Genomic DNA, 56,220 nt, shown 5'->3' with positions numbered 1-56,220 from the left:
TCGAGAGCGTGCTCGATCTCTGCACCGGCTCGGGTGCGATCGCCATCCTCGCGGCCGAGGTGTTCGAGAATGCCGACATCGACGCAGTCGAACTTTCGCCGGAAGCGCTCGAAGTTGCGGCGATCAATGTCGCCGAGCGCGGCCAGGGCGCCCGCATCTCGCTGATCGAGGGCGATCTTTTCGGACCGCTCGAAGGCCAGACCTATGATCTGATCCTGACCAACCCGCCTTATGTCGATGAAGTCGCGATGGACGAACTGCCGGCCGAATATCGCCATGAGCCAGCGATGGCGCTCGGCTCCGGGCTCGACGGGCTCGATATCGTCCGCCGTATCCTCGGCGAGGCCGGCGCCCATCTCAATCCGGGCGGCGGGCTTCTGTGCGAGATCGGCGCCGGCCGCGAGATCATCGAGGCCGAATATCCGGATATGCCCTTCCTCTGGCTCGACACCGAGGAGAGCGAAGGCGAAGTGTTCTGGCTGCCGGCCGAGGCGCTTGGTGTGCAGCCTTCGAGCACCATCGGCGCGGTTGAGTAGCGCCCCGGCCGTTGCCGGCCGGGGCACAGAGGATCAGGCCTCGATTTCCAGCATCCGTTCGCGCCGGCGTGGACCCGGCCGGCGGACGAGAGCGAGGAAGGTCACCACCGCCGCGGCGAAGGTGACGCCGGCGGCGATCAGCATCGTCGCGCGGAAGGCGCTGCCATAGGCGGCGGCGAAGACCGCATGCGGCACGCTGGGCGCGAGCCGCGCTGCGTCCTCGAACGCGCCATTGGCGACGGCGAGCGCGAGGCCCTCGATGGCGGTGCCGGTACCGGGGAGGCTCGCGCCGACAAAGGCGGCGAGGACGGCGCCGATCACCGCGATCGCCACGGTCTCGCCGGCAACCCGCATGGTGCCGAAAATGCCGGTTGCCATGCCAGCCCGCTCCGTCGGCACGACGGAGATGGCGAGATCATCCATCAGGCCCCAGGGTATGCCGGCGCCAATGCCGACAAGGAGCAGCGGCGGCACGAAGGCCATCGCCGCGGCACCCGGAGCGATCGCCGCCAGCCACACCAGTCCGGCGGCTGAAAGCACCAGCCCGCCAGAGGCCAGGAGGCCCGCCGGAATGAAGCGCGCGAGATTGGCCGCGGTGAACGGCACGATGGCGATCGGCGCCGACAGGGGCAGCAGCATCAGGCCCGCCTGCAGCTCGCTCATGCCCTCGACCCGCACGAAGCGGATCGGCAGCAGGAACAGCGGCACGACGAAGGAATAGGCGACCGCGACCGGCAATGCCTGGATGCCGACGAACCGGCCATAGGTGAAGAGCGAGAGATCGAGCATCGGCCGGGTGGCGAGCTTCTCCACCGTGATGAAGGTGATGAGCAGCGCGCCGGCCAGTGCGAACAGGCCGATGACCAGCGGATGATCGAAGCCGAGGTCCGGGCCTTCCATGATCGCGAAGATCAGCGCCACCAGCATCGCCGTGAAGGTCGCGGCGCCGAGGCTGTCGATCCGCGTCGCGCCGGGATCACGCGTCTCCCGCAGCCGCGGCGCCCCGAGGGCGAGGATGAGCGCGCCGGCTGCTGCGGCGGCGAAGAAGATGGCGCGCCAGCCGAACGAGGCGATCAGGAGGCCGGCGATGATCGGCCCGAAAGCGATACCGATACCGAAGCCGGAACCGATCATGCCGAGCGCACGGGTGCGGGCCGGGCCCTCGAATTCCTGCGCCAGCGCCGCGAAGCCGGCTGAAAGGGCAATGGCGCCGGCGACGCCCTGCACGCCGCGCATCAGGTCGAGCGCCAGCACGCTCGGCGCGAAGCCGATGACGAAGGAGGCGAGCGTGAAGCCGGCCATGCCGATGATGAACATCCGCTTGCGGCCATATTGATCCGCGAGCGCGCCGCCCAGCATCACGGTCGAGCCGATGGCCAGCATGAATCCGGAAACGATCCAGTTGAGCGTGATGACGCTGCCGCCGAGATCGGCGCCAATGGCCGGGATGGCGACGGCCGGTCCGGTGAAGGAGATCGGGATGGTGACGGCGACGAGGAAGATGGAGGCGAGAATAAACGCCTTCTTCCGCGCCGCATCGGGGGATGCGTCGGTCATGACGGGTCTCTTGCAGTTTGAAGCCGCAGGCAATGAGCGCGCTGCGCAGCGAAATGGGTCCAGGCTGCGCGGCGGGAGAGGCGCCGCGCAGCCTGGCGACGGTGAACCGCCGTCGGCGATCCCTTATTTGTAGGGATCGATACACAAAGAATAAACCCTTGATTCCAGCCGTCAAGCCTTTTATTTAGTGATCATAACAGAAATGAGATCGGGCCCGCTGCAAGGGCCTTTCTCGAGGATGTGCAGGATGGGTGCTCGTGGCAGGCCACGCGGTTTCGATCGCGACGCCGCCCTTCAGCAGGCGATGGATGTCTTTTGGGCGCGCGGCTATGCCGGGGCGTCGATCGCCGAACTGACCGAGGCGATGAGCATCAACCCGCCGAGCCTTTATGCCGCCTTCGGCTCCAAGGAACAGCTCTTCAAGGAGGCCGTCTGTCTCTATGCCGAGACGGACGATGCCTGCACGCTGGAGATGCTGGAGGGGGACCTTTCGACGCGCGAGTCGATTGCAGCGATGCTGCAGGCCAGCGCCCGGTCGTGTACCCAGCCTCACAAGCCCGCCGGCTGTTTCATGACGCTCGGCGCCACCAATGGCGGTCCCGAGACCGATGCGGCGCAGCAATATCTCTGCGACCAGCGCCGCGACATGGCGAGTCGCATCCGCGCCCGCCTCGCACGCGGCGTCGCCGATGGCGAGTTGCCTGATAGCCTCGATCTCGACCGCGTCACCGCCTTCTTCGCCACGGTGATCAAGGGCATGTCGATCGAGGCGCGCGATGGCGCCGACGCCGACACCCTCGCCGCGGTCGCCCGCAGCGCAATGCTCGGCTGGGACGCGATCACCTCGACGCAGGGGTGATCCGAAGCGGCGGACAGCCTTTCGGACCGTCCGCCGTCAATGATCAGGGCGCGAGCGCCTCGACGCCGACGGTGGCGGCCGGATAGGGCAGTGCCGTAACCAGTTTCGACATCGGCTGGCTGCTCGCGAAGATCGGCGCGAGGTCGATCGTCAGATAGCTGGTGCGGTGCGCATAGTCCGAAATCGTCAGCTTGTTGTTGGTCAGGTCCTTGATCGACACCCACTGGGTGTAGTCCGAGACCACCTGATCGCCGTCCTTCGATTCCGCGACGCCGATCGGAATATCGACCGTGTTCAGCACATGCGTGATGGTCTGGACGGCCTCGCCGGCATCCTTCGGCTCAGGCACGGAATGGCGCATGAAGGCGGCGCGCACGAAGCGCGATGGCGGCGTGAAATCGCCCGGCAGGCCCGTGGTGCCGCCGCCCTGGCCGATGGCCGTGACATTGGCGGTGCCGAATTGCCGGTTGGAGACGCCGACGGATGAAAGGTTCACATAGTTGCGCAGATTGGTGAGGTGCCAGTCATAGGTCGGCGCGTTGGTGAGGACATGCGCGGCATTGTCGTGGATCTGAACCTCGCCATCGACATATTCGACGACGATCCCGGCGCCGCTGCGATCGGTGAAGATGAAATGAATATAGGGCGGCGTCGGCCCGGTCGGCAGGGCCGGGTCGGTCCAGACCTTGGTCTTTTCGAGCGCGGCCTTGACGCTGGCGACATCCTTGAAGCTGCCGAGCGCCCATTTGCCGAAGGAGAGGATCTCGACATAGTTCTGGTCGGCCGGCGTCACCTCTTGATAGGTGGTAAAGCCCGGCAGGAAATTGCCGCTCATGCCGAGCCCGGCTTCGTTCTGTCCTTCCAGGATCGCGCCGCCAGGGATGATGTTGGCGCTGATGCCGGCCAGCGCATAGGTCGTGGTCACGGTCTTCTCCGCCATGCCCTTCGGCGCCGGCAGCGTGAAGGTTGTGCCCTTCGGCACGCTCTCCAGCGTCCATTTCATGTCGAACGCCCACTCCATCGTCCGGCCGGACACGACGGACTTGTCCGCGGCGGTGATGTCCACCGCCGTGCAGGCCAGCGCGGCGTGGGTCATGATGGCCAGTGAAAGCGTCGCGGCCAAAGTGCGAAGCATGGCGGTTCTCCTCCGAAGATGTACGGCGCGCTCCACCTTAGCGCCAAAAGGGGGACGCGCGCTTGACGATCATCCGTCTTTTTGATGCGAATTTGCGGATCATTTGACTGAGGTGATTAACGTGCTGATATACTCGTCGCTCTACCGGTAATTGCAGCGCTGCCATGTGAGGAGGGCGGCGCGTAGACTTGGTTTCCACGCTCTACGAAAATCGCAAAACGGCTTAAACGGGAGGATTATAGCCATCATGTGTGAGACGTCTGCCAGCGGCCTTGATCGCCGCACGTTCTTCAAGCGCACCGCGACCTTCTCTGCTGTGGCTGCGACGGGTCTTGCCACCATGGCGATGCCGACGCTTTCCTATGCGGCCGCGATGACGAAGGAGCAGCGCGACGCGATGACGCCTGACGAGATCATCGCCAGCTTCAAGGAAGGCAATCGCCGTTTCCGCGAAGGCAAGATGATCGAGCACGACTATCGGGCGCAGAAGCGCGCGACGGCCAACGGCCAGTTCCCGGCCGCCGTGATCCTCAGCTGCATCGATTCCCGCACGCCGGCCGAAATCCTGCTCGATACCGGCATCGGCGAAACCTTCAACGCGCGCGTCGCCGGCAACATCCAGAACGATGACATCCTCGGCAGCATGGAGTTCGCCTGCGCCGTCACCGGCGCCAAGGTCGTGCTCGTCATGGGCCACACGTCGTGCGGCGCCATTCGCGGTGCGATCGATGGCGCCGAGCTCGGCAACCTCACCGGGCTGCTCGACAAGATCAAGCCGGCCATCCCGCGCACGAAATATGACGGCGACCGCAAGGGCAGCAATTACGACTTCGTCGACGCGGTTGCGCGGACCAATGTCGAGATGACGATGGAGCAGATCCGCGCCAACAGTCCGGTGCTCAAGAAGCTCGAGGACGACGGCAAGATCAAGATCGTCGGCAGCATGTACCATCTCGTCGGCGGCGAGGTGGAGTTCTACTGAGCGGCTCTTGAAGGCAAGCGGCCGGGCCATTGCAGGGCTCGGCCGCAAAACGCCTGATTCTCCTGCCAGGATGTGATAAGAGGCGGCCAACATCCATGCCGCCGGTCCCGTTGCGCCACAGCGCCGGGGCGGCCCCGAGCCGGATTTCGCCATGACCGCATCCGTTGCCGCCGCGCCCGAAGCCGCGGCTTCCATCGCTACCCGACGTGCACCTCCCGCCGAGACGCCGTCGCTGGTCGGCCTGTCGCGCGCCGGCATCGGCGCCGAGCTTCAGCGCATCGGCATCGAGCAGAAGCAGATCCGCATGCGTACCGCGCAGATCTGGAACTGGATCTATGCGCGCGGCGTGACCGATTTCGGCGACATGCTCAACGTCTCCAAGGACATGCGCGCGACGCTCGCCGGCGCCTTCACGCTGAAGCGGCCCGAGATCGTCACCGAGCAGGTCTCGGAGGATGGCACGCGCAAATGGCTGATGCGCTTTCCGGCGCGTGGCGCCGGGCGTCCGGTCGAGATCGAGACCGTCTATATCCCGGAGATCGGGCGCGGTACGCTCTGCGTCTCCTCGCAGGTCGGCTGCACGCTCACTTGCTCGTTCTGCCACACCGGCACGCAGAAGCTCGTCCGCAACCTGACCGCCGAAGAGATCGTCGGCCAGATCCTCGTCGCCCGCGACCGTCTCGGCGATTTCCCGGATCGGTCGACGCCGGTTGGCGCGGCCGTTCCCTCGGAAGGCCGCCTCGTCTCGAACATCGTCATGATGGGCATGGGCGAGCCGCTCTATAATTTCGACAACGTCAAGGAGGCGCTCCTGATCGCCTCCGATGGCGAAGGTCTTTCGCTCTCGAAGCGCCGCATCACGCTGTCGACCTCGGGTGTCGTGCCGGAAATCCCGCGCGCCGGCGCCGAGATCGGCTCGATGCTGGCGATCTCGCTGCATGCGGTGCGCGATGATCTGCGCGACATGCTGGTGCCCCTCAACCGGAAATATCCGATCGCCGAGCTGCTCGAGGCCTGCCGCAACTATCCCGGCCTCTCGAACGCCCGCCGCATCACGTTCGAATATGTGATGCTGAAGGACGTCAATGACAGCCCGGCCGATGCGCGCGAGCTGGTGCGGCTTCTGAAGGGCATTCCGGCCAAGATCAACCTGATCCCGTTCAATCCCTGGCCGGGCGTCAACTACCAGTGCTCGGACTGGGAGACGATCGAGGCCTTCTCCGACATCGTCAACCGCGCCGGCTATGCCTCGCCGATCCGCACGCCGCGCGGCCGCGACATCCTCGCCGCCTGCGGCCAGCTGAAGAGCGAGAGCGAGCGGATGCGGGCACGCGAGCGCCTCGCGCTCGAGGCGATGATGGCGGATACCGAGGAGTAGCGTCTTCTGGTTGGGCGTCCGGAAGGGCCCTCACCCCTACCCTCTCCCCAAGGGAGAGGGGGAAGCGGAGCTCTTCATCGGCAGAGGGTGTCGTCCTCAGGGACCCCCTCTCCCTTGGGGAGAGGGTAGGGGTGAGGGACTTCACTTGCCGTGCCTTATCCCCTCAGCGCGGCGCGCGCTTGGCGAGAATGCGCTGCAGCGTGCGGCGGTGCATGTTGAGCCGCCGCGCCGTCTCGGAGACATTGCGCTCGCAAAGCTCGTAGACGCGCTGGATGTGCTCCCAGCGGACGCGGTCGGCCGACATCGGATTGTCGGGCGGCACGGCCTTTTCGGTCGGGTCGCGCGTCAGAGCCAGGAACACCTCGTCGGCATCGGCGGGCTTTGCGAGATAATCGACCGCGCCGAGCTTCACCGCCGTGACGGCGGTGGCGATATTGCCGTAGCCGGTCAGCACGACCATCCGCGATTCCGGCCGCTTGCGGCGGATCAGTTCGATCACGTCGAGCCCGTTGCCGTCCTCGAGCCGCATGTCGACGACCGCATAGGCCGGCGGCCGCTGATCGACCTTGCGCATGCCCTCTGCCACGGTGTCGGCGGTCTCGACCGCGAAGCCGCGTGTCTCCATGGCGCGGGCGAGGCGCTGGAGAAATGCCTTGTCGTCATCGACGATGATGAGCGACGTGTCTGTGCCGGCCAGCCCGGCGCTGTCGATATCCGTCATCGGATCCTGCCTCGGCCCCCCGTTCATTGGTTTCGTTCCTCTTGGCCGGGTTATAGGAAGCGGAGGCGCTTCCGCCAACCCCGCGCGTTACTTGCGATCATAGACGGCAAATCGCCGCAATGCGCGGTCTGATGCATATCAGCTCGCCGCGAGCGGCCGGCGACCCTTTTCCTCGCGCTCCCGGGCCTCCGCGGCGGCCGCTTCCTTGATCGCTTCGCGGTCCATCGCATGGCGCGGCCAGTCGATGCGAACGATCGCGCCATGGGCCGGCGACAACCGGTTGGAGAGCTCGACCCGCGCATGCGAGCGCTCCAGCAAGGTCTTGGCGATGAAGAAGCCGAGCCCGAGGCCGCCTGCGCGTTCCTCGCCTTCGACGCCCGAGGGCGCGCGCGTCGTGACATAGGGTTCGCCGATATGGTCGATCACGTCGGGGGCGAAGCCCGGCCCGTCATCGGCGATGACGAGCGAAACGCTATCCTCTGTCCAGACGGCCGAGACCTCGACCAGGCTTTCGGCGAAATCGACGGCATTCTCGAGCAGATTGCCGACGCCATACATCACGGCCGGGTTCCGGCGGCCGACAGGCTCGGGTCCGGACTTGCCGACGAGGCGAACCTCGATGCGCACGCCCGTGCCCTGATGCGGCTCCACGACCTCGGCGATCAGATGGCTGATCGGCAGCCGGTCGAGATGCTGGTCGGTCTGGGTCGAAAGCGAGGTGAGCTTGCTGAGGATATCGCGGCATCGGGCGGACTGGCTGCGCAGCAGCGCGACGTCCTCGGCATAGGGACTGTCGGGCGGCAGCTCGCGCTGCAGCTCCTTGGTGACGAGGGCGATGGTCGCCAGCGGCGTGCCGAGTTCATGCGCCGCCGCTGCCGCAAGTCCGTCAAGTGCCGAAAGATGCTGCTCGCGCGCCAGCACCAGCTCGGTCGCCGCCAATGCTTCGGCGAGCTGTCGCGATTCCTCGGCGACGCGGAAGGCATAGTTGCCCATGAAGAACACGCCCGAGACCAGCGCCACCCAGACGCCCGCGACATAGGTCAGCGGCAGGCTGATCGGCTCCCCGGTCCAGGGCAATGGCAGATGGAACACGGCCAGCACGCTGACGGCGGCGAGCACCAGCGCGCCAAGCGCGATCGTCAGGCGCGGATCGAGCGTCGTCGCCGAGACCATCACGGGGACGATCAGAAGGATCGAGAACGGGTTCTGCAGCCCGCCGGTCAGATAGAGCAGCGCCGAAAGCTGCAGCACGTCATAGGCGAGCAGCAAGGCCGCGGTGCGGCCCTTGAGGCGGAGGCTCGAGGGATAGCGGATCTTCAGGAACAGATTGAGCCAAGCGGAAAGGGCGATCGCGCCGAGGCAAAAGCCGAGCGGCATCGGGAAATCGAGCCAGAAGCGGACGATCACCACGGCCGCCGTCTGCCCGGCGACGGCAAGCCAGCGCAGCCGCACCAGCGTATCGAGCTTGAGGCGCGGCTGGTTGGCGTTCTGCGAGGGCAGGCTTTCCTCGGCCATCGTCATGTCAGGGGCTCCCCATTCTCAGCCGGCTTTGCCGATGAGCATAGCATGGCCGGCGTCCGGTGCCGTCGCGCCGGAGACATGACTTGCCCACGAGACTTGCCCACGAGACTTGCGCGGCGAAGAAATTCGTCCTTACATATTGCGGCGCAAAAAGAGCCGGCCCCGCCTCTGCCCGACGGTCATGGCCGACTTCCAGCTTCCGCCGAGCGGCAGACGGACCGTCGAATGACGCCTTTCTCCTATTACCAGCTTTATGAACTGCACCATGCCGCGATGACGCCCCTGCGCGCGGCGGCCGATGTCATGAAGCTCGCCTTACAGAATCCGCTCAATCCGTTTGCCCAGTCGCCGGTCGGCAAGAACTGGTCGGCGGGCCTCGAACTGTTCGAACGCGTGACCCGCCGCTATGGCAAGCCGGCCTTCGGCCTGCCGACGACGCTGGTCAGCGGCACGCGCGTCGCCGTCACCGAGCGCGTCGTCTGGAAGCGGCCGTTCTGCAATCTCATCCATTTCGAGCGCAGCCTCGACCGGCCGCGCAACGACCCGAAGCTCCTGATCGTCGCACCGATGTCCGGGCACTATGCGACGCTGCTGCGCGGCACCGTCGAGGCGATGCTGCCGAAGCACGAGGTCTATATCACCGACTGGATCGACGCCCGCGCGGTTCCGCTCAGCGATGGCAGCTTCGATCTCGATGATTATATCGACTATCTCATCTCGATCCTGCATGCGCTTGGCGGCGACACGCATGTGGTCGCAGTCTGCCAGCCGGCTGTGCCGGTGCTCGCGGCCGTTTCGGTGATGGAAGCCAAGGGCGATCCCTATGCGCCGCGCACCATGACGCTGATGGGCGGGCCAATCGATACGCGCATCAATCCGACGGCCGTCAACAAGCTCGCCGAGGGCAAGACGATCGACTGGTTCCGCGACAATGTCGTGATGAAGGTGCCGTTTCCCCATCCCGGCTTCATGCGGGACGTCTATCCGGGCTTCCTGCAGCTTTCCGGCTTCATGTCGATGAACATGGACCGCCATGTGAACGCCCATAAGGAGTTCTTCGGCCATCTCGTCGCCGGCGATGGCGACAACCAGACCAAGCATCGCGATTTCTATGACGAGTATCTCGCGGTCATGGATCTTTCGGCCGAATTCTACCTGCAGACCGTCGATGCGGTGTTCATCAAGCATGCCCTGCCGAAGGGCGAGATGATGCATCGCGACACGCCGGTCGATCCCACGGCCATCCGCAATGTGGCGCTGCTCACCGTCGAGGGCGAGAACGACGACATCTCCGGCGTCGGCCAGACCGAGGCGGCGCAGCGGCTCTGCGTGAACATTCCCGACGACATGCGCGCGCATTACGTGCAGCCGAAGGTCGGCCATTACGGCGTCTTCAACGGCTCGCGCTTCCGGGCCGAGATCGCGCCGCGCATCGGCGATTTCATCCTGACGCATAACCGGCGCTTGCCGGCCGCCGCGCCGCGCGTCGCCGCCAAGCCCTCCGCGAAGGCGGCCGATACGCTGGCGGCCATCGTCCTCGCCAAGCCGAAAGGCGCTGCCGACGATCTGAAGGAGATCGCCGGTGTCGGCCCGAAGCTCGAGCAGACGCTGAACGCCATCGGCATCTTCCACTTCTGGCAACTGGCCGGGCTGACGGCCGCTCAGATCGAGGAACTCGACGGCCGCCTCGCCTTCAAGGGCCGCATTGCCCGTGACCGCTGGGTCGAGCAGGCTGCAGAGCTGGCGGGCGAGCGCACCGCCTGAACGGCGCGCGTCCGCGCGCCCCGTCCGATTTTTCTTGAACTGGGGGCATGCCCTTCCCACCTCAATTCCCGTTGGGGATTTCCAGGAAGGAAAGGGATCCATGACCCATACTCAGGCCTTGCGTCCGGGCTGGACGCCGCTCACCATTGCGCTGATGGTCCTCGGCTTCGTCGTGTTCTGGCCGCTCGGTCTCGCCATGCTCGCCTACATCATCTGGGGCGACCGCCTGCCCGAGTTCCGCCGCAGCGCGGAGGGTGTCCGGGATGATTTCAAGCGCTCATTCGGCGGTTGCGGTTCGAAGCGCTGGAATGCCGGCAGCTCGTATCAGAGCGGCAATTCGGCGTTCGACGCCTACCGCGCGGCCGAGCTGAAGCGCCTCGAGGAAGAGCGCCGCAAGCTTGACAGCGAGCGCGCCGAGTTCGAGGCGTTCATGACGAACCTGCGCCGTGCCCGCGACCAGGAGGAGTTCGATCGCTTCAAGGCCGATCGCAGCCGCGCCCGCCAAGCGCCGGCGAGCGAGACGCGCCAGAATGGCGACGATACGGTCATCGACCTCTGATCGACGGACGGCCACCCGATGTCGGGTGACAAGGGATGCGGCCGGGCAGCGATGCCCGGCCTTTTTCATGCAAGAATCACCTGAAGCGAATCGGCCGGCCGGAGCGGACCGGCAGCGCGGACCAGGGCTCTGGGTCGAAGGCGACATGACGGGTTTCTTCACGAGGATGCTGGCGCCGCCGAAGGCGAAGGAGCGCGTCAGGGGACGCGCTGCGCCCCGCCCCGATCACTGCCATGTTGACATCGAGGGCGAACCGGTCCGCGTTGCGATCAACTGGAATCCGCGAGCCAGCCGCTACACGCTGCGGCTCACAGGCGCCGTGCGGCAGCCAGTGGTCACCATCCCCGCGCGGGGCACGCTCGATGAGGCGCGCGCTTTTCTTCATCGGCACAGGGGCTGGCTGAAGGCACGCCTCGACGCCCTGCCGGTTTCGGTTCCCCTCGCCGATGGCGGGCTTCTACCCCTGCGCGGCGAGATGCTCGCGATCCGCCATCGCCCGGGCCGTGGCCTCGTCCGTGTCGAGCGCAGCGAAGCCGGTGCGGTTCTCGTCGTCCCCGGCGACACCGCGCATCTTGGCCGCCGCGTCACAGATTTCCTGAAGCGCGAGGCTCGTGCCGATTTCGAGGCGGCGACCGCCCGCTATGCGGCGGCGCTCGGCGTGAGCGTCAAGGCGATCCGCCTCGGCGATCCGTCGAGCCGCTGGGGCTCATGCTCGAGTTCGGGGACGATTTCCTATTCCTGGCGCGTCGTGATGGCGCCGCCCGCGGTGCTCGACTATCTCGTCGCGCATGAGGTGGCACATCTGCGCGAGATGAACCATTCGCCGCGTTTCTGGAAGCTGGTGCGCCAGATCTGCCCCGAGATGGAGACGGCCAAGACCTGGCTGACACGAAACGGCGCCACGCTGCATGCTGTTGGCGCGGTCTGATGTCGGTCAGGCGGGCGCCTAGATCTCCGAAAATCCCGCCTCCGGATCAAACAGGCCGTGCAGTCGATGGGCGGCGACCTTGCCGAACTGGATCATCATCGCCTTGCGCCGTGCTGCGGTGAGCGGCGTCGCGGGTGGCTCGCGCAGGATTTCCGCGCCATAGGCATCGGCGAGGATGAGGCCGGCTTCCTGCGGGAAGACCTCGGAAGGGACGCCGGCATGGCTCGCGAAATAGAGCCGGTCACAGAACGGCGCATAGTCGAGCCATTTGCGGTCGGCCCGGAAATCCTCGATCGAAGACTTGATCTCGACGATGGTGAATTCCCCGCCCGGCCCGAGCGCCACGACATCGGCGCGCCGGCCGCTGGCCAGCACCAGCTCGGAGAGCACGGCATGGCCACGAGCACGGAACAGCCGCCCGATGCCACGCTGCAGGGCGAGCGCCATGTCGGATTGCCGTCCGTCGCGCGGAAAGGCGATAGCTGCGGAATAAACCATGAACGGATTTTGCCACGTCCGCGCCCCCGTCTTCAAGAGGCCGCGACGCGAATGAGGCTGTGGCGGCCAGGCTGGCGGCTAGCGGATGGTTTCGATGCCGGCAAGGATGAGGTCGATGCCGGCGAGGAACTGCGCCCGGTCGTCATGGTCGCGCAGTTGGACGACCATCCTTCGCACGACCGGATATGCGGCGGGGTCGAGCTGTGCCCACCGGTCGGCGACCGATCCGAGATAGGCGGCGCGGTCGACCGAGGGCTTATGCATGCGGGCGTTCGCGGCGTTTTGACCGGCGACGCCGAGAATGTAGTGCACGAGCGCGGATCCGGCGTCGAACAGCGCGTGTTCGGGCAGGCCGAGTGCCTGGAGGCGGCCGCCGATGGTCTCGATGATCTGCAGCATGGCCGGCCGCCAAGGCTCGCGGAACAGCTGGGCCCCCACCCAGGAATGCACATCGATGGCATCGAAGACCCCGAGCGCGACGGCTCGGATGGCAGCCTTCGGCTCATCCCCGGCGACAAGCGCGACCATGACGCGGGCGATGATGGCGTCGGTCGCGGCGGCGAGCAGATCGTCCTTGTCGGCGACGTGCCAATAGATCGCCCCGCTGCCGGTTTGCAGCCGCGACGCGAGCGTGCGGAACGTCAGCGCGCTCTCGCCTTCGGCATCGAGGATCTCGATCGCGGCCGCGACGATCCGCTCCTTGGAAAGAGAATCCCTGCGCCGTTCGGTCCGTCGTGTCTCGGGTGCCATGGCCCATCTTGACATGAATGGAACCGCGTTCCAAATGGGAGGCAATGGAACGCCGTTCCATAAACCTTTTGCAGGGATTATCGAAATGGTTCATGTCACGATCATCGGCGCAGGCCTCGGCGGGCTCGTCCTGGCGCGCGTCCTGCATGTTCACGGCATCGCGGCCACCATCTACGAGGCAGAGCCCTCGGCGGAAACCCGCAGGCAGGGCGGCCAGCTCGACATCCACGCGGAGGACGGCCAACGCGCGCTCAAGGCTGCCGGCTTGTTCGAGGCCTTCAGGGCGATCATCCACGAGGGCGGCGAAGCCATGCGCGTGCTCGACCGCACCGGGGCTTTGCTGTTCGAGAAGCCCGACGATGGCACAGGCGGCCGTCCCGAAGTCCTGCGCGGCGATCTCAGACGGATTCTGCTCGAATCCCTGCCCGCAGGGACGGTCCAGTGGGGCAAGAAGCTGAGCGGCCTTGCCGCTACGGGCGGGGGTCGGCATGAACTGGTCTTTGAGGACGGGTCGAAAGCAAGCGCTGGACTGCTCGTCGGCGCGGACGGAGCGTGGTCGAAGGTCAGGCCGCTGCTGTCCGACGCCTGGCCTGCCTATGTCGGCATGACATTCGTCGAGACCTACCTGCATGACGTGGACAACAGGCACCCGGAGACGGCCGAAGCGGCCGGATCGGGCGCCCTGTTCGCGTTCATGCCGGAAACAGGAATCTTCGCCCATCGCGAGGCCGGCGGAGTGCTCCATGCCTATATTGCGCTTCGCCGCCCGGCGGATTGGATCGCTGGCATTGATTTCACCGACCCCGCCGCCGCGATGGGTCGGGTCGCGGCCGAATTCGAGGGCTGGTCGCCGGCGCTGACGGCGCTGTTAACCGACAGCGATACCGCGCCGGTTCCGCGTATGATCTATGCGCTCCCCGGCAACCACCGATGGACCAGAGTGCCGGGGGTGACGCTCATTGGCGACGCCGCTCACCTCGCCGCCCCGAACGGGGAAGGCGCCAACCTCGCCATACTCGACGGTGCCGAACTCGCTTTGGCGCTCGCTGCTCACCCTGACGACAGTGAAGCAGCGTTCGCTGCCTATGAGGCGGCGATGTTTCCGCGCAGCGAGGCGTCCGCAGCCGGCGCGGACCAGATCCTGGAGCTCTGCTTCGACGCACGCGCGCCCTTCGGACTGGTCGACTTCTTCAGTGGCGTCAGCGAGGCAGGTGAAACGGTCGCCCGGCAGTCCTGATGCCTGCGGCCAGCGTGCCGCGTCGCGAGCCTTCTAGCGCCAGCGGTTATGCAGCCAGAGCCATTGGTCGGGATGTTCGCGCACCCAGCCTTCGACCACGGACATCACCAGCGCGGTGCCGCCGGCGACATCGATGCGGCCTTCGGCGTCGCGCGGCATGTCGAGCGGCGGGGTTAGCTCGACGCGGAAGCGGCCATCGGGCAGGCGGATGGTGCGCGCGCCATGCACCGGGCACTCATACTGACGCGCAAGACGGGCGACGAGCGGATTGGCCGAGACGAGGCGGCCGAAGAACGGCACGCGCGGCCCGCCTGTGTGATGCTGGTCGGTGAGCAGCCCGAGATGCTCGCCGCGATCGAGCGCGGCCGCGACTTCGAAGGTGGCGCCGCGACCCGAGGCGACGAGCGTGCCCATCAGTTCCTCGCGCCGGGCCATCAGGTCCTGCGCGATGCGGTTATTGCTCGGCATGCGGAAAAGCGCGACCACGGGCAGATCGAAGCGCGCCGCGACGATGGCAAGCGCCTCCCAGTTCGCGAGATGGGCCGAGAAGATGATGCCGGGCCTGCCGTCCTCGCGCAGGGCCAGGAACTGGTCGAGCCCGTCGATCTCGGTGCGGCCGCGCTCGGGATGATAAGGGTCGATATCGATCAGCTTGTCGATATGGACATATTCGACCACCGTCCGGCCGAGGCTCGCCCAGGCGTTGTCGAGGATCGCCTGCCGTTCTTCCAGCGACTTCTCGGGAAAGGCCGCGGCGAGATTGGCGAGCGCGAGCCGCGATTCCGGCACGAAGCGACCGACGAAGCGCGAGAGCCGGTCGGCCAGTCCGCCGGCGGCTTTCGGCCCGAGCAGGCGCACGAAGCCGATCAGCCCGCGCACCGTGCCGCCGATGACGGCATTGACGAGCGGGGAGCGCAGGAGCCTCCGCGTGAACTCCTTGCGTCGCCGCTTGCGCTCGGCCTTGCTCATCGCGTCAGAGCGTCACGATGATCTTGCCGAAGACCTGGCGCTGCTCGATCCGGTCGAGGGCGCTGTCGATATCTTCGAGATCGACGACGCTGTCGATGACGGGCGTGACGATGCCCGTGCCGATCTTGCCCATGGCGTGGGCGATGTTCTCGATGCGGCAGCCGAATGAGCCGATCAGGCGCAATTGCTGCTGGTAGAGCTGGAAGAGATTGATCTCGGCCGAGATGCCGGTGGTCGAGCCGCAGGTGACGAGCGTGCCGCCACGGCGCAGCGAGAACATGCTGCCGGCCCAGGTATCGACGCCAACATGCTCGAACACGACATCGACGCCGCGCTTCTTGGTCAGCTTGCGCACGACGCCCTCGAACCGCTCTTCGCGATAGTTGATGACATGATGCGCGCCAAGCTCGCGGGCTTTCTCGGCCTTTTCGGGGCTGCCGACCGTGGTGATGATCGTCGCGCCGGCCGCGCGGGCAAGCTGGATCGCCGCCGTGCCGATGCCGCTGCCGCCGGCCTGGATCAAAATGGTCTGGCCGGCCTCGAGCTTGGCATTGTCGAACAGCATGTGCTCGACGGTGCCGAAGGTGACGGGCGTACAGGCCGCATCGCGCACCGTGACGCCTTCCGGCGCCGGCACGACGAGGCGGGCCTTCATCGTCACATAGTCGGTGGCGAGGCCGTCGATATGGAAGCCGCGCACACCCGCGACGTTCTCGCAGAGATTGTCGCGGCCGGCATGGCAGGCCGGGCACATGCCGCAGGTCTCCGCGCCGTAGATCGCCACGCGCTGGCCGACGGCGAGCCCCTCGACGGACGGGCCGATCTTCTCGATGGTGCCGGCCGCTTCGGCGCCTATGGTCAGCGGCAGCTTGCGCTTGGCGAAGGCCATGCCGCGCCAGCCCCAGACATCGATGTGGTTGAGCGCGACCGCGCCGATCTTGACGCGGACTTCGCCGGGACCGGGCTCCGCCGCCATTGGCACGTCGACGATCGAAAGCTTGCGGTCGGAGAGGAGCTGAAGCGCGCGCATCGAGATCTTGTTCCATCCAGCCGCGAGAGCGGCCGTCCTTCGGCAGGGCTTGACGGCCGCCCGGAGGCGGCCGCGGTTCATGGCTGAGGCTTAGCGGTTCGCGCGCCCTTGCGCCAGAGCGCGGCGTGCAGCGGCCCGGTTCACGCCGGCTCTGCGGCGATCAGCAGGCAGGCATTCTGGCCGCCGAAGCCGAACGAATTCGACAGCACCATCGAAACGGGCTGCGCCCGCGCGACATTCGGCACCACGTCGAGCGGGATCGCCGGATCGGGGTTGTGATAGTTGATCGTTGGCGGGATCAGGCCTTCGGCGATCGTCTTCAGCGAGAACACCGCCTCGATCGCGCCAGCCGCCGTCAGCGTATGGCCGATCATCGACTTGTTGGACGAGATCGGGATGCCCTTCAGCGCCTCGCCGAACACAGCCTCCAGCGACATCGCTTCCATCTTGTCATTCTCCGGCGTGCCGGTGCCATGAGCATTGATGTAGTCGACATCGGCAGTCGAAACGCCGCCATCGTCGAGCGCCTGCTGGATGGCAGCGATCACGGGCGAGCCATCCGGCTTCGAGCGGGTCCGGTGGAAATCATCGGCCTTTTCGGCGATGCCCCTGATGACGCCGAGGATATTGGCGCCGCGCGCCCGCGCAGCGTCATAATCCTCAAGCACCAAGGCGCCGGCGCCTTCCGCCATCACAAAGCCGTCGCGATCCCTAGAGAAGGGCCGCGAAGCCTTTTCCGGGTCGTCATTGCTCGTCGAAAGCGCAGAAAGCAGCGAGAAGCGCACGAGGCCCTCAATACGCACGGAGCCATCCGTGCCGACGACCAGCGCCGCCTCCGTATCGCCGCGGCGGATCGCCTCGACGCCGAGCTGGATCGCCGAGGCGCCCGAGGCGCAGGCGGTCGACAGCGAGATCGGCGCGCCGCGTGTACCGAAATGATCGGCGGTGCGATCGGCGACGCAGCCATAAAGCGCGAATTCATAGGTGTCCGGGTCGTTCAGCGACAGCACGCGCTGGATCATCCGGTCATAGGCATCGCCGGCTTCGGGATCGGTGCCGGCGAAGAAATCGCGCCGCGCCGGCCATTCGATCTCGACCGGCGGCACCGCCATGAACAGCATGCCCGGAAAATCGCCCGGCGCGCCGATGCCCGATTGCTCCACGGCCTCGGCGGCGGCGAGATGGGCGAGCCGCTCGGAAAGGACCGGCGAGCGCACTTCGTCGGGATAGAGAAAATCGACCGTTCCGGCGATGGTGGTGCGCATATGCAGCGTCGGAAAGCGGGTAATCCGGTGGATGCCCGATTTGCCGGCGGTCAGCGCCGCCCAGTTGTCGTCGATGCCCTGGCCGAGCGAGGAGACGACGCCCATGCCGGTGACGGCGACGACCGGTCGTCCGAGGTGATCGCGAGTCTTGGCCATCGCCATGTCCTTCCTTCAGTCCGCCGCTTCGACGAGTGCCATGCCCTCGCCGCGCCAGAAGCCCCAGCTGGTGGCGAGGATCTGCGCCGGCGTCGCCGCCGGCAGCTCGATGCCGCTGCCATCCGTCGGAAGATAGAAACCGTGTCGCGCGATCGCCAGTGCGGCAAGTGCGACCTGGACCGGAAAGGCCGCCTCGATCGCGTTGCCGATCAACGTCTGCGTCGCCCTGACGCCGCCGACCTTGCCCTCGGCGACAAGCGCGTCCCAGAGCGCGCGCTCTTCAGCGGTCGCCGCGGCGATGCCGTTGGCACCGGAAAGAACGCCGGGCGGTGTCGGACCGAACTGTGCCGAAAGCTCGTCGAACTGCTTGCGCGCCACCTTGGCGGCGTCGCCCGGCCCGCGCCGGCTGCGTCCTGAAAGGACGGAGGAGAGTTTCGCATAGGCCGACTTGCCGCGCGCCTCGGCATGGGCGCGCGATTCGAGCACGAGGAAGGCGCCGGCCGAGCCGGTGATCATGCCGCCCTCGGCAGCCGCGCCGCGCTCCCAGACCGTTGCCGGCTCGCCCTGCCAGAGCGTGCGGCCCATGGCGAGCGACAGCAGCATGTCCTTGCGTTCGGCATTATAGGCCGCCCCGACGAGGAAAAGTTCGCCCTGGCCGGCGCTGATGCGCCGCGCCGCAACCTCGACGGCGCTGATGCCGGCGATTTCCTCGCCCATGAAGGTGCGCGACGACCCGGTCACCTTGTGGACGATCGAGATATTGCCGGCGAGAAGATTGGAGAGCTGGGCGAGAAACAGCGTCGGCCTGAGGTCGTTGGCGAGATGCTCGTTGAGAAACGAGGCCGGCTCGGCCGCCGTCTCGAGGCCGGCGAGGATCTGACCGTCGACATCGAGGTCGCGCTCGCCGCCGCCGGCAGCCACCACCATGTCCATGCGGGCCAGCCGCTCGGCATCGCCGGTGAGGCCGGCATCGTCCAGCGCCAGGCCTGCCGTATAGGTGCCGAGCCGCTGCCAGGTTTCCATCTGGCGGATATCGGCGCGGCGCGGGATCTGCTTGTCGAGTTCGAGCGGCACCATCGGGAAGACGGGAAACGGCTTGAACTTGCCCGTTTCGGCGGGATGAGGCCGCGCGCCGGTCTCGGCCATGGCGTGCCAATGCGCATCGAGCCCCTCGCCCAGCGAGGAGACGAGGCCGATGCCGGTGACGAGGACGTCGTTCGGGGCGCTCATGATTCTTCCGTGATGGGGGCGGCGCCCGGCGCCAGGCCGATCGCCTCCGCGCGCTTGACGAGTTCGCCGCGGAGTTCAGCCGCGGGGAAATCCATGATCCGGAGCGTCAGCTCGGCATCGCAGACCGGGCCATCCTGCTCGATCCGCGCATTGGTCACCGTGAAGCCGGAGCCCTCGTGTACGAGGCTGGCATGGACGTCGAGGATCGCGCCGGGCTGGACGAACTTGCGGAACTTCGCCTTCTTGACGCCCATGAAGAACGGCATGCGCGCGAGTTCGTTGAGGCCGAGGATCAGATAGCCGGAGGCCTGCGCCATCGTTTCGATGAGCAACACGCCCGGCATGATCGGATAGCCGGGGAAATGGCCCTCGAACACGGGACTGCGCTCCGGGACGATCGCCCGGCAGTGAATGGTTCCGGCAGCGGCGTCGAAGGTGACGACGCTGTCGATCATCTGGAAATATTCGAGGCGCATTTCGCCGTCAGGCGTTCTTCTTGGCGATCAGTTCGTCGATATGGGCGCAGAGGTTCTTCAGCAGGAAATACTCCTCGACCGAGGCCTTGCCTGCATTCACTTCCTGCGTCCACTGCTCGAGCGGAATCTTGATGCCGAACTTCTTGTCGAGCGCAAACACGATGTCGAGGAAGTCGAGGCTGTCGATGCCGAGGTCGTCGATCGCGTGCATCTCCGGCGTGATCTTCTCGCGCGGGATTTCGCTCGTCTCGGAGATCACATCGGCAACGATGTCGAACGTGGATGACATGACGGTCAGTGGTCCTATGTTCTCGCGGGCTTCCGGGTGGCGACGCCGGCAGCGTCGAAGCGGCACGGGGCCGCGCGCGCTGCCATCGAGCCAGTCCGACAGGCCGGATAGCGAAGCAATTGCTGCCGTCCTGATACCGTGTGCGGGCGCGAAATACCAGCCTGTCGGCGTGCCGCAGCTTTGAACGGCTCGCACGCCACCTATGCACCGACCGGGATGACGTCAACCGCAACATCGATCGAATGGTCGCCGGAGATCACGATGACGCCGTCGGCCGGCGCCGCATCGGAATAATCCCGCCCGACCGCGAGCACGACATGGTCCTCGGCCGCGGGGACGCCGTTGGTCGGATCGAGCCCGATCCAGCCCGCCTCGCGGCCGCACCAGACCGCGACCCAGGCATGCGTCGCGTCGGCGCCTTCGAGGCGCGGCTGGCCGGGCGGCGGCTCTGTGCGCAGGAAACCGCTGACATAGGCGGCCGGCAGGCCGATGGTCCTGAGCCCGGCGATCATCACATGCGCGAAGTCCTGGCAGACGCCGGCGCGCTTGGCGAAGGCATCGGCCGGCAGCGTGCTGACATCCGTCGCCTCGGGATCGTATTTGAATTCGGCCTTGATCCGCTTCGTCAGCTCGAAGGCGCCTTCGAGGATCGGCTTTCCCGGCGGGAAGCTCTCCTGCGCATAGTCGCCGATCGCCTCGTCGAGGGCGATCAGGCGGCTCGCAAACAGGAAATGCACCGGCGATTTCGGCCCGAGATCGGTTTCGGCGACGGCGCTGCGCCGGATCTGCTCGAAGGGCGGCGTCTTCTGCGTCGCCCGCGTCTCGGCCTTCTCGACGAGCACGCGAGCCCGCGTCTCCAGCCGCAATTCGCTGTGCGGAAACGCGAAGGCGACCGTCGTGATGCGGTTGCCGAAGAAATCGAGGCTGTCCGTGCGCTCGGTCGGGGCCGGGCGAATGGAAAGGTCAGCGGCAATGACGCGCTGGCCCGGCCGTTCGACGGGCAGCAGCCGCAACACCTGCCGCGCGAAGGGCACCGGGCTCGCATAGCGATACTCGGTCACCAGCTTGATGTCGTAGAGCACGATCAGTCTCCGCCCTCGAGCGGCGAAAGCGGCCGTCGATGGGTGAAATAGGCCAGCGCGATCTCGTCGGAAATGCGCATCAGGGTCTGCTCGTAGCCGATGATCGTGTCGGCATCGAGAGCGGATGCGTCCGCCGTCTCCAGTTCCGAGGCAAGGCGCGAGGCGAGACGATCGGCAGGCGCGAGCATGCCGGCCGGCGCATGTCCCGGCAGATTGGCGAGCGACTGGCGGATGCGATCGGCCTGGAAGGCGAGCGAGCGCGGATTGCCGCCATCGAGCAGCACCAGATCGACCACGGGAACGCGCGCCGCCTGCATGACATAGCGGATGCGATAGGTGATCTGGCTGTCGGCGATCTCGAGCAGGGCGTCGAGCTCGGCGCTCGTCCCGGCAAGGCCGCAGAAGCGCGACGCGCGGGCGACGCCGAGGCCGCGATCGATGCGGCGGCCCATCTCGAGGAAGCGCCAGCCATTGTGGCGCACCATGTTTTCCTGTGCGAGGCCCGAAAAGGCGGCGACGATCCTGAGCGCGTCGCTGGCCCGCTCATGCATGTCGCTGCCGGTATGGGCGGCGAGCGGCCGGTTGAGCAGGATTTCGAGATCCGCCACGGCGCGCCAGGCATCGGGCGACAGGCGGTCGCGGATGACGGAAGCAGCCCGGCGCGACGCCTCGGCGAGGCGCGGAATGGTGTTGAAGGCGCGCCGGTCGGTCAGCGCGGCGAGCGCCAGGCGGGCCGGCTGCATCGGACCGCGATCGGATTCGGCCGCGCCCGCCGCAACGAGGATGCCGACGAGCCGTGCCACCGCGCCGCCATGCCCCTCGGCATCGACGAGGCGGCCGGCGACGGCGCGCACGAGGCGCAGCGCCTGTTCGGTGCGCTCGACATAGCGGCCGAGCCAGAAAAGGTTCTCGGCGGCGCGGCTCGGCAGCGTCGAGGTGGCGCGGCGAAGCGCGACCTTGTCAGGCGAGCCGAGCAGCGTCGTTTCCGCGACAGGGCCGTCGGAGAGCACCCAGACATCGGCCGAGGCGCCGCCCTGCTGCAGCGTGACGGCGCGGGCATCCGTGCGTTCGGAGATGCGGCAGAAACCGCCCGGCATCGCCTTCCAGCCATCGGCGGTGCGCGCGACATAGAGGCGCAGGATCGAGGGCCGCGGCTCGAGCCGGGCGTCGTCGCCCTCGCCGCGCCACACCGGCGTCGTCGAGAGCTTCACCACTTCCTGCCCGACATAGTCCTGGCCGCGCCGGCCGATCGCATCGATGAGCTGGGCCTTTTCCTCGGGCGACAGATTGGCGCCGAGGACGGGACCGCGTGCGAGGATGCCCGGCAGCGTGGCGCCCAGCGCCGGCGCGATCACCATGCGGTCGAAGTGTTCGACGACATGATCGCGCTCCAGCGTCTGTCCGCACCACCAGGTGGCGACATTCGGCAGGATCAGCTTTTCGCCGAGGATGCGCTGCGCAAGGCCAGGCAGGAAGCCCATCATCGCCCGCGCCTCGACGACGCCCGACCCGAGCGCATTGGCGATGGCGACATTGCGATGGCGGACAGCGCCGGCAAGGCCGGGCACGCCGAGCCGCGAGGCCGGGTTGAGCTCGAGCGGATCGGCGAAATCGGCGTCGAGACGGCGCAGCAGCACGTCGGCGCGCTTCAGCCCGGTGATGGTGCGCATATAGACCGTGTCGTCGCGCACCGTGAGATCCTCGCCCTCGACGAGCACGAAGCCGAGATAGCGGGCGAGATAGGCGTGCTCGAAATAGGTCTCGTTGAGCGGACCCGGCGTCAGCAGCGCGACGCGCGTCTCCTCATGGCGGTTGAGCGCATTGAGGCCGGCGCGGAAATCCTGGAAGAAGCCGGCGAGGCGCTCGACCTTGAACGAGCGATAGACGTCGGGCAGCGCCTGCGACAGCGCGATGCGGTTTTCAAGCGCATAGCCGGCGCCGGAAGGCGCCTGGGTGCGGTCGGAGATCACCCACCAGTCGCCATCGGGCCCGCGGCCGACATCGACGGCATAGAGGCGCAGGTGATGGCCGCCGACCGGCTGCGAGCCGACCAGCGGGCGCAGGAATTCCGGACTTCCGGCGAGGATCGCCGCCGGCAGCGCGCCATCGGCCGCCAGCGTGCCGTCGCCATAGGTGTCGCCGAGGATGGCGTCGAGCAGCTTCGCCCGCTGGATCAGCCCGGCCTCGAGATGCTTCCACTCCTCGGGCTCGATCAGGAAGGGCACATGCGCCAGCGGCCAGGGCCGCTCGTCGCCGGTCTCCGCGCCATAGACGCGCATCACCACGCCCGATTCGGCCAGATGACGGTCGGCGAGCGCGAAGCGATGCGCCACCTCGCGGCTGCCGAGTTCGGCCATGGTGTCGACGAAGCGCTGCCAATGCGGGCGGATGCGGCCGTCCTTGCCGATCAGCTCGTCGGCGACGCCCGGCAACGGCTTGTAATGCCTGACGAGCCGCGCGGCCCTTTCGGCGACGGCGCGGCTCTTGCGCGTTGATTCCCGGCGGGGCACCGCCTCAGATCCCGGCCGGACGACGAAGATCGAGCGTCAGCGGGAATTCGGCCGAGGAGGGCTCGACGGGTGGCATGAACGAGCCGCCGGTATGGCCGATCGCCTCGAAGCGGGCGAGACGACGCGCCTCTGCCTCATAGGAATTCACCGGAAATGTCTCATAGTTGCGGCCACCGGGATGGGCGACATGATAGACGCAGCCGCCGAGCGAGCGGCCCGACCAGCTGTCGACGATGTCGAACAAGAGCGGCGCATGCACCGGAATGGTCGGATGCAGGCCGGAAGCCGGCTGCCAGGCCTTGAAGCGCACGCCGGCGACGAAGCTGCCGGCCGTGCCGGCCGAGGTCATCGGCAGGCGGCGGCCATTGCAGGCGACGATATGACGGCGCGGATCGAGCCCCTCGGCCTTGACCTGCAACCGCTCGACGGACGAATCGACATAGCGCACCGTGCCGCCGATCGCCCCTTCCTCGCCGAGCACATGCCAGGGCTCCAGCGCCTGCCGGAGTTCGAGCCGCACGCCCTGCTGCTCGACGACGCCGGAGAAGGGAAAGCGGAACTCGCGCTGTGCCTCGAACCAGACCGGATCGAACGGATAGCCGGCATTGCGCAGATCGCCGAGCACGTCGAGGAAATCGGCCCAGACAAAATGCGGCAGCATGAAACGGTCATGCAGCTGCGTGCCCCAGCGCACCAGGGAACCCTGCTGCGGCTGCTTCCAGAACCACGAAATAAGCGCGCGCACCAGCAATTGCTGCGCAAGGCTCATCCGGTAATCCGGCGGCATCTCGAAGGAGCGGAACTCGACGAGGCCGAGCCGGCCCGTCGGCCCATCCGGCGAATAGAGCTTGTCGATGCAGATCTCGGCGCGATGCGTATTGCCGGTGACGTCGACGAGCAGGTTGCGGAACAGGCGGTCGACCAGCCAGGGCGGCGGCGGCGCGCCCCAGCCGGGCGGCGACACCTTCGACATCGCGATTTCGAGCTCATAGAGCGAATCGTTGCGCGCCTCGTCGATGCGCGGCGCCTGGCTCGTCGGCCCGATGAAGAGGCCCGAGAAAAGGAACGACAGCGAGGGATGGCGCTGCCAGTAGGTGACGAGGCTCTTCAGGAGGTCCGGGCGGCGCAGGAACGGGCTGTCGGCCGGATGGGCGCCGCCGACCACGACATGATTGCCGCCGCCGGTGCCGGTATGGCGGCCGTCGGTCATGAACTTCTCGGTGCCGAGCCGCGCCTGCCGTGCGTCTTCATAAAGGTCGCGAGTCGTCGCAACGCACTGCGTCCAGTCGGCGGAGGGATGGATGTTGACCTCGATCACGCCGGGGTCCGGCGTCACCTTGATCACATTGAGGCGCGGATCGATCGGCGGCGGATAGCCCTCGACATGCACCGGAAGCTCGAGCTCGCGCGCCGTTGCCTCGACGGAGGCGATCAGCTCCAGATAGTCCTCGAGCCGCTCGGTCGGCGGCATGAACACGCACAGCCGCCCATCGCGCGGCTCGATGCTGATCGCGGTGCGCACCGCGCCGGTGCCGGTGAAATACTGGGCGATCTGCTCGGCCCGCTCGGCGTCGCGCTCGGTGCCGGGGCGTGAAAGCTGCGCCGCGATCTCTTCCGGATCGGGCAGCGGCGTGTTGATCGAACCGGGATCAGCCTGGACGATGAACGGATAGGACGACGCCGGGACATAGGGCAGCGAGGAAAGCGGCAGGCGGTAGCCGACCGGGCTGTCGCCGGGCACCAGGAAGATGCGCCCGCGGCGCAGCGGCCAGCGCTCGGACGCCCAGCGCCGCTTCGAGCGCGCCTGCGCCTGCCAGCGCTGCACGGGCAGTACATAGCCCGAGGCATTGGCAAGGCCGCGCTCGAAGACGCGGGCGATGCGGGCGCGCGCCTCGGCATCTTCCAGCTTCGAATCCGACGTCGTCACGTTTTCCGGCAGCTCGGCTTCCTTGAGGATCCAGTGCGCCGGATCCTCATAGGCGGGGATGACGAAGCTCGGGGGGATGCCGAGCCGCTCGGAGAGATTTTCCAGCAGCGCCTTGGCATCGTCAGCCGAAGCGCGCTCCGCCTTGCCCTCGGCCGCGATCCAGTTCGCATCCTGCCAGATCGGTTTGCCGTCCTTGCGCCAGTAGATCGCGAAGGTCCAGCGCGGCAGGCTCTCGCCCGGATACCACTTGCCCTGGCCGTAATGCAGGAAGCCGCCGGGCGCGAAACGGTCGCGCAGGCGGCGGATGAGGTCGTCGGCGCGTGTCCGCTTGGTCGGGCCGACAGCCGCGGTGTTCCACTCGGCCGACTGGTAGTCATCGATCGAGACGAAGGTAGGCTCGCCGCCCATGGTCAGGCGGACATCGTTGGCCTTCAGTTCCTCGTCCACCTTGTGACCGAGCGCGTCCAGCGCCGCCCAGCTCTCATCCGAGAAGGGCAGCGTGACGCGCGGCTGCTCGGCGATGCGGTCGATCCGCATTTCGAAATCGAATTCGGTCCGCGTGTCGGGATCGGCCGCGAAGCTGCCGGTGATCGGCGCGGCCGAGCGGTAATGTGGCGTCGCCGAGAGGGGCAGGTGGCCTTCGCCGGTGAAGAGGCCCGACGTCGGGTCCATGCCGACCCAGCCGGCGCCGGGGATATAGACCTCGGCCCAGGCGTGGAGGTCGGTGAAGTCGACCTCGGTTCCCGATGGTCCGTCGAGCGCCGGGACGTCCGGCTTCAGCTGAATGAGATAGCCGGAGACGAAACGGGCGGCGAGGCCGAGCTTACGCAGCGCCTGCACCAGCAGCCAGCCGGTGTCGCGGCACGAGCCGGAGGCGTTGCCGAGCGTCTCCTCCGGCGTCTGCACGCCGGGCTCCATGCGGATCAGATATTTGATGTCGCCCTGCAGGCGCTGGTTGATCGCGACCAGGAAGTCGACGATCTGCATCGTGTCGCGCGGAATGCTGGCGACAAAGGCATCGAGCAGAGGTCCCGACGGCTCCGGCTTCAGATAGGCGGCAAGCTCCTCGGCGAGCGAAGGCTCATAGGTGAAGGGAAACGTCTCGGCATAGGGCTCGACGAAGAAATCGAACGGATTGTAGACCTCGAGTTCGGCGACGAGATCGATGGCGATCTCGAATTCCTGCGTCTTCTCGGGAAAGACGAAGCGCGCCTGCCAGTTGCCGTGCGGATCCTGCTGCCAGTTCACGAAGTGGTTGGCGGGTTTCACCGAGAGCGAATAGCTCGGCACCTTGGTCCGGCAATGCGGCGCCGGGCGCAGGCGGATGACCTGCGGCCCCAGCGCGACCGGCTTGTCGTAGCGGTAGCGGGTGACGTGGCGAAGCGCGGCGAGGATTGACATTGGTCAGCGAAACTCTCTTGGGCGGCGGTCGTCGCCGAACGATACACGAAGACGCAACAAACGCGCCAAGGCCGGCGTGACGCATCGGCGCGCCCGCAAGGAACTCAAGCCTTCACGACGGTCGAACGGAATTTGGCAGCGAGATATTCGCCGGAGCCGATCGGCGGATATTTCGGGGCTTCGCCGGACGCGAGGCAGGTTTCGATACAGGCGATGGATGCATCCCAGTTGGGCTGGTGGAAGAAGGCGATCGACTGGCGCCGCGTCGGCCGACCGGGATGCGGCGGTGGCACGGCGACGCGGTGCAGCGTCGATTTCCAGCGATCGTTCGTCCAGCGCTGCATCAGATCGCCGATATTGATGACGAAGCTGTCGGGAACGGCCGGCACCTTGATCCATGTCCCGTCGGCGCCTTTCACCTCGAGCCCGCCGGGCGAATCCTCCTGGCGCAGGATCGTCAGCGAGCCATAGTCGGAATGGGCGCCGGCGCGCAGCTGTCCCTCGGCCGGAGGCTCGTCGACCTCGGGATAATTGAGCAGGCGCAGCGCGCTGGCTTCCTGATCGATGAAGCGGTCGAAATAGGTCTCGGGCAGATCGAGCGCGAGGGCGAAAAGCCGCATGATCCGGCCGGCGAGCGCCGACATCGCCTGATAATAGCCCATCGCCGCGCGGCGGAATTCGTCGCCTTCGAAAGGCCACGGATTGGCCGAGAACACGAAGGCCTCGGCATCATCGGCCGGCTTGTGGTCGAGCCTGCGGAAGGCCGAGGGCCCCAGCGAGAAGGTCTCTTTCAGATCGGCCGGGCGCACATCGCCGAGCGAGGCGGCCAGAGTCTCGCCCTTGACGGGGCTGTAGCCATAGGGATAGCCGGGATAGGGCATCGCCGCGGCGAGCTTATCCGCGAGCGGGCGGTCGAAAAAGGCGCGGGCCGCGTTCCATCCGCGCTCGATCGCCTCGGAGTCGGCGCCATGTCCAGTCACCAGGAAGAAGCCGGTGTCTGCGCAGGTCTGTCCGATCGCCGCAGCGACGGCGTGCTTGCCGCTGGGATCGGCGAGGTCGATGAGGGGAATGGCAGACATGGACGGTCCCGGAGTGATCTTGATCAACGAGACAAGATTATGGGCGCAGCTCACGCTTGGGAACTGCCAATCGGCAGTGCATGCACATGAATGAGGCAGTGTTGCCGCGGCGCATTGCCCTGCTCGATGTCTGGCGGGGCGTCGCGCTCGTCGCGATGATGACCTATCACGGCGCCTGGGATGTCGCTTATCTGCGTCTCCTGCGCTTCGATCCCGGTGGCTCGCCGCCCTGGCGCATCTATGCCCATGTCATCGCGGGCAGCTTCCTGTTCCTCGCCGGCGTCAGCCTCGTACTGGCGACGCGGAACGGATTTCGCCTTGCGCCCTATCTCCGCCGCCTCGCCGTCATCGTCGTCGCCGCGGCGCTGGTCTCGGTCGCGACCTTCTTTGTCATGCCGGAGGGCTGGGTCTATTTCGGGATCCTGCACCAGATCGCGCTGGCGAGCGTGCTGGCGCTGCCGTTTCTCCGCCTGCCGCCGGTGATCACGGCGGTTGTGGCGGCGCTGGTGATCGCCCTGCCCAATTTCGTGCGTGCCGATGTCTTCTCGGCGCCCTGGTTCTGGTGGGTCGGGCTCGCGCCGATTGCGAAAACCTCGTTCGACTATGTCCCGGTCTTCCCATGGACGGGCGTCGTGCTGGCCGGCGTCGCTGCGGCGAAATTCGGCGTCGCCGCGGGCCTCGACAGCCGCCTGGCGCGCTGGCAGCCGGCAAATCCACTGTCGCGGTTGCTTGCTTTTGGCGGCCGGCACAGCCTCGCCGTCTATCTGATCCACCAGCCGATCATCTATGGCGCGCTGTTTCTCGCGGCACAGATCCTCGTTCCCAACGCGGCGATCGACGGCGCGCGGGCCGACTGCGCCGATCGCTGCATCGAGCAGCGCGGCGATGCGGTCGGCTGTCACGCCTATTGCCGCTGCGTGTTCGAGGATATCGCCGAAGCCGGACTGACGCAGTCGCTGCTGAAAGGCTCAATGACCGAGGCCGACAACCAGCGCCTGCGTGGCATGGCGATGACCTGCACGGCCATCACCCTGCCGAACCCCGCCCCATCGGAGCCGGAGCTCGCTCCAGCCGATGGCGGCTGAAGGCGAACTTGAGCTTTTGGAAGGCTGCTTACGGGTCGATGACGCCCATCTTGAGGATCACATTGCCATAGAGGCGCCGTTCGCCCGTCGCGATGATCGCGAAGCTCTGCTTGGCGCGCTCGTAGAAGGCGAAGCGCTCCAGCTTGGCGAGCTTGTAGCCGGGATCGCGATGGTCGATCACGTCCTGGAACAGCGCACAGACCGGCGGCACGGCGTCGGGCTCGCCGACCACTTCCATGCGGATCGCGGTCTCGTCGGGCGCGAACCGGTCGAGCGGCATTAGCGAGAGGACGGCGTCGGCGACGCGCACGGCGTCGTGACCATCCATGCGGATGAGCCGCTTCGCCATGGCGAGCGCCGGAAAATTGGCGTCGACGATGACGATCTCGTCGCCATGGCCCATCGCACGAAGCGTGAAGAGAAGGTCCGGTCCGATGATCGGATCGATGCCGCGCAGCATGAGTTTCCCCCGGGGATTGGTTGCCGGCTTGGCCGGCACTGATGGTTGTGCCTGATGATCGGGCGGCGGGCGCGCGGCGTCAACCGCTCGGCCCGCTCATCTTGTGAGTGCCTTGGCGTTTGCCAATGTATTCGACAAGGCGCTGGCCCTCTCGGTGAGGGCGCGCCCGCGCCGTCGGTTCGCAGCCGCCGTTTGCATCGGCGGCTGCATCCGCTATGACGGAAATCTCCGAGCAACGCCGCTCCCTGCAGCCGGACGACGCATGATCTCGCAAAAGGCCAAATACGCGTTCAAGGCGCTGATCCATCTGGCGCGCCAGCCTAAGGGCGAGACGATCCAGATCGATGACATCGCCCGCGAGGCCGGTGTTCCGCGCAAGTTTCTTGAGCATATCCTGCTTGATCTGAAGCATCGCGGCATGATCGCCAGCCGCCGCGGCAGGGCTGGCGGCTATGCGCTGATCAAGCTGCCGTCCGAAATCACGATCGGCCAGGTGCTGCGCGCCATCGACGGGCCGATCGCGCCGCTTTCCTGCATCTCGCGCACCGCCTACCAGCCCTGCGCCGACTGCCGGGACGAAGCGAGCTGCGGCGTCCGCCGCATGTTTGCTGCGCCCTATGCCGCGCAGCTCGTCCTCTTCGATGCGACGACGCTTGCCGATGCGGTGGCGGGGGACGACGAGGCTGGCGCGCTCGCCGAATCAGACGCGGTTTCCGATCGAGGGGTTTTCTAGGAACGATTTTCCAATGGCGGCCTCCCGAACGGCTCAGCCTTGGTTTGAAATTGTCGAGTTCCTATGTCGAGATAGGATCCTCATCGATTGAGGGAGCCTTCTGATGGTGCCTTTCACGACCCATCTTGCACGACCGGTCCGCCGTCTCGCCGCCGCCGCGATCCTCGGGCTTGCCGCTGCCCTACCGGGCGCGCCGGCCTTCGCCGACGTCACGATCCTCAATGTGAGCTACGATCCGACGCGCGAATTGTACAAGGCCTATGACGAGGCCTTTGCGGCCTACTGGAAGGAAAAGACCGGCGAGACCGTGAGCGTCGACCAGTCGCATGGCGGCTCCGGGGCGCAGGCGCGGGCCGTGATCGACGGGCTCGATGCCGACGTCGTGACGCTGGCGCTGGCGGCCGATATCGATGCCATCGCGGCGAAGAGCGGCAAGGTCCCGGCCGACTGGGCCAGCCTGCTGCCGGCTCGTTCGACGCCCTATACGTCGACCATCGTCTTCCTGGTCCGCAAGGGCAACCCGAAGGGGATCAAGGACTGGGACGATCTCGTCAAGGACGGCATCCAGGTGGTGACGCCGAACCCGAAGACCTCGGGCGGCGCGCGCTGGAATTATCTGGCGGCCTGGGCCTATGCCAATGAGAAGTTCGGCGGCGACGAGGCGAAGACGCGCGATTTCGTCGGCAAGCTCTATCGCAATGTCCCGGTGCTCGATTCCGGTGCCCGCGGCTCGACGACGACCTTTGCCCAGCGCGGCATCGGCGATGTGCTGCTCGCCTGGGAGAACGAGGCGTTCCTCGCCATCAATGAGCTTGGCCCCGACCAGTTCGAGATCGTGACGCCGTCGCTCTCGATCAAGGCCGAGCCGCCGGTGGCGCTCGTCAAGGGCAACACCGATGCCAAGGGCACGACCAAGGTCGCCGAGGCCTATCTCGAATATCTCTACAGCGACCCGGCGCAGAAGATCATTGCCAAGAACTATTATCGCCCCGAGAAGCCGGAAGCCGCCGATCCCGAGGATCTGAAGCGCTTCGCGGCGCTCAAGCTGGTGACGATCGACGATCCCCAGTTTGGCGGCTGGGCCAAGGTGCAGCCGGCTCATTTCGCCGATGGCGGCATCTTCGACCAGATCTACAAGCCCGGCCAATGAGGGAGTTGCGCGTGACTTTCCAGAACGGACATCCATGACCGCAACGGCCGCTTCCGCCTGGCGCAAGCCGAGCGTCATCCCGGGCTTCGGGTTGGCGCTCGGTTTCACATTGGCCTATCTCTCGCTGATCGTGCTGATCCCGCTCGGTGGCCTCGTGCTGCGCACGATCGGCATGGGCTGGCCGCAATTCCTGGCGATCGCGCTCGATCCGCGTACGCTCGCCGCGCTTAGGCTCTCCTTTGGCGCCTCCGCAATCGCCGCGGCGGTCAACACGGTCTTCGGCCTGATCGTCGCCTGGGTGCTGGTGCGCTACGATTTTCCAGGCCGCAAGATCGTCGACGCCGTCGTCGATCTGCCCTTCGCGCTGCCGACGGCTGTCGCCGGCATTTCGCTGACCGCGATCTACGCCCCGAATGGCTGGGTCGGCCAATATGCGGCCGCGTTCGGCATCAGGATCGCCTATACGCCGGTCGGCGTGTTCATCGCGCTCGTCTTCATCGGCCTGCCTTTCGTGGTGCGGACCGTTCAGCCGGTGCTGGAAGACATGGACCGGGAAGTCGAGGAGATGGCGGCGACGCTCGGCGCGCGCCGCTGGACCACGGTCCGCCGCGTCGTGCTGCCGACGCTGGTGCCGGCACTGCTGACCGGCTTCGCGCTCGCCTTCGCCAGGGCGGTCGGCGAATATGGCTCGGTCATCTTCATCGCTGGCAACATTCCCTATGTGTCGGAGATCGCGCCGCTGCTCATCGTGATCCGCCTGACCGAATTCAATTATGCAGCGGCAACGGCGGTGGCGAGCATCATGCTCGCGCTCTCCTTCGTGCTGCTCTTCGCCATCAACCTGCTGCAGGCCTGGAGCCGCCGGAGGCTGTCGCATGAGTGATATCGCCGTCTCCCAGAGCGCCGTGTTCACCGGCGCGGCTACCGAGAAACGCCCTGTCCGCATCGCGCTGACTGTGATCGCGTTGGCCTTTCTCGGCATCTTCCTGCTGCTGCCGCTGGTCAGCGTCTTCTATGAGGCGTTCCGCTCGGGCTTCGGCGTGTTCCTGAAGGCGATCAGCGATCGCGACACGCTCGCCGCGGTTCGTCTCACCGTGCTTGTGGCGGCGGTCTCGGTTCCGGCCAATCTCGTCTTTGGCCTCGCCGCGTCCTGGGCGATCGCCAAGTATGATTTCCGCGGCAAGAGCTTCCTTATCACGCTGATCGATCTGCCCTTTTCCGTCTCGCCGGTCACCTCGGGCCTCATCTATGTGCTGCTCTTCGGCGCGCATGGCTATCTCGGGCCGTTCCTGCAGAGCCACGGCATCCACATCATCTTCGCGGTGCCCGGCATCGTTCTGGCGACGGTCTTCGTCACCTTTCCCTTCATTGCCCGCGAGTTGATCCCGATCATGCAGGCGCAGGGAACGCAGGACGAAGAGGCGGCACTCTCGCTCGGCGCCAGCGGCTGGCGCGTCTTCTTCCGGGTGACGCTGCCCAACGTCAAATGGGCGCTGCTTTATGGCGTCCTGCTCTGCAACGCCCGCGCCATGGGCGAGTTCGGCGCCGTTTCCGTGGTTTCTGGCCATATCCGCGGCAAGACCAACACGATGCCGCTGCAGGTCGAGATCCTCTATAACGAATACAGCTACCAGGCGGCGTTCGGCGTCGCATCGCTGCTGGCGCTGCTGGCGCTCGTGACGCTCATCATCAAGACGATCTTGGAGTGGCGCTATGCCGAAGAGATCGCTGCCACGCGCCGCCACTGAGGTGATATCCATGAACGCCATGACAGAGTTCGCGGACGACCAGTCCATTGCGCTCGGCGCGCCCGTTGGTGTGACGATCGAGAACGTCGCCAAGGATTTCGGCGATTCGCCGGCCTTGCACGGCGTGTCGCTCGACGTCCATGCCGGCGAGCTCGTGGCGCTGCTCGGCCCGTCCGGCTCCGGCAAGACGACGCTGCTGCGCATCCTGGCCGGTCTCGAGGCGCCTACATCCGGCCGGGTGCTGTTCGGCGGCGAGGACACGCTCGGCCTGCCGGTGCAGGATCGCAATATCGGCTTCGTGTTCCAGCACTATGCGCTGTTCCGCCATATGACGGTGTTCGACAACATCGCCTTCGGCCTCACCGTGCGCCCGCGCCGCGACCGGCCGGCCTCGGCCGAAATCCGGCGACGCGTCCTGCACCTGCTCGATCTCGTCCAGCTTTCGGGGCTTGAGAAGCGCTATCCGGCTCAGCTTTCGGGCGGCCAGCGCCAGCGCGTCGCGCTCGCGCGGGCGCTGGCCATCGAGCCGCGGCTGCTGCTGCTCGACGAGCCCTTTGGCGCGCTTGACGCGCAGGTGCGCCGCGACCTCCGCCGCTGGCTGCGCGAAATTCACGACCGCACCGGACACACCACCTTCTTCGTCACGCACGACCAGGAAGAGGCGCTGGAACTGGCCGACCGCATCGTGGTGATGTCGAAGGGGCGCATCGAGCAGGTGGGGTCCGCAGACGACATCTATGACCGTCCCGGCAGCCCGTTCGTGTTCTCGTTCATTGGCGAATCGACGCTGCTTCCGGTCGAGATCGCCGATGGCGCGGTGCTGGTCGATGGCGCGCCGTCCGGCCTTGCCTTCGGCGAGACGGGCACGCGCCCGGCGACGCTCGGCTTCCGTCCCCATGATGTCACGCTGGTCTCTGACGACAGCCCGGCCATCCGCGGCCGCGTGGTCGCCGAGCGCCGCCATGGCGCGCGCCGCCGCCTCGAATTGCAGGTCGGCCCGAAGCATCTGCGGGCCGAGATCGATGTCGAGGTCGAGGCGAGCCGAACGCTCGGCAGCCTCGTCGCCTTCCGGCCCGAGCGCTGGCGAATCTTCCCGGCCTGACCGATTTCGCCTTCACCTCGCAGGGCCCATGCGCTCTAGTCGCGCCGCTGGCGCCAAACGCCGGCCGAGGCCTTGGAGGAGACTTTCAAATGAAGCGTTCGCGCGTCAACGAGATCATGGAGCAGGCGGACGAATTCATCCGCTCCTTCGGTTTCCTCCTCCCGCCCTTTGCGTATTGGACGCCCGCGGAATTCAAGGCCAACACGGCCCAGGCCAAGGGCATCCTCGACGCGCGCCTTGGCTGGGACATCACCGATTTCGGCAGTGAGACGTTCGATGAACTCGGTCTCTTCCTGTTCACGGTGCGCAACGGCAACCAGGCCGATCTCGCGACGGGCCGCGGCATGCTCTATGCCGAAAAGATCATGATCTCGCGCCAGGACCAGCTCACGCCGATGCATCGGCACAATCTGAAGGCCGAGGACATCATCAATCGCGGCGGCGGCACGCTGACGCTCGAGCTCTTGATGCCGGATGCCGAGGGCAATATCGACCGCAAGGCCGAGGTGCACGTTCCCACCGATGGCGTGATGCGCACGATGCCGGCGGGCAGCAAGCTGCGGCTCGATCCCGGCGAGAGCGTCACGCTTCTGCCCGGCGTCTGGCACGCCTTCTGGGGCGAGGGGGCCGACGTCCTGATCGGCGAGGTCTCGACCGTCAATGACGACCTGACCGACAATGTCTTCGCCGAGCCGATCGGCCGCTTTGCCGAGATCGAGGAAGACGAGGCGCCGACCCATCTCCTCGTCGCCGACTATGGCACCTGGCTGAAGGACTGAGGCAGGGTCGTCACCCTGTGGCTCTCTCTGCGCGGGAGCGGGTCAGGGTGAAGGCGCTCACAATGCCTCCAGCGTTCTGACCCCCTCAATCCTCGATGCGCTCATGCGCGTCGGCTTCGCCGCGCTTCCAGTATCCGGCGGCCTTCATGAAGGCCTTGGGCTGGCCGCGTTCGGCGAGACGGGTGCGCAGCGCGCGGGCAACCGAGGATTCGGCGGCGATCAAGACGAAGCCTTCTCCCGGCGGCAGCGGCTGCGCGTCGGTGAGTGCCAGCAACGCGGCCGCGTCGTCGGCGCCGCTCAGATCGCGTTCCGCCCACAGGCCCGTCCAGTCGGCGGCCGTCTTGAAGGACTGACGCTCGCCGGCGTCGGCTATGGCGACAGCTGTAAGCACAGGTACGCCGGATCGCAGGCCTTCAACCCAGCGGCCGATGGCCGGCAGGGCCGTCTCGTCGCCGATCAGCCAGTACCAGTCGAAATCATCCGGCACAACCGCCGAGCCGCGCGGTCCGCCGATCTCGAGCGTCGTTCCCGGTGCCGCAGTGGCGGCCCAGCGCGTGGCCGGCCCGGCCTCGTGCAGCGCAAAATCGATTGTGATTGTCCCGGCTGCGACGTCGAAGGCGCGCGGCGTGAAATCGCGCATCGCCGACGCGCCGGTCGCGTCCGTGAAGAACAGCTTGATGTGGTCGTCGGCGCCGAGGCTCGCAAAGCCTTCCATGTCGCCGCCGAGATGGATGCGCTTCATGCGCGGCGTCAATGTCTCGACCGCGGTCACGGTCAGCGCGCGACGCCGCGTCTCGTGCCGCACGCGGCGGATCGCATGCGGTGGAGCCGCCTCTTCAGAAGAAAGTGTCGTTTCAGTCATTCAATGATCCATGTCTTACGATATGTCGTAAGATACAGATCGCCGAAACTGACTGCAATCCCCTCTCGTCACCGGGCCGCGACCGACGCCTCCGCGTCTGCCGCCGGGCGCGGCACATGGCCTTGGACATGCAGCGCGGCGTGATGCTCGTGCACATATTTTCCGCCGGCGAGCCATGAGGCGACGGCTGCCAGGAGATTGAGAATCATCGAGAACGAGAAGGCGAACACGAGCCCATGCATGAACGGACCGGCGAGGAGATGCGGGAAAAAGGTCTTGCCGGTGATCTCGGCGGCGTTCGGCAGGGTGGCCAGCATGCCGGGGGGCAGCAACTCGCCCATCGGATTGTAACCGAGGAAGGCGGCAAAGAGGCTCGCCACGGCCGGCGCCGAAGCGACATGCCGCGCGACCGCATCCGGCACGTTCTGCGCGATCAGCGCCGCTTCCATCGAGGCGGGAAGCTGCTCGGTCAGCCCGACGATCATCAGGCTGAAGAAGATGCCGATCGAGAGAACCTGTCCGGCATTCAGCGTCGTTGCGCGCATGCCGGCGGCCTGGCCGCGCTCGGCGGGCGGCACTGAATTCATGATCGCCGTCGAATTCGGTGCGATGAAGAGCCCTGAGCCGAGCCCGTTCATGAAAAGCAGCAGCGCGAAGACCGGATAGCTGAAGTCCGGCGGAAGCTCCATCAGCGCGGCAAAGCTCGCCGCGCCGATCAGCATGCCGCCGACCGCGAAGGGGCGGGCGCCGTGATGATCGGAAAGCCAGCCCGAGACCGGCGTCGCCACCAGGAAGCCGAGCGTCAGCGGCAGCATGAAGATGCCGGCCCAGAGTGGCGTCTCCTCGAAGGAATAGCCATGCAGTGGCAGCCAGATGCCCTGCAGCCAGATGATCAGCATGAATTGCAGGCCGCCACGGCCGATGGCGGCGAAGAGGCTGGCGAGATTGCCGGCGGTGAACGGGCGGATGCGGAACAGCGCCAGATCGAACATCGGGAAGGCGACGCGACTCTCGATGACGAGGAACGCGACGATCAGGACGAGGCCGACGCCGATGAGCGACATCACCTCCGGGCTGGTCCAGGCCATGGCGTGGCTGCCATAGGGCTGGATGCCCTCGGTGATGCCGATCAGGATCAGGATGAGACCGATGCCGAAGGTGAAATTACCGGCCCAGTCGATCGGGCGATGGCGCGGCGCGGCGCGGTCCTTGAGCTTCCAGTAGGCCCAGGCCGTGCCGACGACGCCGAAGGGAACGTTGATCCAGAAGACGAGCCGCCAGTCGATATCGGCGAGGAGGCCGCCGATCAGCAGGCCGATGAACGATCCGCCGATCGCCGCGATCGTGTTGATGCCAAGCGCGAGCCCGCGCTGCTCGGTCGGGAAGGCATCGGTGAGGATCGCGGTCGAATTCGCCATCAGCATTGCGCCGCCGACACCCTGCAGGATGCGGACCGTGATGAGATACCAGGCGGCGAAGCTGCCATTGTCCGGCATCAGGCTGAGCGCGATCGCCGCAATCGTGAAGATCAGGAAGCCGAGATTGTAGATCCTGGCGCGTCCAAGGCTGTCGCCGAGGCGGCCGAAGGTGACGACCAGCACCGAGGTCGCCACCATATAGCCCATGATCGACCAGAGCAGGATGTTGACGTTGCCCGGCTCCAGCGGCTTCAGCCCGATGCCGCGGAAGATCGCTGGCAGGCTGATCAGGAGGATCGAGCCGTTGATCGAGGCGGCGAGCATGCCGAGCGTCGTGTTGCTGAGCGCGACCCACTTGTAGTGCGGGTCGCGCGCTGCCGGTTGCGGGGCGGAGCTTGTGGTGGCCATGGTGCTATCCTGCCGGAGCGCCGCCGCGCCGGGGTGGGGGCGGGTCATGCGTCCGAAATTTGATATGTAACGCTTATCATAAGTAAAGCGTTGCATCAGGATATAGCGAGGCCGCGCGGGCTGGCAAGCGCGACAAAGCGCGCCGGATGGCGGCGCTTTGCGCCGTCCGGCCTCAGGCTCCGATGACCGCCTCGAAGCCTTCGAAGACGGGATGGCCGAGGAACATCGGCTTGCGGTCGCCGGCGCCCTGATGCGCCTTGCGGAACTGCTCCGACTTGGTCCAGGCGACGAAGTGGTCGCGCGTCTGCCACACGGTATGGGAGGCATAGAGCGTGTGGTCGTCGCCTTCCGGGCCCTTCAGGAGATGGAAGTCGACGAAGCCCTCAAGTTCGTCGAGATGGCGGTCGCGGCTGCGCCAGACCTCCTCGAACGCCTCCTCGGAACCCTTGCTGACCTTGAAGCGGTTCATGGCGATGAACATGGACGATGACCTTCTTTTTGCGTGCCGTGAGGGTACGTCGGCGTGATGCGCCGGGATTGGGGAAAAGATGAGGAGGGAGGCTCGGGGAGCACTCCCTCCTCGCGCCAGGCGGAGTCACCACACCACCGACCGGCGTTCGCGTTCAGCTCGGATCAGAACTGGTAGGTGAGGTTCACCTGATAGTTCCGGCCGGGCTCGGAATAGAAGTCGAGATTGCTGCTCGACGCCGTGACCGAGGTCGGGATGTCGAGATTGTTGAAATAGGTCTCGTCGAACAGGTTGAAGATGCCGGCCTGGACGCGGAGGCCGGGCAGCTTCGCCGGCTGCCACCATGCGGTCCAGTCGACGACGGCATAGGCCGGAGCCTGGAAGCTGTTCGAAGTCTGGGCATTCATGGCGGCCGCCGTCAGCATCAGGTCGGTGCCCCATTCGATATCGGCATAGCCGATGCCGATGACGCCCTTCAGCGGCGGCACCGAGTCGAGATAGGTGCCCTCGTCGAGGTTCTGGCCGACCATCCATGCGAGCGAGCCCGACAGCTTCCAGTTCGGTGCGAACTTCCAGGCGCCGCGCGCCTCGACGCCATAGATGTTGACGCTGTTGATGTTCACATATTCGCTGACGCCGAAGGGATATTCGGCGAGGTCGTAGCCGCGCTCCGCGGCTTCCGCGGCGGTCAACTGCTCGCTGTCGATGAAGTTCTTGTAGAAGTTGGTGAAGGCCGAGAACCCGCCGCCGAGATGATCGTCGCCAAACTTGGTGCCGATCTCATAGCCGGTGCCCGACTGGGCCTCGAGATCCGGATTGCCGATCGAGAGATAGGCGCCCGGGCCGCCATAGGTCAGGTAGAGCTGGCCCGGCGTCGGCGCCGTATAGGCCTGTGCCCACTGGGCATAGAACGAGAGCTTGTCGGTCGCCTTCCAGGTGCCGAGCAGGCTCGGCGAGAACTTCGAGCCCGACGAGGTGTCCGGCAGGCCGATATAGGCCTCGTTGCCATTGCCGTAGCCGGCCGTTTCCTGCGGCACCTGCTGGTACCAGTCGAAGCGCATGCCCGGCGTCAGGAAGAGGTTATGGCCGAGCGCGATCTCGTCGCGCCCATAAAGGCCGAAGCTGGCGCCCTGCGCATCAGGCATGTCGGCCTGGTTGGTGTGCAGCATCGAGCAGGGCGAGGTCGTGGCGTTCGGCGGGCAGTTGTCGACGCCATACGAATACTGGCTGGTGTCGGTCATGTAGAATTCGCCGCCCCAGGTGAAGCGGTTCTCGAAGCCGCCGAGCGTCAGCGCCTTCTCGGCAAAGCCGTTCAGCCCGTATTCCTGGACCTGGTTGCTGTTCTGGCGCTGATAAGGACCGATGACGCTGGTCGAGCGATAGGCGTCTGTCGTGTTGTCGAGCTCGACATTCTGCCAATAGAGGATCACCTGCGCCTTGTCGGCGAATCCGCCAGGCTCGGGCGCCAGATAGTCATAGGTCAGCGAGAAGCGCTGGCGACGTGCTTCCTCGCCCGCCGTGTTGTTGCCCGGGCGATAATTGCCGGTCAGCGACTGGCTCGTCATCATGTCGGTCGTCGAGTTCGCGTGGAACATCTCGCCGGTCAGCGTGAAGGTGTGGCCACCGTCGACGCGCTGGGTCAACTTTCCGAGCAGGCTGTACTGGTCGAAATCCTCGGGATTGGCTTCGGTGCGGGTCGTGCCGTAGCCGCCGACATCACCCATCGTCTCGGTCTCGTGACCGGTCGTGTAGGAGCCTTGCACCAGCATCGACGTGTCGCCGAAGCGGGCGGCGACGGCATCGCTGGTGGTGAAGGAGTTGTTGGCGCTGGCATAGATGTTCTTGGTGATGAAGCCCCAGTTGCGCCCCTCGCGGATGACGTCGTCGGCCGAGAGCGTCGTCAGCGCGACGAGGCCGCCCATGGCGCCCGAGCCGCCGATGCTGGAATCGGCGCCGCGAACGATGTCGATCGCGCTGAGCGCGTTGAAATCGAAGGTCGAGAGACCGCCGGTCACGGTGCGGGCATCGCCCGAGCCGAGCCAGGGCAGGCGGATACCGTCGATGGTCGTGAGGACGTTGTTCTCGTCGAGGCCGCGCACATTGATCGAGTTGTTCTGCGTTGAGAAGCTGACGCCGGGTTCCGCGCGCTGGCCGAAGGCCTGCCACGAATCGATCATCCGGTTGGTCAGTTCCTGCTGCGTCGTCGTGGTGACGAGCGCCGTTCCTGCCTTTGCGGTGACAGCGGGCGACTGATCGCCGGTCGCCGTGCCGGTGCCCGAACCGCCCTGGACAACGACGGCGTCGAGCTGGACCGCGCCATCCTCGGTGGTTTGCTGAGCCTGCGCTTGCTGTGCGCTGGCCTGCTGCGCCATGGCGCTGCCTGGTGTCATGGCCAGGCAAGCGAGGAAGGTCGAGCCGGCCAGTAGCCGGGCGTTCAGTCGCGCGATGCTCATCAGAGCCCCCAATACGGAAGACGGGAAGCGCCTGGCTGGCTGTCGCGGTCGCGGCCGATGGCTGCGGACGAACTGGCGGGCTCGGCATGGCCGCCCGCCGCTGAGGGCGGCCGACGGCGGATTCGAAATTTGGTCGTTGCGATCCATAGAAAAGGTGATTATGGCAGTCAAGTAATTAGTTGCGAATGGTTCGCAAGTTTAGAAGTCCTCAAGACTGCCGCCTGGCGCGGCCGACCCATTGGAGTGACCTGATGCAGGAGCAGAGCGGAGCAGACGGCGAGGCGGAGGCGGCGCGGCCGCAACCGCGGATCGTTTCCAGCGAGAGCCTTCTGCAGGGATCCCGCGAGGTGATCATCCGCCATGGCAGCGAAGATTACCGACTGCGGCTGACCCGGGTCGGCAAGCTCATCCTCAACAAGTGACTGTCAACGCGTGACCGGAGGCTCCTGATGCGCGCCCTGTCCCCCTCGTCCCTGCACTTCCTTCCGCATGCGCCCGGCCGGCATGTCCGCCTCGCCCTCGGTTTCGCCGCGGCCCTCATGATCACCCTGTTCGCAATCCAGCAATCCATCGCGGCGCCCCGGACGGTTACCGACGCGCGGGGACGGACCGTCGCGATCGAGAGCGCCGATCGCATCGTCTCGATCGGTGGCGCCGTCACCGAAATCCTCTATGCGCTCGGCGCCGGCGACCGTGTCATCGCCCGCGACCAGACCAGCCTCTACCCCCCGGAAGCGCTCATGAAGCCTGATGTCGGCTATATGCGCGCGCTCTCGGCGGAAAGTGTGCTGTCGGTGAAGCCCGACCTCATCCTCGCCGTCGAGGGGTCCGGCCCGAAGGAAGCGCTCGACCTTCTGCTTGCCGCCTCCGTGCCGATCGTGATCCTGCCGGAGCCCTACAGCGCCAAGGGCATCGCCGAGAAGATCGCCATGATCGCCGATGTGATCGGCGAGCCCGAGAAGGGCAAGGCCCTCGCGGACGGCGTCGAGGCGCGCGCCGATGCGCTCGAGGCTGCCATCGCCGCCATTCCCGCGGAGAAGCGTCGGCGCGCCATCTTCCTGATGAGCAGCGCCGGCGATCGCCTGATGGCCGCTGGCCATCACACCGCGGCCGACGCGATGCTTGCCGCCGCCGGCGCGGTCAATCCGTTCGGCTCCGTCGAGGGCTACAAGCCGGCCTCGGCCGAGGCGATGGTGGCGGCCGCGCCGCAGAGCATCGTCATGATGTCGCGACCCGGCGCCGATGCGCCCGAGGCGGCGACGCTGTTCTCGCTGCCGGCGCTGGCCGCCACCCCGGCAGCCGCCGCCAAATCGCTGATCGCGATGGACGGACTTTACCTGCTCGGTTTCGGCCCGCGCATGCCGGATGCGGCCCGCGACCTGGCGCTGGCGCTTTATCCCGACCTCGACATCAAGGCTGCGCCCGCGCAATGACCGTGCTCGCGTCAGCAGCGGCGCCAGACGGCGACCGCAGGGGCCGCGCCCAACTGGCGCTGATCCTTCTGGCCGTACTGCTCGTCGTCGTCATGGCGGCTGCGCTAGCCACGGGGCCGTATGGCCTGCCGGTCGGCCGCGTGCTGCAGATCATGGCTGACTGGATCGCCGGCCGCCCGGCTGCCGACACTACCGAACGGATCGTGCTCATCGATATCCGCCTGCCGCGCCTTCTGCTCGGGGCGCTGGTCGGCGCGGCGCTCGCGATCGCCGGGGCCATGCTGCAGGGATTGTTCCGCAACCCGCTCGCTGATCCGGGCCTCGTCGGCGTCTCCTCGGGAGCCGGGCTCGGCGCTGTGCTGGTGATCGTCACCGGGGGCGCCATGCTGGCTTCGCTGCCGGCCATCGCCACGATCGGCGCGCTGCCGATCGCCGCCTTTCTCGGCGGCTTCGCGACGACGATCATACTCTATGCCATCGCCACCCGGCGCGGCCGAACCTCGGTCGCCACCATGCTGCTGGCCGGCATCGCGCTCGGCGCCTTCGCCGGCGCCATCACCTCGTTCCTCGTCTATCGTGCCACGGACGCGCAGTTGCGCGAGCTGACTTTCTGGACCATGGGCAGTCTTGCCGGCGCCACCTGGCTGAAGCTTGCCATCGCCGCGCCACCGATCCTCGCCGTGCTGGCGCTATCCCCGCTCATAGCGCGCGGCCTCGATGCGCTCGTGCTCGGAGAGGCCGAGGCCCGTCATCTCGGCATCGATGTCGAGAAGCTGAAATCGCTTATCGTGTTCGCGGTCGCGGTGGTCGTCGGTGTTTCCGTCGCCTTCACAGGCGTCATCGGTTTCGTCGGCATCGTGGTGCCACATCTGCTGCGCCTTGCCATAGGGCCGGAGCATCGGACGCTCTTGCCCGCCTCGGCGCTGCTCGGTGCCGGCCTCCTGATCGGCGCCGACATCATCTGCCGCATGGTGGTTGCCCCCGCCGAGCTGCCGATCGGCATCGTGACGGCCATCATCGGCGCGCCGTTCTTCGTCTCGATCCTGCTGCGCCGCCGCGGCATCGTCGACCTGTGAGGCTCGCATGATCATTGCCGAAGACCTCGTGATCCGCGCCGGCCACAAGCGGCTCATCGACGGCATCAGTCTCACCATCGAGCCCGGTCTCGTCACGGCCATCATCGGGCCGAATGGCGCCGGCAAGTCGACGCTGCTGAAGGCGCTGACCGGCGAGATCAAGCGGACTTCGGGCCGGATCACGATCGACGGAACCGATATCGGCCGCCTGCCGCTCGGCCAGCTTGCCGCGCGCCGGGCTGTGCTGCCACAAGCTTCCTCGCTCGCTTTTCCGTTCACCGTGCATGAGGTGGTTCGCCTCGGCGCCTCAGACCGGCGCGGCGGCAGCGCCGTCAATGCCCGCGTCGTCGCGGCGCTCGCCCGCGTCGATCTCGGCGGTTTTGGTGGTCGCCTCTATCAGGAGCTTTCCGGCGGCGAACAGCAGCGGGTCCATCTCGCGCGCGTGCTCTGCCAGTTGCCCGATCCGTGTCCCGATGGAAGGCCGGCCTTCCTGTTCCTGGACGAGCCGACGGCGAGCCTCGATCTCCGTCACCAGCTCATGACGCTGTCCGCTGCGCGGGAATTCGCGAAGGGCGGCGGCGGCGTGGTCGCGGTGCTGCATGACATGAACCTTGCCGCGCTTCACGCCGATCGGATCGTCGTCATCGATCGCGGCCGGGTCGCTGCCGAAGGCGCGCCGCCTGACGTCCTGACCGACGCGCTTCTCGCCGAGGTGTTCGGCGTCACGCTGCCCGTCGGCAAGACCGCGGATGGCGTGCCCTTCGTGCTGCCGCAGGCCGCAACGGCGGCGTGAAAGACGGGTGCGGGGTGGCCTCCGCGGAGCGCCGCCGCTAGATTGCGCCCCTTCGAGGGCACGAGCGGACGGGTGGAATGGCTGCAGAACGGGTTCTCATCGTCGATGTCGGCACATCCTCGGTCAAGGCGGTGCTCTTCGATGGTCATGGCCACGCCTTGCGCGTCGCCGACCGGCCTGTCGCGACCGAGGCGCCACAGCCGGGCTTTGCCGAGCAGGCATCCGGCGACTGGTGGCAGGCAACAGTCGAGGCCGTGGCGGAGCTCGCCATCGATCACGCCATCGACGCCATTTCACTGTCCGGCTCGATGCAGAACGTCATCGTGCTTGGCCGCGATGGCGCGCCGCTTCGCCCGGCGATCCTCTACAGCGATGCCCGTGTCGACGCGTCGCGCGTTGCGGCGGTCGGAGAGGGCCTGCCGGCCGATTTCGAGGCGCGTATCGGCAACAGGATCGATCCGGCGCTCTGCCTCTACCGGCTCGACTGGCTGCATGACCACGAGCCCGAAATCATGGCGGCGGCATCGCGCATCCTGTTCGGCGCCAAGGATGCCGTCATTCTCGCCATGACCGGCCGCGCCGTCGTCGATCCCTCGACGGCCACCACCACGGGGCTCATGAACCTCGCCGGCCGTAACTGGGACGCGACCATCCTCGGCGCGATCGGCCTGTCGCCGGCTCTTCTGCCCGATATTCTCGAGGCTGACGCCCTGGCCGGGCCGCTGCTGCCGGGAGCGGCTGCGGCGCTCGGCCTGCCGGCCAGCATTCCGGTCCATGTCGGCGCCGGCGATGGCGGGGCCACGGCCTGGGGCACGGCCAGCGAGGCGCATGATCGGCCGCATGCCTATCTCGGCACCACCGGATGGATCGCCGCCGCCATGCCGCTGGAGACCGCCGCTCCGCCGCGCGCCTCCTATACGCTGGCGGCGCCGGTCGGCAATGACGTCGTCGTCATCTCGCCCTTCCTCGCTGCCGGCCTTGCGATCGACTGGTTCGCCCATGTCGCCGGACGCAGCGTGCCGGAGCTTTATGGCGCCGCCGCAACCCATGACGCCGAGCCGCCCTCGGCCTTGTTCCTGCCCTTCCTGATCGGCGAGCGTGGCCCCTTCATCGATCGCGCCGTGCGCGGCGCGTTTCTTGGGCTCGATCGCGCCCAGCAGACCGAGGCGCTCGCCTATGCGGTGCTCGAAGGCCTAGCCTTCGCGATCCGCGACAATCTCGACGCGCTGCCTGTGCGTCCGCGCGCCATCGTGCTCGCCGGCGGCGTGGCCGGTGCCGCGGTCGTGGCGCAGCTCGTCGCCGATGTCACCGGCGCCGTGGTCGAAGTGCCGCCTGAAAGCCGCCTGGTCACCGCCTATGGCGCCTATCGCATGCTGGCGCCTGTCATTGGCGCGACGTCGGCGCCGGAGGCCGGCAGCCGCATCGTAACGCCCCGGCCCGAACGCGCCGGGCGGGCCGCACGGCGCTTCACTGCCTATCGTGGCGCGACCGAGGCCGCGCGGTCGCTGACGGCGGATCTCTGAGCCGGGTCTCCGCTTGCGCTGCCGCCCGCCGAAGCGATAACAATCGAGCGCCATTCACGGGGAACAACAAGAAATCATGCGCGCTCCGCTCATTGCCCTCGCTTTCGCCGGCCTCCTCGCCACAGCCTCCGCCGCCAGCGCCGTCGATATCGCAGTTCTCACGCCCTATCAGAGCTCGGTTGCCACCAACCAGATGATCAAGGTGTTCGAGGAAAAGGCGAAGACCGCCGGCTGGAATGCCACCGTGGTCGACACGCGCGGCGACATGGGGCAGCTCGCCAGCCGCATCGAGGATGTCACGGCAGCCAAGGTCGGTGCGATCGTGCTGGTCAGCGTCGATCCGAAGCAGATCCAGGATCAGGTCAGCGCCGCCGCCGCGGCCGGCATTCCGGTCGTCGCGATCGATGGCGCGACGGCGCCCGGCGTGATGCTCAACGTCACCTCCGACAATTTCGAACTCGGCACCAAGCTCAGCGACTTCCTGTTCGACAAGCTTGGCCACAAGGGCAACATCGTCAAGTTCTACTATTCGGCGCATCCGGGCGTGCATCAGCGCGAATTGGCGCTTGATGCGGCGCTGAAGACCAATCCCGATATCAAGGTGATCGCCGAGCACTACATGGTCGTGCCCGGGCCGATCGACGATGCGCGCAAGACCACCGAGGACCTGCTGAAGAGCAAGGGCGACCAGATCGACGCGGTCTGGGCGGCGTGGGACGAACCGGCGATCGGCGCCCAGCTGGCGATCGAGGCCGACAAGCCCGATTCGAAGATCATCGTCGCCGGCATCGACGGCAATCCGCAGGCCGTCGAGCTGATCAAGTCCTGCAGCCATATCAAGGGCACGGTCAGCCAGGATTTCGATGCCATGGCGGGCCTTGCCGCCGACGGCCTCACCAAGATCCTCGCCGGCGAAAAGCCTGAAAAGGCCGAGCTCTATGCTCCCGCCAAGCTGATCACGCCCGAGACGCTCGGTGTCACCTGCCCGTGACGAACGCGGGCGAAGGGCGCCAGCCCTTCCTGGTTCTCGCCGGCGTTTCCCGGCATTTCGGCGCCACCCGCGCGCTCGACGGCGCCGATCTCGAGATCGCGCCGGGCGAGGTGCATGCGCTGGTCGGCGAGAACGGCGCCGGCAAGTCGACGCTGATCAAGCTGCTGTCCGGCCTCCACCAGCCCGGCGGCGGCGCGATTCTCGTCGATGGCGCGGCGGCTTCGATTGCGGGGCCGCTCGCGGCGGAGGCGCTCGGCTTCCGCTTCATCCATCAGGAGCTCAATCTGGTCCCGCAGTTCGACACGGTCGGCAATGCCTGGATCGGCCGCCGCCATCCCCATAGGGGGCCGTTCATCGACCGCGCCGCGATGCGCGCGCGTGTGGCGGCGGTGGCGGCTCGCATCGCGCCCGACCTGCCGCTGGACCGGCCGGCCGCGCGGCTGACGCCGGGGCAGCGCCAGATGGCCGAGATCGTGCGTGCGCTGATGACGGACGCCCGCCTCGTCGTCATGGACGAGCCGACCTCAAGCCTCAGCGAGGCCGAGGCCGAGGCCGAGCGGCTGCACGCGGTCGTCCGGCAGCTTTCCGTCTCGGGCACGGCGGTGCTGTTCATCTCGCATCGGCTCGACGAGGTCATGGCGCTGGCCGACGGCTACACCGTGCTGCGTGGTGGCCGCACGGTCGGTGCCGGCCGCGTCAAGGATATCGACCGCGCCGGGCTCGTGCGGCTGATGTCGGGCGGACCGGCCTCAGCTGAAACTTTGCCGAAAGCGGCGCGCCTCGCGCCTTCCGGCGACATAGCACTTTCCGCCAATATCGCCTTCGGCCCCGCCGGCAGCCACGCGGTAATCGAGATCGGCGCCGGCGAGATCGTCGGCCTCTATGGCCTTGTCGGTGCCGGCCGTTCGGCGCTATTGAAGGCGCTGTGGGGCGCCTTGCCAGTCGTCGGGACCATCCGTCTCGCCGGCCGCCCGCTTGCAGGCGGCCCGGCCGGCCGCATCGCGCAGGGCGCCGTCTATGTGCCGGAGGATCGCCGCCGCGAAGGCTTCGCCGGCGCGCTTTCGATCGCCGACAATCTCGCGCTTGCCCATCTTTCCGATTTTCGGCGCATTCCGCGCCTGCCGCTGCCGGCGCGCGGCCAGATCCACGCCTTCGCGCGCGATGTCGGGACGCGGCTCCGCCTCGTGGCGGCCAGTCTCGATAGCTCACCACTAACCCTTTCCGGCGGCAACCAGCAGAAGCTGCTCTTCGGCCGCTGGCTCGGCCGCCCGATCCGCCTCGCGCTGATCGATGAGCCGACGCGCGGTGTCGATGTCGGCGCCAAGGCGGAGATTCACGGCGAGATCCGACGCATCGCCGCTTCAGGCGCCGCCGTGATCGCGGCGACCAGCGACATAGAGGAACTGATGGCGCTCGCCGATCGCGTGCTCGTCATGAATGGCGGCCGCATCGTCGCCGATCTTGCCGGCGCCGTGCTGACGCGCGAGGCGGTCGTAGCCGCCGCCTTTGGACACGCACCGCGCAGCCATCCCCCTCAGCCGAACCGGGCCGCCGCCGTCGCATGACCCTCCTCCGCCGCTATGGCACGCTTCTCGCGCTGGCCCTGATCGTCGCTGTCTTTGCCGTCGCATCGCCGGGTGCCTTCGGGACGGTGGCCAATCTCGTCAACATCACCCAGCAGATGTCGCTGCTCGCGATCGTGGCGATCGGCGCGACGCTGGTGATGGTGGTCGGCGAGTTCGATCTTTCGGTCTCGGCCGTCGTATCCTTCGCCGGCATCGCCGCCGTGTCGCTGTTCGGCGCCGGTCATGGCATAGCGGCGGTGTTCGCGCTGGTCGTCATCGCGGCCCTGGCGATGGGCACTGTTTCGGGCTTTCTCGTCGCGCGCTTCGCTGTGCCGAGCTTCATCGCGACGCTGGCCTTCGGCACGGTCATCGGCGGGCTGACCTTCTGGATCTCGGACGGCGCAACGCTCTTTTCCGGCATTCCGCCGGCCTTTCGCGATCTTGGTCGTGGCACCGTTCTCGGTTTGCCCGTGCCGACGCTCTGGCTGATCGGCACGGCCGTGATCGCCTGGCTGCTGCTCGATGCGACCGAGTTCGGGCGGCGGCTCTATGCGATCGGCGGAAACCGCGAGGCGGCGCGGCTGGTCGGTCTGCCGGTCCGGCGCGACATGATCATCGCCTTCGCGCTTTCGGCAGGCCTTGCCGCGCTCGCCGGTCTCCTGCTGGCCGCACGGCTTGGCAGCGCCCATCCGACTGGCGGCGGCGGCTATCTGCTTTCGGCCTATGCGGCCGTCTTCCTCGGCATGACGGCTTTTCGCGAGGGCGAGCCGAGCGTGCCGGGCACGCTGGTCGGCGCCGCCATCATCGCCGTGGTCTCGAATGGCCTCACCATTCTCGGCGTGCCGAGCTTCCTGCAGGACCTGATGACCGGCGCGATCATTCTCGCCGCCGTCCTCGTGCGCCAGCTCGGCCGCGCTGGCGATTGACAGTTGATAAGTCTGCCATAGTTTTGAGCGGGCGGCGCCTCCCCGCCGCTCCCCTCCCAGGAAAGACCACAACCGATGCCGCAGCAGATTGAGATCGAGACGGCCGATGGCGTATGCCCGGCAAGCCTTCATTCAGCCACGACGCCGTCGACCGCCGGCGTCATCCTCTATATGGACGCCTTCGGCCCGCGGCCGGCGCTCGCCGGCATGGCCGAGCGGCTGGCCGATGCCGGATACAACGTGCTCGTCCCCGATCTCTTCTATCGCTTCGGTGCCTATGGTCCGTTTGCAGCCGACGCCTTCAGCCACGAGACATCGCGTCAGCAACTGATGACCATGATCCGCGGCACCACCCAGACGATGACCGAAGCCGACAGCGGCGCCTATATCGCGGCGCTCACGGCAGCCGGCGCGACCGGCCCGATCGCGACCCTCGGCTATTGCATGGGCGGCGGACGGGCGCTGGTTGCGGCGGCCGCCTATCCGGACCGCGTCGCGGCGGCGCTGTCTTTTCACGGCGGCAATCTCGCGAGCGAGGCTGACGATTCGCCGCATCGGCGCATGGGGAGTGTCCGCGGACGCGTCTATGTCGGCGTGGCCGGGATCGACAACAGCTTCCCGCCGGAACAGTCGGCCCGGCTCGCCGAGGCGCTGCGGACGGCCGAGGTCGACCATATGATCGAGAATTATGTCGTCATGAGCCATGGCTGGGCCGTTCCCGACCACGGCGTCCATGACGCGGCCGGCGACGCGCGCCACTGGAAGCGGCTGCTGATGGTGCTCGAGGAAACGCTCGGCTAAGCCGCCGGACGCATGCGCAGCTTTCGGGCACCGCCAGGCATCGCGGCAAGGGCGGCGCCGGCGACGACCAGCAGGGTGGCCAGTGCAAGGCGCCAGCTCGGCTCGGCCGTGCCGGCCGCGACGAGCAGGATCATCGAGAGCGGCGGCGTCGCATAGGAGAGTGCGCCGAGGACCGCGATGTCGCCTCTCTTCGTCGCATGATCCCAGGCCGCGAATGCGGCGCCGACCGGACCGACGCCGAGAAGGAGGAGCGACAGCGCCGCGCCGCCATCCGGCATGACGAAGGTCTCGCCCGCAGCGAAATGGCCGATCGCGCCAAGCAGGGCGACGGCCACGCAGACCCCGATGATCGGCTCGCTGCCGGTGGCGCCGATCCGGTTGTTCAGCACCGAATAGAGACCCCAGACCAGCGCGCAGGCGAGGGCGCAGCCATAGCCTACCAGCGCGTCGCTGCCGAGCGCGATGCCGCCGAAGCCGACCAGCAGCACGGTCGCGCCGAAGCCGATGGCGCCGCCGACCAGTTGCGGCCAGCCGAGGCGGCTGTCGCCGCCAGGCAAGACGCCGGCAAGGATGACGATCGCCAACGGCCAGAGATAGTTGATGATCGTGACCGGCCCGGCCGGTGCGAGGCGGATCGCGATGAAATAGAGCGCGTGGTAGACGAAGATCCCGCTGATCGCGAGCGCCCAGGCCCGCAGCGGCCATCTGGCGAAGGCGCGCGCTATGCCCATCACGCCGCGGCGCGGCAGGAAGCACAGGAAAAGCGTCACCGCGCCGATCGCGAAGGTGATGGCCAGCGCCTCGAAGGTCGGGATCTCGCGTGACAGGCTGGTCAGGAGCGCGAGGCACGACCAGAACAGGATGGCGAGCGCTCCGGTCGCCGTGGCCATGCGCCGCGCCTTGTCCACGCGTCAGGCCTTCAGCGTGCCGGCGAGCGCATCGATCTCGCTGAAGTCCCTGGCGACGGGATGGCCGTGACCTTCCGGCAGCACCGCCTCGCCGCGATCGAGCGCGATCGTCATCATCCCGGCCTCGCGGGCAGCGTCAAGTTCCGCTGTGTTGTCGGAGAGGAAGAGGATGCGGAAAGGCGGCAGTTCGGCAACCTCTGCGATCGCCGCATAGGAGGCGTGATCGGTCTTGGCGCCGACCGTCGTGTCGAAGAAGCCGGAGAACAGGATGGTCAGATCGCCGAATTCGGTGTGGCCGAAGATAAGCTTCTGCGCCAGCACGGAGCCCGATGAATAGACGTAGAGCGACAGGCCCTCATTGCGCCAGCGGGCCAGAAATTCGGCCGCATCGGGATAAAGATCGCCCTTGAGGGTTCCCGAACGGTATCCGTCTTCCCAGATGAGGCCTTGCAGCGTCTTGAGCGGGGTCGCCTTGCGATCGGCATCGATCCATCCCTGCAGCAGCGCGATGGTCTCGTCCTGCGACAGCGTCGGCTGTCCGGCCAGCGTCCGCGCTTCGGCCAGTGCCGACTGGACGGCCGCTTCGTCGGAATGCTCGGCGACATAACCGGCGAGCCGCTGCCGCGCATAAGGGAACAGCACGTCCTTGACGAAGGCGATCGACGAGGTGGTGCCTTCGATGTCGGTGACGACAGCGCGGATCGGATGGTTCGTCATGTCGTCATCTCCAGGCGGCCGCCTCAGCCGGGATCGCGCTGTCGGCGGCTCCGATCGGGGTTGAAGAGCCGAGGCTTCGCCTCTACTCGATTACGTCTGCGGGGTCATCCCCCTTTTCCGCCGGCGGCGCCGGCATGTCTGGAGAGTTCGTGATGAAAGTTGACGGCGTCGCTTATCGTTCGATCTGGCGTGACGGCAATGAGCCCGCCGTGACGGTGGTCGACCAGACGCTGCTGCCGCATCGCTTCGAAACGCTTCGGATCGAAAGCGTCACCGAGGCGATCGACGCGATCAGGCGGATGGTGGTGCGCGGCGCCCCGCTGATCGGCGTCACCGGCGCCTACGGTTATGCGATGGCGCTGGCCGCCGATGCCTCCGACGCCAATGTCGCCGGCGCCTATGAGGCGCTCTACGCGGCGCGTCCGACGGCGGTCAACCTCCGCTGGGCGCTCGACATCGTCCGCGCGGCCGTCGCCGGCCTGCCGGAGGGCGAGCGCGCGGCCACTGCCTTCGCGACCGCCGACCGCCTGCATGCCGAGGACATCCGCACGAATGGCACGATGGCGGCCAATGGCGCGGCGCTCATTCGCGAGATCTGGGAAGCGAAGGGCCGCTCGGGCCCAGTGAACATTCTCACCCATTGCAACACCGGCTGGATCGCCTGCGTCGACTGGGGCACCGCGCTCGGCGTCGTCTACAGCGCCCATGACAGCGGCATTCCGGTGCATGTCTTCGTCGACGAGACGCGGCCGCGCAACCAGGGTGCCAGCCTCACCACATGGGAACTCGGCTCGCATGGCGTGCCGCATACGCTGATCGTGGACAATGCCGGCGGCCATCTGATGCAGCATGGCGCGATCGACATCTGCCTCGTCGGCGCCGACCGCGTCACCGCCTCGGGCGATGCCTGCAACAAGATCGGCACCTATCTGAAGGCACTGGCCGCGCATGACAATCACGTGCCGTTCTATGTTGTGATGCCCGGCTCGACGATCGATTGGCGCGTCGATGACGGCGTCAAGGAAATCGAGATCGAGGAGCGCGCGAGCGACGAGGTCACGCATATCTCGGGCATCGCCGGCGATGGCACGATCGTGAAGGTGCGCCTGGCGCCGAAGGGCACCAAGGCGGCCAATCCGGCGTTCGACGTGACGCCGGCCCGGCTGCTGACCGGCCTCGTCACCGAGCGCGGCGTCGCCAAGGCGAGCCGAGAGGGCCTGCTCGGGCTCTATCCGGAGCAGGCCGCCTGATCAGGCCGGAGCCGGGTCGCGCCGCGTCACGTCACGCCGCGTCAGGGCAGGCCGGTACCCCGTCACGCCGGAGCCAGGCGCGCCGGTCGGCCCGCGATGTGAGCGCGAAGAGGACGAGCGCCGCCACCTCGAAGAGGGCGGCTGTCCAGCCGATCGCCGTCACCGAGAAGAGATCGATCGCGGCGGCGCCGGCCGTCGCTCCGGCCGCCGTTCCGAGATAGATCGCCGACGAGTTCAGCGACAGCGAGACCGCGGCGAGCGGCGGATCGACCGCGACGAGGCGCACCTGCTGCACAGCGGGCAACGCCCAGCCGAACAAACCCCAGAGGCCGAGCGCGATCACGACGACGACGAGCCCCGCGGCATTGGGGGCAAAGGTCGCGGCCAGCGAGATCGCGATGAAATCGATGGCCAGCGTCGCCAGGACCGCCGTGATGAAGCGGCGCTGATTCCAGCGATCGGCTGCGTAGCCGCCGAAGAAATTGCCTGCGGCGCTCCCGATGCCGACGACGAACAATGCGAAGGCGATCATCGATGGCGAGACGCCAAACACAGCCTTCAGCAGAGCCCCGGCATAGGTACTCACCGTGAAGGCACCCGCGATCGCAAGCACGGTCAGTCCGAGGATCGAGAGCACCTCCGGACGGCGCGCCATGGCGAGCCGCGTATCGAGCGAGACGGCCGGCGGTGCCGCAACCCGGGGCAATTGCGTCATGATTCCAAGGAGCGCAAGGGCGGCGAGCCCGGCGACGCCGACAAAGGTTGCCCGCCAGCCGAGATGCTCGGCGAGAATGGTTCCGGCGGGAACACCGACGACGACCGCGATCGTCATGCCGCTATAGATGATTGCGATGGCGCGGCCGCGCTTTTCCGGGGCGGCGAGCATCGCTGCGGTGCCGGTGGCAGCCGGCGTGAAGGCGGCAGCCGCGAGAGCGAGCAAGACGCGCGAGCCCATCAGCCACCAATAGCCGGGTGCGACCGCGGCGACGAGGTTGGCGAGCGCGAAGGCGGCTATGGCGGCGGCCAGCACCGGCTTTCGAGGCAGGCTCGCCGTGGCGACAGCGGTGAGCGGCGCCGAGATCGCGTAGACGAGGGCGAAGCAGGTCACGAGATGGCCTGCCATCGCCACAGAGACATCAAGATCGGACGCCATGGCCGGCAGGATACCGGCGATCATGAAGCCTTCGGTGCCGATGGCGAAGGTGCCCAGCGACAACCAGATGAGCGAACGCAGCATGGGCGCCTCCAAGAGTTCAACATTTATTGAACAATAGGAGGTGTCAGGCCGCCGGTCAATGAGTTCAACACTTATTGAACTCTGCTATGGAAGTGCCTATCCTTCCATCATGGCCAAGGAGCTCCTCCACCCCGATATCGACCAGATCGATCTCTCTGCCGTGCTCGATGCACTGAGCGACCCGACGCGTCGCGAGATCGTCGCCCATCTCACGGAGGTCGGCGAGGACAGTTGCGGATCGATGAACCCGTTCTCGTCGAAGACGAACCTCACCTATCACCTGGCTCGCCTGCGCGAGGCTGGCGTGACGCGCACGCGGATCGACGGCGCGCGTCGGCTGATCTCGGTGCGGGCGGGCGATATCGAGCAGCGTTTCCCGGGCCTGCTCCCGGCGGTCCTGACGGCCGTCAGGGCGAAGGAGCCCAGCTGAGCCACCAGCAGGGCGTCATTCGGCCATCGAGGGCCGGGCCGTCTGCGGCTTTGTCCGTGTTGCGCCCTGGCGTGCGACGCCATTCGAAACGCAGTAGCAGCGCGTGCCCGAGCGCTGCAGGCGGCCGAGCGGGCAGGTGCCGGCTGCGAGCTGGCACTGGTTCGCATCGAGCGAGGGCATGACCGAAGGCGGCACGCTCTTGATGATCTTCGGCGGATCGAGCCCGATCGAAGGCTGCTTGAACAGTTCTCCTGCCGAGGCGGTGGAGCCGAGCTGAAGCAGCGCCAGCGTCAGGGCAAATCCGCGGCCGAGCCAGGCTGTTTTTCGATCTGACACCATTCCTCGTTCTCCGCCGGCAAACTGCTTCGCATTCCCTCCGCGCCGGATCGCGGCGTCGAAAGCCGCCGCTGCACGGGCTTTCGATCGGGGGGAGCCTATGTTAGGAAGGCCTCGGTTCGGCGGCGGTTCCCTCATCGGGCGCCGGTATGCCGACATGTCGCATATGGCATCCGTCGGGCAATTGCGCCAGACCGGCGCCGAGAAGAGGTAGACTGACGGCAATGGCAGACCGCCCGTCGCGTTACGATTATGAAGCGCTTCTCGCCTGCGGGCGAGGCGAATTGTTCGGCGAAGGCAACGCGCAACTGCCGCTGCCGCCGATGCTGATGTTCGACCGCATCACCTCGATCAGCGAGGAAGGCGGCGAATATGGCAAAGGCCACATCCGCGCCGAACTCGACGTCACGCCGGATCTCTGGTTCTTCGCCTGCCATTTCAAGGGCGACCCGGTGATGCCCGGTTGTCTCGGTCTCGACGCTCTCTGGCAGATGCTCGGCTTCTTCCTCGGCTGGTCCGGCTCCCCGGGCCGCGGGCGCGCGCTCTCGACGGGCGAACTGAAATTCTCCGGCATGGTGCTGCCGAATGTGAAGCTTGTCGAATATGGCGTCGACCTGAAGCGCGTGCTGCGGTCGAAGCTCGTGCTCGGCATTGCCGACGGCTGGCTTAAGGCCGACGGAGAGACCATCTACCGTGCCAAGGACCTGCGCGTCGGCCTGTTCAAGGGCGATGCGGTGCCAGCGGTCGGCTGAGCGGCAGGACCGGCCCGGACCGGGCGGATCGAATTGAAGGACAGCGGACCATGAAGCGGGTCGTCGTCACGGGGATGGGCATCGTCTCGTCCATCGGCAACAACACGCAGGAAGTGCTGGCGAGCCTGCACGAGGCGAAGAGCGGCATTTCCTTCTCAGGCGCGCAGGCCGAACACGGCTTCCGCAGCCATGTCTTCGGCGCGCCGACGCTCGATCCGGCCGAAGTGGTCGATCGCCGCGCCATGCGCTTCCATGGCGGCGGCACCGCCTGGAACCATGTCGCCATGGACCAGGCGATCCGTGACGCCGGGCTCGAGGAGAGCGAGATCTCCAACGAGCGCACCGGCATCATCATGGGCTCCGGCGGTCCCTCTACGCGGACCATCGTTGAGTCGGCGCAGAAGGCACTCGCCTCCGGTTCGTCCAAGAAGGTCGGCCCGCTCGCGGTGCCGAAGGCGATGTCGTCATCGCCCTCGGCGACATTGTCGACCTGGTTCAAGATCAAGGGCGTCAATTATTCGATCTCTTCCGCCTGCGCGACGTCGAACCATTGCATCGGCAATGCCTATGAGACAATTCAGTGGGGCAAGCAGGACCGCGTTTTCGCCGGTGGCTGCGAGGAACTCGACTGGACGCTGACCGTCCTCTTCGACGCGATGGGCGCCCTTTCGTCGCGCTATAACGACACGCCTTCGGTCGCCTCGCGTGCCTATGACGCCAATCGTGACGGCTTCGTCATTTCGGGCGGCGCCGGTGTGCTGGTGCTCGAGGAACTCGAGGTCGCCAAGGCGCGCGGCGCGCGCATCTATGGCGAGATCGTCGGTTATGGCTGCACGTCTGATGGTGCCGACATGGTGGCGCCGTCGGGCGAGGGCGCAGCGCGCTGCATGCGCCAGGCGATCACTCGCGCCGGCAAGATCGACTACATCAACCCGCACGCCACTTCGACGCCGGTCGGCGATCTGAAAGAAATGGA

The 56,220-nt window shown here is 66.9% G+C and carries 53 protein-coding genes (2 of these 53 only partly in view); 28 read left to right on the top strand and 25 right to left on the bottom strand.

Annotated features, from left to right (window positions below):
• Positions 1–536, top strand: partial view of a 50S ribosomal protein L3 N(5)-glutamine methyltransferase gene (prmB, locus tag LB518_RS12575; protein ID WP_224577848.1) — the 3' portion only. It extends 424 nt beyond the left edge of the window; 536 of the gene's 960 nt are visible here — the last part of the coding sequence; its start codon lies beyond the left edge, outside the window; it ends in the stop codon at positions 534–536.
• 33 nt (positions 537–569) lie between these two features.
• Here prmB and LB518_RS12570 read toward each other — a convergent pair whose 3' ends face one another.
• Positions 570–2,093: an MFS transporter gene (locus tag LB518_RS12570; protein WP_224577847.1), complete on the bottom strand. Its 1,524-nt coding sequence runs from the start codon at positions 2,091–2,093 to the stop codon at positions 570–572.
• A 247-nt stretch (positions 2,094–2,340) separates the two neighbouring features.
• Here LB518_RS12570 and LB518_RS12565 point away from each other — a divergent pair, with 247 nt between their 5' ends.
• Positions 2,341–2,952 (top strand): TetR/AcrR family transcriptional regulator, encoded by a 612-nt coding sequence (locus LB518_RS12565; RefSeq protein ID WP_224577846.1) that lies wholly within the window; start codon positions 2,341–2,343, stop codon positions 2,950–2,952.
• A gap of 43 nt (positions 2,953–2,995) precedes the next feature.
• Here the strand turns inward: LB518_RS12565 and LB518_RS12560 are convergent, their stop codons facing one another.
• Positions 2,996–4,087 (bottom strand): choloylglycine hydrolase family protein, encoded by a 1,092-nt coding sequence (locus tag LB518_RS12560; RefSeq protein ID WP_224577845.1) that lies wholly within the window; start codon positions 4,085–4,087, stop codon positions 2,996–2,998.
• Positions 4,088–4,334: 247 nt separating this feature from the next.
• On the opposite strand from LB518_RS12560, the gene LB518_RS12555 reads away from it, so the two are divergent.
• Together LB518_RS12555 and rlmN are read left to right on the top strand one after the other, a co-directional pair.
• A complete protein-coding gene (locus LB518_RS12555) occupies positions 4,335–5,069 on the top strand; it encodes a carbonic anhydrase (RefSeq protein ID WP_224577844.1) in 735 nt (244 codons plus the stop codon).
• A gap of 151 nt (positions 5,070–5,220) precedes the next feature.
• Entirely contained in the window at positions 5,221–6,447 is a 1,227-nt protein-coding gene (gene rlmN, locus LB518_RS12550) for a dual-specificity RNA methyltransferase RlmN (RefSeq protein WP_224577843.1), read from the top strand.
• A gap of 163 nt (positions 6,448–6,610) precedes the next feature.
• Here the strand turns inward: rlmN and LB518_RS12545 are convergent, their stop codons facing one another.
• Positions 6,611–7,168, bottom strand: coding sequence for an ActR/PrrA/RegA family redox response regulator transcription factor (locus LB518_RS12545; RefSeq protein ID WP_073054214.1), 558 nt, complete (start codon positions 7,166–7,168; stop codon positions 6,611–6,613).
• A 138-nt stretch (positions 7,169–7,306) separates the two neighbouring features.
• Entirely contained in the window at positions 7,307–8,683 is a 1,377-nt protein-coding gene (locus LB518_RS12540) for an ActS/PrrB/RegB family redox-sensitive histidine kinase (protein ID WP_286198689.1), read from the bottom strand.
• A gap of 231 nt (positions 8,684–8,914) precedes the next feature.
• Here LB518_RS12540 and phaZ point away from each other — a divergent pair, with 231 nt between their 5' ends.
• The 3 genes from phaZ (at position 8,915) to LB518_RS12525 (ending at position 11,940) form a co-directional block, all read left to right on the top strand.
• Entirely contained in the window at positions 8,915–10,453 is a 1,539-nt protein-coding gene (phaZ, locus tag LB518_RS12535) for a polyhydroxyalkanoate depolymerase (protein ID WP_224577841.1), read from the top strand.
• 100 nt (positions 10,454–10,553) lie between these two features.
• Positions 10,554–11,012: a DUF2852 domain-containing protein gene (locus tag LB518_RS12530; protein ID WP_224577840.1), complete on the top strand. Its 459-nt coding sequence runs from the start codon at positions 10,554–10,556 to the stop codon at positions 11,010–11,012.
• Between the two features lie 145 nt (positions 11,013–11,157).
• Positions 11,158–11,940 (top strand): M48 family metallopeptidase, encoded by a 783-nt coding sequence (locus LB518_RS12525; RefSeq protein WP_224577839.1) that lies wholly within the window; start codon positions 11,158–11,160, stop codon positions 11,938–11,940.
• 18 nt (positions 11,941–11,958) lie between these two features.
• Here the strand turns inward: LB518_RS12525 and LB518_RS12520 are convergent, their stop codons facing one another.
• Together LB518_RS12520 and LB518_RS12515 are read right to left on the bottom strand one after the other, a co-directional pair.
• Positions 11,959–12,438 (bottom strand): MmcB family DNA repair protein, encoded by a 480-nt coding sequence (locus tag LB518_RS12520; RefSeq protein ID WP_224577838.1) that lies wholly within the window; start codon positions 12,436–12,438, stop codon positions 11,959–11,961.
• A gap of 78 nt (positions 12,439–12,516) precedes the next feature.
• Positions 12,517–13,188 carry a TetR/AcrR family transcriptional regulator gene (locus tag LB518_RS12515; RefSeq protein ID WP_224577837.1) on the bottom strand — a complete coding sequence of 224 codons (672 nt, stop codon included), beginning with the start codon at positions 13,186–13,188 and terminating at the stop codon, positions 12,517–12,519.
• 85 nt (positions 13,189–13,273) lie between these two features.
• On the opposite strand from LB518_RS12515, the gene LB518_RS12510 reads away from it, so the two are divergent.
• A complete protein-coding gene (locus tag LB518_RS12510) occupies positions 13,274–14,425 on the top strand; it encodes an FAD-dependent oxidoreductase (protein WP_224577836.1) in 1,152 nt (383 codons plus the stop codon).
• Between the two features lie 33 nt (positions 14,426–14,458).
• On the opposite strand, the gene LB518_RS12505 is transcribed toward LB518_RS12510, so the two are convergent.
• The 10 genes from LB518_RS12505 to LB518_RS12460 form a co-directional block, all read right to left on the bottom strand.
• On the bottom strand, positions 14,459–15,394 hold the full coding sequence (locus tag LB518_RS12505) for a lipid A biosynthesis lauroyl acyltransferase (protein WP_224577835.1): 936 nt from the start codon (positions 15,392–15,394) through the stop codon (positions 14,459–14,461).
• A 4-nt stretch (positions 15,395–15,398) separates the two neighbouring features.
• A complete protein-coding gene (locus LB518_RS12500; RefSeq protein WP_073053554.1) occupies positions 15,399–16,424 on the bottom strand; it encodes a zinc-binding dehydrogenase in 1,026 nt (341 codons plus the stop codon).
• Positions 16,425–16,564: 140 nt separating this feature from the next.
• Complete coding sequence (locus LB518_RS12495; RefSeq protein WP_224577834.1) at positions 16,565–17,845, bottom strand: beta-ketoacyl-ACP synthase; 1,281 nt, start codon at positions 17,843–17,845, stop codon at positions 16,565–16,567.
• A gap of 15 nt (positions 17,846–17,860) precedes the next feature.
• Entirely contained in the window at positions 17,861–19,075 is a 1,215-nt protein-coding gene (locus LB518_RS12490; RefSeq protein ID WP_224577833.1) for a beta-ketoacyl-ACP synthase, read from the bottom strand.
• Positions 19,072–19,551, bottom strand: coding sequence for a 3-hydroxyacyl-ACP dehydratase FabZ family protein (locus tag LB518_RS12485; RefSeq protein ID WP_224577832.1), 480 nt, complete (start codon positions 19,549–19,551; stop codon positions 19,072–19,074). The genes LB518_RS12490 and LB518_RS12485 overlap by 4 nt, the downstream gene beginning before the upstream one ends.
• 7 nt (positions 19,552–19,558) lie before the next feature.
• On the bottom strand, positions 19,559–19,840 hold the full coding sequence (locus LB518_RS12480) for an acyl carrier protein (RefSeq protein WP_073053560.1): 282 nt from the start codon (positions 19,838–19,840) through the stop codon (positions 19,559–19,561).
• A gap of 200 nt (positions 19,841–20,040) precedes the next feature.
• On the bottom strand, positions 20,041–20,922 hold the full coding sequence (locus tag LB518_RS12475) for a transglutaminase family protein (RefSeq protein WP_224577831.1): 882 nt from the start codon (positions 20,920–20,922) through the stop codon (positions 20,041–20,043).
• A 2-nt stretch (positions 20,923–20,924) separates the two neighbouring features.
• Complete coding sequence (locus LB518_RS12470) at positions 20,925–23,432, bottom strand: circularly permuted type 2 ATP-grasp protein (protein ID WP_224577830.1); 2,508 nt, start codon at positions 23,430–23,432, stop codon at positions 20,925–20,927.
• A gap of 4 nt (positions 23,433–23,436) precedes the next feature.
• Positions 23,437–26,760 (bottom strand): transglutaminase family protein, encoded by a 3,324-nt coding sequence (locus LB518_RS12465; RefSeq protein WP_224577829.1) that lies wholly within the window; start codon positions 26,758–26,760, stop codon positions 23,437–23,439.
• Positions 26,761–26,864: 104 nt separating this feature from the next.
• Complete coding sequence (locus LB518_RS12460) at positions 26,865–27,839, bottom strand: isopenicillin N synthase family dioxygenase (RefSeq protein WP_224577828.1); 975 nt, start codon at positions 27,837–27,839, stop codon at positions 26,865–26,867.
• Between the two features lie 86 nt (positions 27,840–27,925).
• Here LB518_RS12460 and LB518_RS12455 point away from each other — a divergent pair, with 86 nt between their 5' ends.
• Complete coding sequence (locus LB518_RS12455) at positions 27,926–28,924, top strand: acetyltransferase domain-containing protein (RefSeq protein WP_224577827.1); 999 nt, start codon at positions 27,926–27,928, stop codon at positions 28,922–28,924.
• Between the two features lie 28 nt (positions 28,925–28,952).
• Here the strand turns inward: LB518_RS12455 and LB518_RS12450 are convergent, their stop codons facing one another.
• Entirely contained in the window at positions 28,953–29,384 is a 432-nt protein-coding gene (locus tag LB518_RS12450; RefSeq protein WP_224577826.1) for an RbsD/FucU family protein, read from the bottom strand.
• A 262-nt stretch (positions 29,385–29,646) separates the two neighbouring features.
• Between LB518_RS12450 and LB518_RS12445 the strand changes: the two genes are divergently transcribed.
• The 6 genes from LB518_RS12445 (at position 29,647) to LB518_RS12420 (ending at position 34,896) form a co-directional block, all read left to right on the top strand.
• Positions 29,647–30,117: an RrF2 family transcriptional regulator gene (locus LB518_RS12445; protein WP_224577825.1), complete on the top strand. Its 471-nt coding sequence runs from the start codon at positions 29,647–29,649 to the stop codon at positions 30,115–30,117.
• 103 nt (positions 30,118–30,220) lie between these two features.
• A complete protein-coding gene (locus tag LB518_RS12440; protein ID WP_224577824.1) occupies positions 30,221–31,267 on the top strand; it encodes a sulfate ABC transporter substrate-binding protein in 1,047 nt (348 codons plus the stop codon).
• A gap of 34 nt (positions 31,268–31,301) precedes the next feature.
• Positions 31,302–32,150 carry a sulfate ABC transporter permease subunit CysT gene (cysT, locus tag LB518_RS12435; protein ID WP_224577823.1) on the top strand — a complete coding sequence of 283 codons (849 nt, stop codon included), beginning with the start codon at positions 31,302–31,304 and terminating at the stop codon, positions 32,148–32,150.
• Positions 32,143–33,015, top strand: coding sequence for a sulfate ABC transporter permease subunit CysW (cysW, locus tag LB518_RS12430; RefSeq protein ID WP_224577822.1), 873 nt, complete (start codon positions 32,143–32,145; stop codon positions 33,013–33,015). Before cysT ends, cysW begins: the two co-directional genes overlap by 8 nt.
• A 19-nt stretch (positions 33,016–33,034) precedes the next feature.
• Positions 33,035–34,117, top strand: a complete 1,083-nt coding sequence (locus tag LB518_RS12425) for a sulfate/molybdate ABC transporter ATP-binding protein (RefSeq protein ID WP_224577872.1) — start codon at positions 33,035–33,037, stop codon at positions 34,115–34,117.
• Between the two features lie 89 nt (positions 34,118–34,206).
• Positions 34,207–34,896 carry a D-lyxose/D-mannose family sugar isomerase gene (locus LB518_RS12420; protein ID WP_224577821.1) on the top strand — a complete coding sequence of 230 codons (690 nt, stop codon included), beginning with the start codon at positions 34,207–34,209 and terminating at the stop codon, positions 34,894–34,896.
• A gap of 85 nt (positions 34,897–34,981) precedes the next feature.
• Here the strand turns inward: LB518_RS12420 and LB518_RS12415 are convergent, their stop codons facing one another.
• The 4 genes from LB518_RS12415 to LB518_RS12400 all read right to left on the bottom strand — a co-directional run bounded on the left by LB518_RS12415 (position 34,982) and on the right by LB518_RS12400 (position 40,506).
• Complete coding sequence (locus tag LB518_RS12415; RefSeq protein ID WP_224577820.1) at positions 34,982–35,758, bottom strand: siderophore-interacting protein; 777 nt, start codon at positions 35,756–35,758, stop codon at positions 34,982–34,984.
• Positions 35,759–35,826: 68 nt separating this feature from the next.
• The gene (locus LB518_RS12410; protein WP_224577819.1) at positions 35,827–37,584 is read right to left on the bottom strand and encodes an MFS transporter; all 1,758 of its coding nucleotides are present in this window, start codon (positions 37,582–37,584) and stop codon (positions 35,827–35,829) included.
• A 172-nt stretch (positions 37,585–37,756) separates the two neighbouring features.
• Positions 37,757–38,065 carry a heme-degrading protein HmuQ gene (hmuQ, locus tag LB518_RS12405; protein ID WP_224577818.1) on the bottom strand — a complete coding sequence of 103 codons (309 nt, stop codon included), beginning with the start codon at positions 38,063–38,065 and terminating at the stop codon, positions 37,757–37,759.
• Positions 38,066–38,217: 152 nt separating this feature from the next.
• Complete coding sequence (locus LB518_RS12400) at positions 38,218–40,506, bottom strand: TonB-dependent hemoglobin/transferrin/lactoferrin family receptor (protein WP_224577817.1); 2,289 nt, start codon at positions 40,504–40,506, stop codon at positions 38,218–38,220.
• Between the two features lie 251 nt (positions 40,507–40,757).
• Here LB518_RS12400 and hemP point away from each other — a divergent pair, with 251 nt between their 5' ends.
• The 9 genes from hemP (at position 40,758) to LB518_RS12355 (ending at position 49,614) form a co-directional block, all read left to right on the top strand.
• A complete protein-coding gene (gene hemP, locus LB518_RS12395; RefSeq protein WP_224577816.1) occupies positions 40,758–40,928 on the top strand; it encodes a hemin uptake protein HemP in 171 nt (56 codons plus the stop codon).
• A 27-nt stretch (positions 40,929–40,955) separates the two neighbouring features.
• Positions 40,956–41,939: a heme/hemin ABC transporter substrate-binding protein gene (locus LB518_RS12390; protein WP_224577815.1), complete on the top strand. Its 984-nt coding sequence runs from the start codon at positions 40,956–40,958 to the stop codon at positions 41,937–41,939.
• Complete coding sequence (locus LB518_RS12385; protein ID WP_224577814.1) at positions 41,936–43,015, top strand: FecCD family ABC transporter permease; 1,080 nt, start codon at positions 41,936–41,938, stop codon at positions 43,013–43,015. Before LB518_RS12390 ends, LB518_RS12385 begins: the two co-directional genes overlap by 4 nt.
• A 7-nt stretch (positions 43,016–43,022) precedes the next feature.
• The gene (locus LB518_RS12380; protein WP_224577813.1) at positions 43,023–43,808 is read left to right on the top strand and encodes a heme ABC transporter ATP-binding protein; all 786 of its coding nucleotides are present in this window, start codon (positions 43,023–43,025) and stop codon (positions 43,806–43,808) included.
• 77 nt (positions 43,809–43,885) lie between these two features.
• Positions 43,886–45,331 carry an FGGY family carbohydrate kinase gene (locus LB518_RS12375; protein ID WP_224577812.1) on the top strand — a complete coding sequence of 482 codons (1,446 nt, stop codon included), beginning with the start codon at positions 43,886–43,888 and terminating at the stop codon, positions 45,329–45,331.
• Between the two features lie 76 nt (positions 45,332–45,407).
• Positions 45,408–46,322, top strand: a complete 915-nt coding sequence (locus LB518_RS12370; RefSeq protein ID WP_224577811.1) for a sugar ABC transporter substrate-binding protein — start codon at positions 45,408–45,410, stop codon at positions 46,320–46,322.
• A complete protein-coding gene (locus LB518_RS12365; RefSeq protein ID WP_224577810.1) occupies positions 46,319–47,887 on the top strand; it encodes a sugar ABC transporter ATP-binding protein in 1,569 nt (522 codons plus the stop codon). The genes LB518_RS12370 and LB518_RS12365 overlap by 4 nt, the downstream gene beginning before the upstream one ends.
• On the top strand, positions 47,884–48,813 hold the full coding sequence (locus LB518_RS12360; protein WP_224577809.1) for an ABC transporter permease: 930 nt from the start codon (positions 47,884–47,886) through the stop codon (positions 48,811–48,813). Before LB518_RS12365 ends, LB518_RS12360 begins: the two co-directional genes overlap by 4 nt.
• 75 nt (positions 48,814–48,888) lie before the next feature.
• Positions 48,889–49,614, top strand: a complete 726-nt coding sequence (locus LB518_RS12355; RefSeq protein WP_224577808.1) for a dienelactone hydrolase family protein — start codon at positions 48,889–48,891, stop codon at positions 49,612–49,614.
• On the opposite strand, the gene LB518_RS12350 is transcribed toward LB518_RS12355, so the two are convergent.
• Together LB518_RS12350 and mtnC are read right to left on the bottom strand one after the other, a co-directional pair.
• Positions 49,611–50,504, bottom strand: a complete 894-nt coding sequence (locus LB518_RS12350) for a DMT family transporter (protein WP_224577807.1) — start codon at positions 50,502–50,504, stop codon at positions 49,611–49,613. The genes LB518_RS12355 and LB518_RS12350 overlap by 4 nt on opposite strands.
• 21 nt (positions 50,505–50,525) lie before the next feature.
• Positions 50,526–51,239, bottom strand: coding sequence for an acireductone synthase (mtnC, locus tag LB518_RS12345; RefSeq protein ID WP_224577806.1), 714 nt, complete (start codon positions 51,237–51,239; stop codon positions 50,526–50,528).
• Between the two features lie 152 nt (positions 51,240–51,391).
• On the opposite strand from mtnC, the gene mtnA reads away from it, so the two are divergent.
• Entirely contained in the window at positions 51,392–52,489 is a 1,098-nt protein-coding gene (gene mtnA / locus LB518_RS12340) for an S-methyl-5-thioribose-1-phosphate isomerase (protein WP_224577805.1), read from the top strand.
• A gap of 31 nt (positions 52,490–52,520) precedes the next feature.
• Here mtnA and LB518_RS12335 read toward each other — a convergent pair whose 3' ends face one another.
• Positions 52,521–53,726, bottom strand: a complete 1,206-nt coding sequence (locus LB518_RS12335) for an MFS transporter (RefSeq protein ID WP_224577804.1) — start codon at positions 53,724–53,726, stop codon at positions 52,521–52,523.
• 58 nt (positions 53,727–53,784) lie between these two features.
• Here LB518_RS12335 and LB518_RS12330 point away from each other — a divergent pair, with 58 nt between their 5' ends.
• A complete protein-coding gene (locus LB518_RS12330) occupies positions 53,785–54,156 on the top strand; it encodes an ArsR/SmtB family transcription factor (RefSeq protein ID WP_224577803.1) in 372 nt (123 codons plus the stop codon).
• A 15-nt stretch (positions 54,157–54,171) separates the two neighbouring features.
• On the opposite strand, the gene LB518_RS12325 is transcribed toward LB518_RS12330, so the two are convergent.
• Entirely contained in the window at positions 54,172–54,495 is a 324-nt protein-coding gene (locus tag LB518_RS12325) for a hypothetical protein (RefSeq protein ID WP_224577802.1), read from the bottom strand.
• Positions 54,496–54,716: 221 nt separating this feature from the next.
• Here LB518_RS12325 and fabA point away from each other — a divergent pair, with 221 nt between their 5' ends.
• A complete protein-coding gene (gene fabA / locus LB518_RS12320) occupies positions 54,717–55,244 on the top strand; it encodes a 3-hydroxyacyl-[acyl-carrier-protein] dehydratase FabA (protein ID WP_224577801.1) in 528 nt (175 codons plus the stop codon).
• Between the two features lie 50 nt (positions 55,245–55,294).
• Positions 55,295–56,220: the 5' portion of a beta-ketoacyl-ACP synthase I gene (gene fabB, locus LB518_RS12315; RefSeq protein WP_224577800.1), read on the top strand. 298 nt of this gene lie beyond the right edge of the window; 926 of the gene's 1,224 nt are visible here — the first part of the coding sequence; the start codon lies at positions 55,295–55,297; its stop codon lies off the right edge, out of view.

This window comes from Mesorhizobium sp. BR1-1-16 (genome assembly GCF_020165495.1).
GTDB lineage: Bacteria > Pseudomonadota > Alphaproteobacteria > Rhizobiales > Kaistiaceae > Kaistia.
The sequence above is the reverse complement of the archived record's forward strand: the minus strand, read 5'-3'. Positions and strand labels throughout refer to the sequence as shown.

Coding starts and splice junctions, on each gene's coding strand:
- LB518_RS12570 (WP_224577847.1), bottom strand. CDS start 2,093: ATGACCGACGCATCCCCCGATGCGGCGCGGAAGAAGGCGTTTATTCTC.
- LB518_RS12565 (WP_224577846.1), top strand. CDS start 2,341: ATGGGTGCTCGTGGCAGGCCACGCGGTTTCGATCGCGACGCCGCCCTT.
- LB518_RS12560 (WP_224577845.1), bottom strand. CDS start 4,087: ATGCTTCGCACTTTGGCCGCGACGCTTTCACTGGCCATCATGACCCAC.
- LB518_RS12555 (WP_224577844.1), top strand. CDS start 4,335: ATGTGTGAGACGTCTGCCAGCGGCCTTGATCGCCGCACGTTCTTCAAG.
- rlmN (WP_224577843.1), top strand. CDS start 5,221: ATGACCGCATCCGTTGCCGCCGCGCCCGAAGCCGCGGCTTCCATCGCT.
- LB518_RS12545 (WP_073054214.1), bottom strand. CDS start 7,168: ATGACGGATATCGACAGCGCCGGGCTGGCCGGCACAGACACGTCGCTC.
- LB518_RS12540 (WP_286198689.1), bottom strand. CDS start 8,683: ATGGCCGAGGAAAGCCTGCCCTCGCAGAACGCCAACCAGCCGCGCCTC.
- phaZ (WP_224577841.1), top strand. CDS start 8,915: ATGACGCCTTTCTCCTATTACCAGCTTTATGAACTGCACCATGCCGCG.
- LB518_RS12530 (WP_224577840.1), top strand. CDS start 10,554: ATGACCCATACTCAGGCCTTGCGTCCGGGCTGGACGCCGCTCACCATT.
- LB518_RS12525 (WP_224577839.1), top strand. CDS start 11,158: ATGACGGGTTTCTTCACGAGGATGCTGGCGCCGCCGAAGGCGAAGGAG.
- LB518_RS12520 (WP_224577838.1), bottom strand. CDS start 12,438: ATGGTTTATTCCGCAGCTATCGCCTTTCCGCGCGACGGACGGCAATCC.
- LB518_RS12515 (WP_224577837.1), bottom strand. CDS start 13,188: ATGGCACCCGAGACACGACGGACCGAACGGCGCAGGGATTCTCTTTCC.
- LB518_RS12510 (WP_224577836.1), top strand. CDS start 13,274: ATGGTTCATGTCACGATCATCGGCGCAGGCCTCGGCGGGCTCGTCCTG.
- LB518_RS12505 (WP_224577835.1), bottom strand. CDS start 15,394: ATGAGCAAGGCCGAGCGCAAGCGGCGACGCAAGGAGTTCACGCGGAGG.
- LB518_RS12500 (WP_073053554.1), bottom strand. CDS start 16,424: ATGCGCGCGCTTCAGCTCCTCTCCGACCGCAAGCTTTCGATCGTCGAC.
- LB518_RS12495 (WP_224577834.1), bottom strand. CDS start 17,845: ATGGCCAAGACTCGCGATCACCTCGGACGACCGGTCGTCGCCGTCACC.
- LB518_RS12490 (WP_224577833.1), bottom strand. CDS start 19,075: ATGAGCGCCCCGAACGACGTCCTCGTCACCGGCATCGGCCTCGTCTCC.
- LB518_RS12485 (WP_224577832.1), bottom strand. CDS start 19,551: ATGCGCCTCGAATATTTCCAGATGATCGACAGCGTCGTCACCTTCGAC.
- LB518_RS12480 (WP_073053560.1), bottom strand. CDS start 19,840: ATGTCATCCACGTTCGACATCGTTGCCGATGTGATCTCCGAGACGAGC.
- LB518_RS12465 (WP_224577829.1), bottom strand. CDS start 26,760: ATGTCAATCCTCGCCGCGCTTCGCCACGTCACCCGCTACCGCTACGAC.
- LB518_RS12460 (WP_224577828.1), bottom strand. CDS start 27,839: ATGTCTGCCATTCCCCTCATCGACCTCGCCGATCCCAGCGGCAAGCAC.
- LB518_RS12455 (WP_224577827.1), top strand. CDS start 27,926: ATGAATGAGGCAGTGTTGCCGCGGCGCATTGCCCTGCTCGATGTCTGG.
- LB518_RS12450 (WP_224577826.1), bottom strand. CDS start 29,384: ATGCTGCGCGGCATCGATCCGATCATCGGACCGGACCTTCTCTTCACG.
- LB518_RS12445 (WP_224577825.1), top strand. CDS start 29,647: ATGATCTCGCAAAAGGCCAAATACGCGTTCAAGGCGCTGATCCATCTG.
- LB518_RS12440 (WP_224577824.1), top strand. CDS start 30,221: ATGGTGCCTTTCACGACCCATCTTGCACGACCGGTCCGCCGTCTCGCC.
- cysT (WP_224577823.1), top strand. CDS start 31,302: ATGACCGCAACGGCCGCTTCCGCCTGGCGCAAGCCGAGCGTCATCCCG.
- cysW (WP_224577822.1), top strand. CDS start 32,143: ATGAGTGATATCGCCGTCTCCCAGAGCGCCGTGTTCACCGGCGCGGCT.
- LB518_RS12425 (WP_224577872.1), top strand. CDS start 33,035: ATGACAGAGTTCGCGGACGACCAGTCCATTGCGCTCGGCGCGCCCGTT.
- LB518_RS12420 (WP_224577821.1), top strand. CDS start 34,207: ATGAAGCGTTCGCGCGTCAACGAGATCATGGAGCAGGCGGACGAATTC.
- LB518_RS12415 (WP_224577820.1), bottom strand. CDS start 35,758: ATGACTGAAACGACACTTTCTTCTGAAGAGGCGGCTCCACCGCATGCG.
- LB518_RS12410 (WP_224577819.1), bottom strand. CDS start 37,584: ATGGCCACCACAAGCTCCGCCCCGCAACCGGCAGCGCGCGACCCGCAC.
- hmuQ (WP_224577818.1), bottom strand. CDS start 38,065: ATGTTCATCGCCATGAACCGCTTCAAGGTCAGCAAGGGTTCCGAGGAG.
- LB518_RS12400 (WP_224577817.1), bottom strand. CDS start 40,506: ATGAGCATCGCGCGACTGAACGCCCGGCTACTGGCCGGCTCGACCTTC.
- hemP (WP_224577816.1), top strand. CDS start 40,758: ATGCAGGAGCAGAGCGGAGCAGACGGCGAGGCGGAGGCGGCGCGGCCG.
- LB518_RS12390 (WP_224577815.1), top strand. CDS start 40,956: ATGCGCGCCCTGTCCCCCTCGTCCCTGCACTTCCTTCCGCATGCGCCC.
- LB518_RS12385 (WP_224577814.1), top strand. CDS start 41,936: ATGACCGTGCTCGCGTCAGCAGCGGCGCCAGACGGCGACCGCAGGGGC.
- LB518_RS12380 (WP_224577813.1), top strand. CDS start 43,023: ATGATCATTGCCGAAGACCTCGTGATCCGCGCCGGCCACAAGCGGCTC.
- LB518_RS12375 (WP_224577812.1), top strand. CDS start 43,886: ATGGCTGCAGAACGGGTTCTCATCGTCGATGTCGGCACATCCTCGGTC.
- LB518_RS12370 (WP_224577811.1), top strand. CDS start 45,408: ATGCGCGCTCCGCTCATTGCCCTCGCTTTCGCCGGCCTCCTCGCCACA.
- LB518_RS12360 (WP_224577809.1), top strand. CDS start 47,884: ATGACCCTCCTCCGCCGCTATGGCACGCTTCTCGCGCTGGCCCTGATC.
- LB518_RS12355 (WP_224577808.1), top strand. CDS start 48,889: ATGCCGCAGCAGATTGAGATCGAGACGGCCGATGGCGTATGCCCGGCA.
- LB518_RS12350 (WP_224577807.1), bottom strand. CDS start 50,504: ATGGCCACGGCGACCGGAGCGCTCGCCATCCTGTTCTGGTCGTGCCTC.
- mtnC (WP_224577806.1), bottom strand. CDS start 51,239: ATGACGAACCATCCGATCCGCGCTGTCGTCACCGACATCGAAGGCACC.
- mtnA (WP_224577805.1), top strand. CDS start 51,392: ATGAAAGTTGACGGCGTCGCTTATCGTTCGATCTGGCGTGACGGCAAT.
- LB518_RS12335 (WP_224577804.1), bottom strand. CDS start 53,726: ATGCTGCGTTCGCTCATCTGGTTGTCGCTGGGCACCTTCGCCATCGGC.
- LB518_RS12330 (WP_224577803.1), top strand. CDS start 53,785: ATGAGTTCAACACTTATTGAACTCTGCTATGGAAGTGCCTATCCTTCC.
- LB518_RS12325 (WP_224577802.1), bottom strand. CDS start 54,495: ATGGTGTCAGATCGAAAAACAGCCTGGCTCGGCCGCGGATTTGCCCTG.
- fabA (WP_224577801.1), top strand. CDS start 54,717: ATGGCAGACCGCCCGTCGCGTTACGATTATGAAGCGCTTCTCGCCTGC.